44 protein-coding genes and 1 pseudogene (2 of these 45 running past the window's edge) are annotated in these 57,671 nt (G+C 64.2%); 18 read left to right on the forward strand and 27 right to left on the reverse strand.

The genetic code is table 11. From position 1 onward, the window contains the following. The 3 genes from HV753_RS02595 to HV753_RS02605 all read right to left on the reverse strand — a co-directional run. A protein-coding gene (locus HV753_RS02595; protein ID WP_175172857.1) for a tripartite tricarboxylate transporter permease crosses the window boundary here: on the reverse strand, positions 1 to 1,282 show its 5' portion. The gene continues 248 nt to the left of window position 1, outside the view; 1,282 of the gene's 1,530 nt are visible here — the first part of the coding sequence; its start codon is at positions 1,280 to 1,282; its stop codon lies off the left edge, out of view. A gap of 3 nt (positions 1,283 to 1,285) precedes the next feature. Next, positions 1,286 to 1,756: a tripartite tricarboxylate transporter TctB family protein gene (locus HV753_RS02600; RefSeq protein ID WP_175172858.1), complete on the reverse strand. Its 471-nt coding sequence runs from the start codon at positions 1,754 to 1,756 to the stop codon at positions 1,286 to 1,288. Between the two features lie 258 nt (positions 1,757 to 2,014). Next, positions 2,015 to 3,184 (reverse strand): MFS transporter, encoded by a 1,170-nt coding sequence (locus HV753_RS02605; protein ID WP_175172859.1) that lies wholly within the window; start codon positions 3,182 to 3,184, stop codon positions 2,015 to 2,017. A 112-nt stretch (positions 3,185 to 3,296) separates the two neighbouring features. On the opposite strand from HV753_RS02605, the gene HV753_RS02610 reads away from it, so the two are divergent. Next, the gene (locus HV753_RS02610; protein ID WP_175173643.1) at positions 3,297 to 3,782 is read left to right on the forward strand and encodes a MarR family winged helix-turn-helix transcriptional regulator; all 486 of its coding nucleotides are present in this window, start codon (positions 3,297 to 3,299) and stop codon (positions 3,780 to 3,782) included. A 33-nt stretch (positions 3,783 to 3,815) separates the two neighbouring features. On the opposite strand, the gene HV753_RS02615 is transcribed toward HV753_RS02610, so the two are convergent. After that, on the reverse strand, positions 3,816 to 4,295 hold the full coding sequence (locus tag HV753_RS02615; RefSeq protein WP_175172860.1) for a nuclear transport factor 2 family protein: 480 nt from the start codon (positions 4,293 to 4,295) through the stop codon (positions 3,816 to 3,818). Positions 4,296 to 4,326: 31 nt separating this feature from the next. Continuing rightward, the gene (locus HV753_RS02620) at positions 4,327 to 4,917 is read right to left on the reverse strand and encodes a TetR/AcrR family transcriptional regulator (protein ID WP_175172861.1); all 591 of its coding nucleotides are present in this window, start codon (positions 4,915 to 4,917) and stop codon (positions 4,327 to 4,329) included. A 343-nt stretch (positions 4,918 to 5,260) separates the two neighbouring features. Between HV753_RS02620 and HV753_RS02625 the strand changes: the two genes are divergently transcribed. From HV753_RS02625 to HV753_RS02635, 3 genes are all read left to right on the forward strand, one after another. After that, a complete protein-coding gene (locus HV753_RS02625) occupies positions 5,261 to 5,413 on the forward strand; it encodes a hypothetical protein (RefSeq protein WP_175172862.1) in 153 nt (50 codons plus the stop codon). A gap of 400 nt (positions 5,414 to 5,813) precedes the next feature. Then, on the forward strand, positions 5,814 to 6,446 hold the full coding sequence (locus HV753_RS02630; protein WP_246288126.1) for a spermine/spermidine synthase domain-containing protein: 633 nt from the start codon (positions 5,814 to 5,816) through the stop codon (positions 6,444 to 6,446). Between the two features lie 94 nt (positions 6,447 to 6,540). Then, positions 6,541 to 7,320, forward strand: a complete 780-nt coding sequence (locus HV753_RS02635; protein WP_175172864.1) for an acetoin reductase — start codon at positions 6,541 to 6,543, stop codon at positions 7,318 to 7,320. A 39-nt stretch (positions 7,321 to 7,359) separates the two neighbouring features. On the opposite strand, the gene HV753_RS02640 is transcribed toward HV753_RS02635, so the two are convergent. The 5 genes from HV753_RS02640 to HV753_RS02660 all read right to left on the reverse strand — a co-directional run bounded on the left by HV753_RS02640 (position 7,360) and on the right by HV753_RS02660 (position 13,850). Beyond that, positions 7,360 to 8,388: a porin gene (locus HV753_RS02640; protein ID WP_175172865.1), complete on the reverse strand. Its 1,029-nt coding sequence runs from the start codon at positions 8,386 to 8,388 to the stop codon at positions 7,360 to 7,362. A 202-nt stretch (positions 8,389 to 8,590) separates the two neighbouring features. After that, positions 8,591 to 10,381, reverse strand: coding sequence for a GGDEF domain-containing protein (locus HV753_RS02645; RefSeq protein ID WP_246288127.1), 1,791 nt, complete (start codon positions 10,379 to 10,381; stop codon positions 8,591 to 8,593). Between the two features lie 190 nt (positions 10,382 to 10,571). Beyond that, positions 10,572 to 12,137: a sensor domain-containing diguanylate cyclase gene (locus tag HV753_RS02650; RefSeq protein ID WP_175172866.1), complete on the reverse strand. Its 1,566-nt coding sequence runs from the start codon at positions 12,135 to 12,137 to the stop codon at positions 10,572 to 10,574. Positions 12,138 to 12,305: 168 nt separating this feature from the next. Further along, positions 12,306 to 13,385: a tyrosine-type recombinase/integrase gene (locus HV753_RS02655; RefSeq protein WP_175172867.1), complete on the reverse strand. Its 1,080-nt coding sequence runs from the start codon at positions 13,383 to 13,385 to the stop codon at positions 12,306 to 12,308. 39 nt (positions 13,386 to 13,424) lie between these two features. Beyond that, positions 13,425 to 13,850 (reverse strand): MerR family transcriptional regulator, encoded by a 426-nt coding sequence (locus HV753_RS02660; RefSeq protein ID WP_175172868.1) that lies wholly within the window; start codon positions 13,848 to 13,850, stop codon positions 13,425 to 13,427. Positions 13,851 to 14,122: 272 nt separating this feature from the next. On the opposite strand from HV753_RS02660, the gene HV753_RS02665 reads away from it, so the two are divergent. The 4 genes from HV753_RS02665 to HV753_RS02680 all read left to right on the forward strand — a co-directional run bounded on the left by HV753_RS02665 (position 14,123) and on the right by HV753_RS02680 (position 31,995). After that, on the forward strand, positions 14,123 to 15,169 hold the full coding sequence (locus tag HV753_RS02665) for a DNA-binding protein (protein WP_175172869.1): 1,047 nt from the start codon (positions 14,123 to 14,125) through the stop codon (positions 15,167 to 15,169). Positions 15,170 to 15,904: 735 nt separating this feature from the next. Further along, complete coding sequence (locus HV753_RS02670) at positions 15,905 to 17,566, forward strand: ShlB/FhaC/HecB family hemolysin secretion/activation protein (RefSeq protein ID WP_246288128.1); 1,662 nt, start codon at positions 15,905 to 15,907, stop codon at positions 17,564 to 17,566. A 21-nt stretch (positions 17,567 to 17,587) separates the two neighbouring features. Next, positions 17,588 to 31,504 carry a hemagglutinin repeat-containing protein gene (locus HV753_RS31280; RefSeq protein WP_175172871.1) on the forward strand — a complete coding sequence of 4,639 codons (13,917 nt, stop codon included), beginning with the start codon at positions 17,588 to 17,590 and terminating at the stop codon, positions 31,502 to 31,504. Further along, entirely contained in the window at positions 31,501 to 31,995 is a 495-nt protein-coding gene (locus tag HV753_RS02680; RefSeq protein WP_175172872.1) for a pentapeptide repeat-containing protein, read from the forward strand. Before HV753_RS31280 ends, HV753_RS02680 begins: the two co-directional genes overlap by 4 nt. Before the next feature lie 46 nt (positions 31,996 to 32,041). Here HV753_RS02680 and HV753_RS31345 read toward each other — a convergent pair. From HV753_RS31345 to HV753_RS31355, 3 genes and pseudogenes are all read right to left on the reverse strand, one after another. Further along, positions 32,042 to 32,155, reverse strand: a pseudogene (locus tag HV753_RS31345) (hypothetical protein); the annotation flags it as partial. Between the two features lie 15 nt (positions 32,156 to 32,170). After that, positions 32,171 to 32,392: a hypothetical protein gene (locus tag HV753_RS31350; RefSeq protein WP_425485879.1), complete on the reverse strand. Its 222-nt coding sequence runs from the start codon at positions 32,390 to 32,392 to the stop codon at positions 32,171 to 32,173. 83 nt (positions 32,393 to 32,475) lie between these two features. After that, positions 32,476 to 32,964, reverse strand: coding sequence for an IS3 family transposase (locus tag HV753_RS31355; RefSeq protein WP_425485870.1), 489 nt, complete (start codon positions 32,962 to 32,964; stop codon positions 32,476 to 32,478). A 377-nt stretch (positions 32,965 to 33,341) separates the two neighbouring features. Here HV753_RS31355 and ydiK point away from each other — a divergent pair, with 377 nt between their 5' ends. The 6 genes from ydiK to HV753_RS02725 all read left to right on the forward strand — a co-directional run bounded on the left by ydiK (position 33,342) and on the right by HV753_RS02725 (position 39,215). Further along, positions 33,342 to 34,466 carry an AI-2E family transporter YdiK gene (ydiK, locus tag HV753_RS02700; protein WP_175172875.1) on the forward strand — a complete coding sequence of 375 codons (1,125 nt, stop codon included), beginning with the start codon at positions 33,342 to 33,344 and terminating at the stop codon, positions 34,464 to 34,466. Positions 34,467 to 34,614: 148 nt separating this feature from the next. Continuing rightward, positions 34,615 to 35,340, forward strand: coding sequence for an RNA pseudouridine synthase (locus tag HV753_RS02705; protein WP_175172876.1), 726 nt, complete (start codon positions 34,615 to 34,617; stop codon positions 35,338 to 35,340). A gap of 238 nt (positions 35,341 to 35,578) precedes the next feature. After that, positions 35,579 to 36,517, forward strand: coding sequence for a S66 peptidase family protein (locus HV753_RS02710; RefSeq protein ID WP_175173646.1), 939 nt, complete (start codon positions 35,579 to 35,581; stop codon positions 36,515 to 36,517). A 128-nt stretch (positions 36,518 to 36,645) separates the two neighbouring features. Next, a complete protein-coding gene (locus tag HV753_RS02715; RefSeq protein WP_175172877.1) occupies positions 36,646 to 36,987 on the forward strand; it encodes a helix-turn-helix transcriptional regulator in 342 nt (113 codons plus the stop codon). Between the two features lie 12 nt (positions 36,988 to 36,999). Continuing rightward, positions 37,000 to 38,316, forward strand: a complete 1,317-nt coding sequence (locus tag HV753_RS02720) for a type II toxin-antitoxin system HipA family toxin (RefSeq protein WP_175172878.1) — start codon at positions 37,000 to 37,002, stop codon at positions 38,314 to 38,316. Further along, positions 38,313 to 39,215, forward strand: coding sequence for a LysR family transcriptional regulator (locus HV753_RS02725; RefSeq protein WP_175172879.1), 903 nt, complete (start codon positions 38,313 to 38,315; stop codon positions 39,213 to 39,215). The genes HV753_RS02720 and HV753_RS02725 overlap by 4 nt, the downstream gene beginning before the upstream one ends. Before the next feature lie 27 nt (positions 39,216 to 39,242). Here the strand turns inward: HV753_RS02725 and HV753_RS02730 are convergent, their stop codons facing one another. Genes HV753_RS02730 through HV753_RS02760 form a run of 7 tightly spaced genes read right to left on the reverse strand, consistent with a single transcriptional unit; the run spans position 39,243 to position 45,929 of the window. Then, a complete protein-coding gene (locus HV753_RS02730; protein WP_175172880.1) occupies positions 39,243 to 40,112 on the reverse strand; it encodes an alpha/beta fold hydrolase in 870 nt (289 codons plus the stop codon). Next, the gene (locus HV753_RS02735; protein WP_175172881.1) at positions 40,109 to 40,495 is read right to left on the reverse strand and encodes a hypothetical protein; all 387 of its coding nucleotides are present in this window, start codon (positions 40,493 to 40,495) and stop codon (positions 40,109 to 40,111) included. Before HV753_RS02735 ends, HV753_RS02730 begins: the two co-directional genes overlap by 4 nt. Positions 40,496 to 40,508: 13 nt before the next feature. Beyond that, positions 40,509 to 41,342 (reverse strand): N-acyl homoserine lactonase family protein, encoded by an 834-nt coding sequence (locus HV753_RS02740; protein ID WP_246288129.1) that lies wholly within the window; start codon positions 41,340 to 41,342, stop codon positions 40,509 to 40,511. After that, complete coding sequence (locus tag HV753_RS02745) at positions 41,321 to 42,541, reverse strand: ABC transporter substrate-binding protein (RefSeq protein ID WP_175172882.1); 1,221 nt, start codon at positions 42,539 to 42,541, stop codon at positions 41,321 to 41,323. The genes HV753_RS02740 and HV753_RS02745 overlap by 22 nt, the downstream gene beginning before the upstream one ends. Before the next feature lie 26 nt (positions 42,542 to 42,567). Then, the gene (locus tag HV753_RS02750; protein WP_175172883.1) at positions 42,568 to 43,998 is read right to left on the reverse strand and encodes an NAD-dependent succinate-semialdehyde dehydrogenase; all 1,431 of its coding nucleotides are present in this window, start codon (positions 43,996 to 43,998) and stop codon (positions 42,568 to 42,570) included. Further along, positions 43,999 to 44,976 carry a Bug family tripartite tricarboxylate transporter substrate binding protein gene (locus HV753_RS02755; RefSeq protein WP_175172884.1) on the reverse strand — a complete coding sequence of 326 codons (978 nt, stop codon included), beginning with the start codon at positions 44,974 to 44,976 and terminating at the stop codon, positions 43,999 to 44,001. It lies immediately after the preceding gene. 59 nt (positions 44,977 to 45,035) lie between these two features. Then, a complete protein-coding gene (locus HV753_RS02760) occupies positions 45,036 to 45,929 on the reverse strand; it encodes an NAD(P)-dependent oxidoreductase (RefSeq protein WP_175172885.1) in 894 nt (297 codons plus the stop codon). 233 nt (positions 45,930 to 46,162) lie between these two features. Between HV753_RS02760 and HV753_RS02765 the strand changes: the two genes are divergently transcribed. From HV753_RS02765 to HV753_RS02775, 3 genes are read left to right on the forward strand one after another with little or no spacing between them, the layout of a single operon-like run. Beyond that, a complete protein-coding gene (locus tag HV753_RS02765; protein ID WP_175172886.1) occupies positions 46,163 to 47,518 on the forward strand; it encodes an MmgE/PrpD family protein in 1,356 nt (451 codons plus the stop codon). Positions 47,519 to 47,556: 38 nt separating this feature from the next. Beyond that, the gene (locus tag HV753_RS02770; protein ID WP_246288130.1) at positions 47,557 to 49,641 is read left to right on the forward strand and encodes an acetate--CoA ligase family protein; all 2,085 of its coding nucleotides are present in this window, start codon (positions 47,557 to 47,559) and stop codon (positions 49,639 to 49,641) included. Between the two features lie 40 nt (positions 49,642 to 49,681). Next, positions 49,682 to 50,833: an acyl-CoA dehydrogenase family protein gene (locus HV753_RS02775; RefSeq protein WP_175172888.1), complete on the forward strand. Its 1,152-nt coding sequence runs from the start codon at positions 49,682 to 49,684 to the stop codon at positions 50,831 to 50,833. Positions 50,834 to 50,836: 3 nt separating this feature from the next. Here the strand turns inward: HV753_RS02775 and HV753_RS02780 are convergent, their stop codons facing one another. The 6 genes from HV753_RS02780 to HV753_RS02805 form a co-directional block, all read right to left on the reverse strand. Then, positions 50,837 to 51,301: an Rrf2 family transcriptional regulator gene (locus tag HV753_RS02780; RefSeq protein ID WP_175172889.1), complete on the reverse strand. Its 465-nt coding sequence runs from the start codon at positions 51,299 to 51,301 to the stop codon at positions 50,837 to 50,839. A gap of 50 nt (positions 51,302 to 51,351) precedes the next feature. After that, positions 51,352 to 52,245: an SAM-dependent methyltransferase gene (locus tag HV753_RS02785; protein WP_246288131.1), complete on the reverse strand. Its 894-nt coding sequence runs from the start codon at positions 52,243 to 52,245 to the stop codon at positions 51,352 to 51,354. A gap of 71 nt (positions 52,246 to 52,316) precedes the next feature. Beyond that, positions 52,317 to 53,642, reverse strand: coding sequence for an APC family permease (locus tag HV753_RS02790; protein ID WP_175173649.1), 1,326 nt, complete (start codon positions 53,640 to 53,642; stop codon positions 52,317 to 52,319). A 329-nt stretch (positions 53,643 to 53,971) separates the two neighbouring features. After that, positions 53,972 to 54,550: an amino acid synthesis family protein gene (locus tag HV753_RS02795; RefSeq protein ID WP_175172890.1), complete on the reverse strand. Its 579-nt coding sequence runs from the start codon at positions 54,548 to 54,550 to the stop codon at positions 53,972 to 53,974. Between the two features lie 34 nt (positions 54,551 to 54,584). Continuing rightward, positions 54,585 to 55,550 (reverse strand): Bug family tripartite tricarboxylate transporter substrate binding protein, encoded by a 966-nt coding sequence (locus HV753_RS02800; protein ID WP_175172891.1) that lies wholly within the window; start codon positions 55,548 to 55,550, stop codon positions 54,585 to 54,587. Between the two features lie 60 nt (positions 55,551 to 55,610). Continuing rightward, entirely contained in the window at positions 55,611 to 56,519 is a 909-nt protein-coding gene (locus HV753_RS02805; protein WP_175172892.1) for an NAD(P)-dependent oxidoreductase, read from the reverse strand. 126 nt (positions 56,520 to 56,645) lie between these two features. Between HV753_RS02805 and HV753_RS02810 the strand changes: the two genes are divergently transcribed. Continuing rightward, on the forward strand, positions 56,646 to 57,572 hold the full coding sequence (locus HV753_RS02810) for a LysR family transcriptional regulator (RefSeq protein WP_175172893.1): 927 nt from the start codon (positions 56,646 to 56,648) through the stop codon (positions 57,570 to 57,572). On the opposite strand, the gene HV753_RS31140 is transcribed toward HV753_RS02810, so the two are convergent. Further along, positions 57,569 to 57,671, reverse strand: the end of a protein-coding gene (locus tag HV753_RS31140) for a hypothetical protein (RefSeq protein ID WP_217481426.1). The gene runs 263 nt beyond the window's last position; only the last 103 of its 366 coding nucleotides appear in the window; its start codon lies beyond the right edge, outside the window; the stop codon is at positions 57,569 to 57,571. The genes HV753_RS02810 and HV753_RS31140 overlap by 4 nt on opposite strands.

Consider the following 57,671-nt stretch of genomic DNA (forward strand, 5'->3'; position numbering starts at 1 on the left):
CATAACCCGCCGCGCCGAACACCGTCACCATCGCCACGTCGAACAAATTGTTGTTCGTGCTGTAGACCCCCACGCAGACAAAGAACAGCGCGGCGGGGAACAGGTAGCGGAAAGGCACCGTCAACAGGCGCACCCACATGCCGATCAGCGGCAGGTTCAGCAGCAGCAGCAACACGTTGCCGACCCAGAAGCTGGCGATCAGCCCCCAGAACATATCGGCGTGTTCGATCATCATCTGCGGACCCGGTTGGATGCCGTGGATGATCAGCGCGCCCAGCATCAGCGCCATGACGGGATCGCCAGGGATGCCCAGGCTCATCGTCGGGATGAAGCTGGTTTGCGTCGACGCGCTGGTGGCCGCCTCCGGACCCGCGATCCCTTCAATGGCGCCACGGCCGAAGCGGCGCGGCTCGCGTGCCACCTTCTTTTCCACGGCGTACGAAATGAACGACGCAATGGTCGGGCCGGTGCCAGGCAAGATGCCGAACGCCGCGCCGATCGCCGTGCCGCGCACCAACGCGCCGCGCGATTGCTTGATGTCGCCGGCTTCGGGCCGCATGGACTTCATGCTGATCTTCGCGGTGGTGACCTTGCTGTCGCCGCCGATGCGGTTGATGTTCTTCAGGAAGTCCGCCACGCCGAACAGGCCCATGGCCAGCGCCACGATCTGCAAGCCGTCGGACAATTCCAGGATGCCAAAGTGAAAGCGCATCGTGCCGGTGTTGACGTCCGTGCCCACCACGCCAAGCAGCAACCCGACCACCACCATGGCAACGCCCTTGATTGCCGATCCCTTGGCCAAGGTGGCGCCTGCCAACAAGCCCAACATCATCATCGAGAAATACTCGGCCGGGCCAAACTTGAAGGCCACGTCCACCAGCATCGGCGAAAACAGGATCATCGCCAGGATGCCCACGGAGGCACCGCAGAACGACGAGAACATCAGCATGAACAAGGCGGACCCAGCCTTGCCGTTGCGCGCCAGCGGATTGCCGTCCAGGCAGGCCACGGCATGTGACGCGGTACCCGGCAGGTTCAGCATGATGGAGGTGATGCCACCACCGTACTGCGAGCCGTAGTAGATGCCAGACAGCATCACCAGCGCCGCCGTGGGCGTCATGGTGTAGGTCAGCGGCAGCAGAATCGAAATGGCGGCCAACACGCCCATGCCGGGCAGCACGCCGATCAGGTTGCCCATGAACACGCCGAACACGGCCCACATCAGGTTGTCCAGCGCGAACGCAACTGAAAACCCGTGCATCAGATTATTGAAGATTTCCATCGATCAGCCCCAGCGGAACAACGGAAACTGCAATTGCAGCGCCCACGAGAACACCGCGACGCCCAGTATCGTCACGCCGACGGCAAGCAGGGCGGCGGTGCGCCAGGTGTGCTGACGGTCGCCCATCGCCGAGACGAACACGAGCACGAAGGTGGCGGGCACCAGGCCGCCGAACTTGCCGACCAGGATGAAGGCGAGCAGGCCGCCGATGATGCATCCCCAGCCACGCCATTCGGGCGGCGGGATCTCTTCCGCGTCTTCTTCCGTCACGGCGGGAGAGGTGGCCATCTTGGCGATGATCAACCCCAGCATGACGAGCAGGGCGCCCAGGATCGCCGGGAACATGCCCGGCCCCATGCGCGCAAGACTGCCTAGTGAGTATGTGGATGCCTGCGCGATGGCGCCCAGGCCCAGCACGATCATCGTGCCTGCGGCCCACGCCTCGCGCCGGACGGCGCTGCGTTTGGATTGCATTGGTCTAGTCCTCCCTTTGTTGTGCTTTTGTCTGACTAACGTCTGAAAAAAAGCTGACATTGCAATGAATGCGGGAGTCTAGAAATCCAAACTTCCGTTCACCTTTCAGGTGAGCGGAGAATTGCGCGATGGCCGATATTTATGCGGAAAATCGCGGGAAATCCCTAGGTAGGATCCGACGCGCCGAACACCGCGAGAAGCGCAATACGGCTTCGTTTGCGGCATCGGACGCTTGTGGGTTCAATCGCTTGAAGCAGGTCAACGCACAGGCGCCGCATGCGGTGGGCGAAAGCGGATCGCCATGCTGAACAACACCACGCAGATCATCGTCATGATGATCCAGGCCGGCGTCAGGTTGGCCAGATGCTGACGGATCAGCCCGGCGGCAAAGGGGAACAGCGCGGCAATCAAATACCCCACGCCCTGCACGAACGAGGCCAGTCGGCCGGCTTCCGTGGGAGTTGCCGCATGATCCATGGCGACGATCAGCGACAAGGGGAAAAGCGCACCGATACCGAGCCCCGCCAGGATCGCCGCGGGCCATGCCAACGCGACGGGTGACGCGATCAGGCCGATCAAACCCAGGAACAGCGCGCCGATCGCCACGAACAGCGCCGGCCGGCGATCCGGCAGACGGCCGATGCATAGCGACACCAACAAGCCCGCGACGATCTCCGCCACCGTCACGGCGCCCAGCAATTGGCCAGCCGACACCGCAGTCCATCCTAGCGCCGTGTAGTAGGGCGGCAACCACGCCAGCACCAGCGTGTAGGCGCCGGTGCCCAGGCCAAAGAACACCGCCAGCAACCAGGCGCGCGAACGCGGCGTGCGTCGCGGACTGGCCGCCGCCTGCGCTTCGGAAGGCGCGGCCGCCGCCCGGTTCGCCAGTAGCCAGCCGGCCAGCGCGATGGCGGCCGGCACGGCCCACACGGCCAGGGCTTCCAGCCACCCCGTGTGCTGCGCCATGACCGGCGAAGCCACGCTGGCCACGGCCGCGCCGCCCATGATCGCGGTTGAATAGATGCCCATGATGGCGCTGCTGCCCGCGGCGAAACGGGTCTTGATGTAGATCGGCAACAGGGCTTGCGTGACGGCGATACCCAGGCCCGCGACGATGCCTGTCGTCAACATCAGACTGGTGTGCCCCGCCCATAATCTGCCGGCGGTGGCGGCCGCGATCAGCGCCACGCCGACGGCAACACCGGCTTGCTCTCCGACCAGACGGCGCAGCGGTGCCACGCTTAGCGCACCCAGCCCCATCACGAATACGGGCAGGGCGGTCAACATACCGGCGACCGTGTCGGACATGCGGGTCGCGGCCTGCACCAGATCCAGCAAGGGAGGCACGGAAGCCAGGACGGGCCGCAGATTCAGGCCCACAAGGATGATGGCGGCGATGCGCCATGCGTTTGAACGGGGAAAAGACACGGTTGCTCCAAAGCCGGAAAACGCATGCGGCATGCGGCGCGCTCCGGTAAACTATCTTGGCGTCAAGATATTTGCATTTTGTCTTGACGTCAAGATAAAAGGAGGAATGACCTTGGATAGAGCCAGTCGAGCGGTGGAACAATGGAATCGCGAGCGTCCTGAGCTGGACGTGTCGAGCATGCGCGTGCTGGGGCGGCTGGGCGAATGCGCGTTGGTGATCACGCGCGACCGGATCAATCCGCTATTCGCTGAGTTTGGCTTGCAACCGGGGGAGTTCGATGTCTTGGCCACGTTGCGCCGCAGCGGCAAGCCCTATGCCTTGACGCCCACGGCGCTATACGAAGACGCGATGATCTCGTCGGGCAGCATGACCAACCGCATTGATCGGCTGGAGAAGGCCGGCCTGGTTGCGCGCACGCCAAACCCGGACGACGGGCGGGCAACGCTGGTGAAGTTGACCGGGGCCGGGCTGAAGTTGATTGACGAGGCCGTGGTGGCGCATCTGCGCAACCAGGCGGACGTGCTGTCGCCTTTGAACGCAACCGAGCAGGAGCAGCTAAGCCGCCTGCTCGGCAAGCTATTGAAAGCCTACGAATAAGGCCGATGGGCCGGCGCGGCGCCGGCCCTCGGGCTATAGGCCCAGTTCTGACAAACCGGGATGATCGTCAGGACGTCGGCCCAGCGGCCAGCGGAATTTGCGGTCGGCTTCCTTGATCGGCAGATCGTTGATGCAGGCATAGCGGTTGATCATCAGACCGTCTTCGCCGAATTCCCAGTTCTCGTTGCCATACGAGCGAAACCAGTTGCCCGAATCATCATGCCATTCGTAGGCATAGCGCACGGCAATGCGGTTGCCCGTGTAGGCCCATAGTTCCTTGATGAGCCGGTAGTCCAGTTCTTTGGCCCATTTGCGCGCCAGGAAGCCGCGGGCCTCATCGCGGTTCTTGACGAATTCCGCGCGGTTGCGCCACTGCGTATCCAGGCTATAGGCCAGAGCCACCTTGTCGGGGTCACGGCTATTCCAGCCGTCTTCAGCCAGGCGAACCTTCTGCACGGCGCTCTGGTGCGTGAAGGGCGGAAGGGGCGGACGGACTTCAGGGGTCGATGTCATGCGGGGGCCTTGTGCGTTGAGGGGAAATGGGTCAGGCGTTGGCGGGCAGCAGCGCGGCGGCAGCGCGTTCGGCGCTGTCGGTGATCGAAAGATCGCCTGTCACCAGCGCGACGGCGATGGCGCCATCGATCAGCACCAGCCATTGGCGGGCGGTTTCAGTGGGATCGGGCAAGTCGGCGGCTTGCATCAGCGTCAGCACGTGATCCAGCACGCGGGCCTTGTGCAGCCGGGCCACTTCACGGATCGGATTGGCCGGATCGCCAATTTCACCGGCGGCGTTGATGAAGGCGCAGCCTCGGAAGCCATCGGAAGCAAACCATTCCCGCAAGGCATCGAAGATGGACAACAGGCGGGCGCGGGGCGTCGCCGCTTGTGTCGTGGCGGTGATGAACCATTGCATCCAGCGCTCGTCGCGCGCTTGCAAGGCAGCCGCCACCAGCGCTTCCTTGGTGGGGTAGTGCTTGTACAGGCTTTTACGCGCGACGCCGGACGTCTTGACGATCAGATCCATGCCGGTGGCGTTGATGCCGCCTTGATAGATGAGATGTTCGGTTGCCCGAAGCAATCGTTCCTGCACATTGTCGGGCGAGTTGGGCGCGAACCCGCTTGTCGTGGATGTCATGAGAGGCTGAGCAAACAAGGAGAATGATCGTTCTAGGTGAATTGGAATGAATCGTAGAATGATCGTTCTCGGCTGTCAATGCCGCGCTCCATTTAGGCCTGCTCATAGGCTTTTTCGTGCAATTAGCTTGCTATTTCAGTCAAAATTATGTTAATATCTTTCAATTGGCAGAAAACAAGCCCTCGCGAAAAATAATAAGAAAAGCGCGGGCGACAATTTCTTTACGGCGCTGCCACTCCTGAATGCTTCCCCCGCATCCTGACACGGCATTCTTGGCACGCTCGAATCTGGCAGTACGGCGCTTAGGCGGGGGAGGCCATGTGCCTCGCATAGGAGAATGCTCATGTCGCATCAACTGGTTGGTAAAAAGTGGCGCTTCGAGATTCCGCCCCTGGCCTGGAAGGCTCCCGACGCGAACACGGAATCCGATATCGACGCGGCTCCCGCAGACACCGATCCCCCGAAAGACGCCGATAAATCGCGCGTATCCGCATGATCCGAACTTGACGGCATCGCATCGGACTTCCGCAGTCCGATCCCGATCCGTGTCTCGGCCCCCTTGCAGGGGCTGATTCAAGCCTGATTGTCTGGCTCCGAACGGCGCGCTCAAGCGCGTCGTTCGAGCTTATCGGCTTCCCTTTCGCTCTTTCCCCCCAATTCATGTCTTCCGCTTGCGCGTCCCGTGCAGGCGGCGCTTTGCCTGCGCGCGCGACAAGCTCGTGTCGTGCCGGGCGCTGTCGTCGCACGCATCAGCACGCGCACCCTCTACATTCTTCCGATAGCGAGTATTTGGAATGCCTGAAAACACATCGCAAGATCAGCAGGTTAGGCCTTTCATCTATGCCACGACGACATCACGGTCGCTGATGTTCTCTCATGCCGAAATACAAAGCCGCATGTGGACGAAAGATCCGTCCGCGCTCAATCTGGAATACACGCGCCTCATGATGGGGTTCTTGCTGTTCAACCCCGAACCTCGGCGTATCGCGATGGTTGGCCTGGGAGGAGGGTCGCTGGCCAAGTTTTGCTATCAGCACCTGCCATCCACCCACATCGACGTATTCGAGATCAATCCCCACGTCATCGCCCTGCGGGATTCCTTTCTGGTGCCGCAGGATGATCACCGCTTTGCCGTGTTGCAAGGGGATGGCGCAAAGCTCATCGGGCAATACCAGAATGAGTATGACGCGGTGCTGGTCGATGGCTACGACATCAACGGCTTGCCCCCACAACTGACGACCGACACGTTTTACGACGCCTGCTTCAATGCGCTGGTGCCCGGCGGAATGATGGTGTGCAATTTCCATGCGTCGCACCCGCTATATGGCAGTTTCCTGGGCCGCATCAAGAAGAGCTTCTCGGGTTCCGTCATTGAAGTCAGCGATACCTCGTGCGCGCACCGCATCGTGTTTGGCTGCCATGGCGATACCCTCAGCCGCCGTCGGGCGCTGCCCAAGCGAAGGCCTGACGCGATGTCCACCGAAATGTGGATGCAGCTTGCGCCGACGTTCTGGCCCATGCTGGTGTAGTGCGCGGTATCTGATTTATCTCAAGGTGCTCCGTCGTGGTTGGCATAGGCTGATAGTCGTCGGCAATTGCTTTAACTCATGAAGGAGCACCACCATGTCCATTCAAGGAAAAATCGCATTGGTCACGGGCGCGGGCCTTGGCATCGGCCGGGGTATTGCGCTGAGGCTGGCGCGTGATGGCGCAGACCTCTGCCTGGTGGACTTGAAGCCGGAAACGCTGGGGCCGGTTGCCGAGGAAATCAAGGCGATGGGCCGCCGAGCCACCACTTTCGTGGCGGATGTTGGTGATAGGCAGCAAGTATTTGCTGCCGTCGATCACGCGGAAAAAACGCTGGGTGGACTGGATATCGTTGTGAACAACGCGGGCATTGCGCAGGTGCAGCCTATTTCCGACGTGACGCCCGAGGAAGTTGACCGCATCATGCGCATCAACGTCCAAGGCACGTTGTGGGGTATCCAGGCTGGGGCCGAGAAGTTCCTGGCACGCAAGCAGAAGGGCAAGATTATCAATGCGTGCTCGATTGCCGGCCATGACGGGTTTGCCATGCTGGGGGTGTATTCCGCGTCCAAGTTCGCGGTGCGTGCGTTGACTCAGGCCGCCGCCAAGGAATACGCAAGCCGCGGCATCACCGTCAATGCCTATTGCCCGGGTATTGTAGGCACTGGCATGTGGGTCGAGATCGACGAGCGCTTCGCGCAAATCACGGGCGCTGCCAAGGGCGAGACCTACAAGAAATTCGTGGAAGGCATTGCGTTGGGGCGTGCCGAGACACCGGAAGACGTTGCCGCGCTGGTGTCTTATCTGGCCGGTCCGGACTCGGACTACGTTACGGGTCAGGCCATTCTGATCGACGGCGGCATGGTCTACCGATGACCCGGCGTGCCCCGCCCAAGAGAGGGCGGGGCGCGTGGATTAGAAAAGGTGCCTCATGCCCACCACGGTTTGCAGTACATGCGATCCGCGCCGGTCCACTCGGTCTTGCAAGGCATACAGGTTGGTGCGCTTGGACAGGTCGTATTGATAGCCCACGCCCCATCCGCGGATCCGCGACTGGGTGGCGCGTTGATAGGTACCCAGTACGCGACCGTTGCCGCCCACCGGAAAGCTGGCCCCTCCCACGTATGAGTGGATCCGGTCGAAACCCGCCGACGGCCCCTTATTGGGATTGCGCAGGCTGCCATAGCCCGCATGCACCTTCACCCAATCGAAATCGTAGTAGGCGCCCAGTTGCGTATTGGTGGCGCGCTTGAGATTCGACGCGCTGGCATCCGGATTCAAGCGCTCGTAAGTCAGGGCGGTGGAAAAAGGACCTGCCCGATAGCGCAGCCCGGCAGTCCATACGCGGTCATGGTCGGCGGTGGCAAAGCGGTCTGCGTCGTGCGATGAAAAGCTGTAGCCCAAGCCTGCCTGCCAACCTTGCCAAGTCGGGGTGCGGTAGATCAGGGAATTGTTGACTCGTCCGCTGGCGCCGAAGTCGCCGTCGTTGAAGCCCGACGTCACGGAGGAGGCCGCGCCGGCCCAACCGGTGCCGAAAGGCGACGAGATGCCGCCCCAGCTGTCGCTCAGGACCTGCTGGCGGCCGGCGCGCAATTCTCCGAATCCGCCTATCAGGCCCAGATAGGCCCACCGGCCAAACTGGCGTCCTTGGCCCTGGGTGCCATCCGAAGCGTGAAAGCCGCTCTCCAGGCGGAACACCACGCTGTAGCCATTGCCCAGGTCTTCCACGCCGCGCAATCCCCAGCGAGATCCTGACTGCGTACCATCCTTCATGCCCATGCGCGACGAGGCGCCCGAGTCTTGGCGCTGGCGTTCATACCCCAGCCCCAGGTCGATCAGGCCGTAGAGCGTGACGCTGGTGGTGGAGGCGTGCGCGGCGCCTGCGGTAGACAGTGCCGCCAACACGGTGGCCAGCGCTCTGCACGTATTTCTTGCTGCGGTCATGGATATCCCCTTGAATCATCGTGGCGTTGCGTTGAGTAAAAGAATCCCCTGCGGCCGGCCAAAAGGCGGGTCGCAAACAGAGAGCCGCTGAGTTAGCGGGTTGGTGAATAGAGGGGAGTCTAGGTGCCGATGCGGGGAGGTTCGGCAGAGATAGGACGGTTTAACCGTCGGACTGATATCGCGGCAAACATCCGCGCACGCATCAATCCAACATGCGGTGCAGCACCTGGTTGCGGCCGTTCAGTTTGGCTTGATAGAGCAGTTCATCGGCCACGTGGAAGAGCTTGCTGGCATCCGCGGCATGGTCCCACTGTGCGCAGGCGACGCCGAAGCTTGCCGTCAATGTGAACACGGTGCCGTCTTCAGCCTTGATCGGCTCCGCCGAAATGGCGCATCGCATGCGTTCGGCCATCTCGACGGCTTCGGCGGTGTTGCCGGTGTGGCAAAGCACCGCGAACTCTTCACCGCCGACTCGCGCAACGATGTCGGATTGACGCCAGATCTTGGGGCAGAGTTCGGCCACCGATTTCAGTGCAAGATCCCCGATGGCGTGTCCGTAGGTGTCGTTGATGTTCTTGAAGTTGTCGATATCGAACAAGATGAACGCCAGCACCGGTCCCTGATCCTGCCACTGCGCGCGTGTGGCTTCAAAGCGCGTCTCGAACGCCCGCCGGTTGAGCAGGCCCGTCAGGTAATCGGTTTCGGCCAGATTCGCCAGGTCCACGATCAGGCGGTCACGCTCGGCTTCCAGCCGCTTTTTGATGGCTGAATTCTCTTTCAACACGCGCAACGCGCTGAAGACTTCGTTCACTTCCCCCTGATATTTGCCCACGGGGATCGGCGCGGGCGAGGTCCCGTTGGCGATGGCGCTGATGATGCGCGTGGCCAGGCCGAACGGCCGGATGACCCGCCGCCGGAACTGAACCAGCGCCAATGCCAGCGCGGCGACGAGCAAGGCCGTGGCGGCCAGCGTCACCAGCAACAAGCGCGTCGCATCGGCGCGGTGCGATTCAATGCTCTGGCTGATGCTGTCGAGCAGGACGTCGCGAAACTGAGTGATCGAACCCATCAGCGGCACGTAGGTCGCCGCAAGTTCCTGGGTGCTGATCCGGACGCCTCCACCAGGAAGCGTGGCGTTCTGGCGGACGTGCTCCAGGTAGTCCAGCCCTTCGCCAAAATATCGCTGCCGCAATTGCGCGAAGATCAGTGACGCCATCAAATCAGGACGGGTTGAGATGCGCGAGTTGATCAGCGCCCAGAGCTCATCAATACGGCCGCGCACGCGCTCGATGCGGAACTGCTCGGTCTCGGTCAATTGACGGTGCTTGGTCAATGCGGGTGTGAATATCGATCCCAGCAATCCAGCTTGTTCGCGCAGTTCGCTAGCCAGCATGGCCAGCGACAGCACGCTGGGCGCATCCACTTCGTTGCGCATGGCGGTACCCACATTTCGGCCCATGCTGGCCTGCCATTGCGGAATGGTCTGGACCATGCCGCTGACGGTTTCCCAAACCACCTCACCGGTCAGTTGTTCGCGTGGCGTGGCGATCAACTGGTCGGCATTGCGTCGCGCCTGGAGCAGGGCTTGGCGGATGCGTAGGAGATCGACGCGCTCTTTCGCCTGTTCGGGGCGTAGCGGCGGGGCATACAGCGTCAGCAGTTGGTCGATGTGCGCGTCGGTCTTGGCGCGCGCGGCCTGCAATGCGTCTAGCGTGGATTGGGGTGCCGGAAGGTCGGCGCCCAGGGCTGCGTTCATGGGCCCGCGTTCCGCCGAGGCCAGTTCCACGATGCTGACCGTGGCGCGGACGACGGTGAAGGCGTCTCGCGCCTGTGATGAAGACGAATAGGTCTTCCAGTTCTGGAACAACAAAATGCCGGCCAGGATCGAGACCAGCAGGAACACGCCCAGTGCCAGTACCAAAAAATACCGTTCCAGGGACTTTGGAGCGAACGCACGGCGCGACATGCTGACGGACCAGGGAAGCAAAGCCATTGCTGCGCAGGATACTGTAATTACCCTTCTGCCGGGGTGGACTTTACCCAGGATGTCCGCAAACCGTTCAAGGCGGGAAATAGTATTTCACGTCAATACAAAGCATTGCACGGGAACGGTAAAAATCACGCCCATTGCAGGGAGAAGATCGCAATCTAGATCCCAATTCGTCCGAGGCTCGAGCGGGACGTCATGCGTCCATGCCTTGCGCGGAGTGAGTGACGACGCGGTTTCGCCCCTGCTGCTTGGCCGCATACAAGGCTTCGTCCGCCGCCTGGAATACCTGCCCGACGTCCAGCCCGGATGATGGCCATTGTGCGACGCCCGCCGACACGGTGATGCCATCCACGCCATGCAATGGTCGATCTGCCAGACGATTGCGTAGCCGCTCAGCGACCTGGGTTGCTTCTTTGGTGCCGGCATTGGGCAGCAGGATCAGGAACTCTTCGCCGCCATTGCGGCAAAGGATGTCCGATGGCCGTGAACAGGTCCGCATCAGTCGCGCCATGCCCCGTATCACCTCGTCACCCACCGTGTGGCCATACGTATCGTTGACGCGCTTGAAGTGGTCGATGTCCAGCGCCACCACTGCGAACGGCGTGCGTGACGCCTCCAGATGATCGACCGCATCCTGCGTGCCGCGTCGGTTGCGCAACCCGGTCAACGGGTCGGTGATGCTGGCCAGATTCAATTTTCCGATCGTTTCCTGCAAGCTGGTGAAGCTGCCGATCACGGCGCGCTTCAGACGCTCGGCTTCAAAGTACCAAGCCTTGACCGACTGCACGCGCTGCATCGCAACCGTCATGTCCTGGTGCTCAACGTTGGTGGCCAGTTGCGACAAGGGCAGGGAGATCAGGCGGGCACACCACCAGATCGCCAGCAGGAACGCCAGCGCCAGGGGCGCCGCGTAGCCGATCAGTGCCCAGATCAAGTCGTAGATCGGTTCCAGCGTCACGACGGCCGGCCGCTGCGCGATGATGCCCCAGCCGCTTAGGGGTTCAGGCGCATAGCCCGCCAGCATGTCGACGCCCTTGGTATTGATGACCCGCTGGGCGCCTGCCTGCCCGTGCGTGACCGCAGCCACCACCGGGTTGCGCATGACGTTTTCACCCACCCGGCTGGCGTCCATGTGATAAATCAGTTGACCGTCGCCGTCCACCACGAACAGATACGAGCCATCCTGGTAGTGATGCTTGCCCAGCAGGTCCTGCAAGACGCTTTCGTTGCGCAGATAGATCGTGCCCGCCAGAAAGCCCAGGTAGCGGCCTTCGTTGGTATAGATCGGATGCGACAGATTGATGAGCATGTTGCCGGCAATCGACACATACGGTTTGCTGATCACCGGCTGGCGGGCTTGTAGGGCCGCGCGGCTCCCGGGGCTGTCGACTCGCGTGCCCAGGAATGTCCGGAAGTTCTGCGTGGTGGCCAGAATGACGCCGTCGGCGCTGACGATACCGACTGAGTTGAAGCTGTCGGTCTGTTCCTGCACGCGCATCACTTCGGCGGCAAGCAGTTGTGGCGCGTCCATCTGCGTTGCCACATGGCGGGCGCTGTAGGCCAGTTGCTGTTGCGCGCCCTTCAGAAAGTTGCCGGTGCTTTCGGCCAGCTTGGCCGCGTACACCCGGTTTGACTCCAGCGTATTGGTGATGAGCTGATCGCGTTGGATGCGGTAGCTGGCGTACAGGGCGTTTGCTGTTGCAGCGACGGCACTGAACACGGTGAGCGCGAGCACGAGCCCGCGTAGGTTGATTCGCATGGGGATCAGGGCGGACTCAGTGGCCAGGGCTGGCGCGGCGCGAGGCCGCTAGTGGAAGGAGAGGGCGCGATGCCGGGGGCCGGTCAAGCGCAGACAACGGTGATTGTAAACATGACAAAGATCTTTCATCCGTGTCGTCGCAGCGATTGCGACACCGGCCGCAGCGATCTATTGTCCGTCCGTATCCGGATCGTCCAGCAAGCGCGCCGCGGGCGACCGGGCGGCGGCGCCGGCGCGGAAGTAGCCCATCACCGTTGCCACGCTGGCGTGGCCGGTCATGGCCATGGTGTCGCCCAGCGGCACATTGCGCCGGCCGGCCTCGGTGACGAAACCCGAACGCAGGCTGTGGGCCGAAAATTCGCCTTCCAGGCCCGCCAGTTTGCAGCGTTCCAGCACGATGTCGCGCACCGCGGCGGCGGCAAGAGGTTCCCCGATGACGTCGCCACGCCGCACGCGACGAAAGATCTGGCCCTGGCGAATGCCGCTTGCGGCCAGCCATGCGTCCAGCGCCAGCGCAGCCGACCCGATGATGGGCTTTTGGTCGTCAGCGCGTTGGGTGCCGGCCTGATTGGTCTTGGAGTGGGCCAGCGTGTAGAGAAAGCCCTCTGGGGTGCGTACGGTGTTCTCCACGGTGGCGCGCACGACTTCTGAGCGGCGCCTGCCGCCACTTGCCCAGGCGAACAGCAACAGGGCGCGGTCCCGCATTCCCCGCAGCGTGTCGTCGCACGTAGCCAGCAGCGCCTCCAGGGGCTCGCGGGTCAGCGCTTCTTTCTTGGCGGGCGCCATGCCGCGCCGGGCGTAGGCGCGGCGAGTCTTGGCCAGCAATTCTCGCACCGCTGCTGCGTGGCACGGATTGGGGTGTCCGAGCAGCTCATGCGCTTTGGACAGCACGGACAGCCGTTGCAGCAACGTGTTCAGGCTGGGTGCGCCAAGCCTGCCTTTCGCCTTGAGACGGACGAGCTCCTGATCCAGCGCCAAGGGCAGTTCCCATTTCAAGCCGTGGTCCGTCGACCGCTGGGCGTGGTCCACGACGAACTGGATCACGGCGGCCTCGGGCAGGGGCAGGGTGAAGGGTTGGCCATAGCGAAGTTCAAACCAGGCCGTCCAGTACCGGATGGCAGCGCGATAGCTGGCTGCGGTGTTCGCCGAGCTGCCTTCACGCATCAGGCTGCGGGCCGCGGCGTCAGCCTGGGTGTCCAGCGCGTGCGGGTCCAGCAAAGGCAGCGAGGCAAGCAGGGTTAGCCGCATCGGGGGAGGGGTTCGGAACGTGTCATCAGCGGCCTCATTTTATGGCAAAGGGCCAGCGCGTGAAGGGCGCCGCCGTCCCGCTTCCATTAGGGCCTCCAGGATGGGGCATGGGGGTTGATGCTCGCCTGGCAGCGCCTGCGCCAATCGCGTCAGAACCTGCCGTGGCGCTTGGCCGCCCCGCCACAGGGATAGCAACTGGGCAGTCTCGTTCATGCCAAAACCCAGGACGTGTGTTTGCCTGACGAAACGCAGGATGTGGACGTCTTCCTGCGTATAGCGGCGGCCAGCTGCGTTGGCGCGTCTGGCGCCCGCCAGCAGGCCGCGCGCCTCGCAGTGGCGCAGCAACCGTTCAGAGACATCCGCGCGTGCGGCGGTCTCTTCGAGTCCCCACTGCGGTTCGTTGCCAGGGGCCGCCGTTCGCGGCGGGGTTGCCTCGGCGTGCCGGGCGTGAATAGGGTCGTTCATATGGGCTCCTTGGCCGTTGAATCCAATCTGGAGCGTCGTGCCTCACCTGGGGGGAAGGTCAAGCCCTCCGCAAAGATCGGCCCACCTGTTCTGGGCCGTTTTTCGCGCGGACACCCGGTTTTACGCCTCGATGATGTGTGTTTTATTAGAAATTACATAAAACATATGTATGCTGTATGATATCTAACAGATAAAACGAATTAGTCACGATAAGGTTCCATTATCGTGACTAATTAAGCATCACATCACCCGAGAATCGTGGAGCGTGGGCCATGGCCACAGGAATTACCGAAACCGACGTCTGGACCGCTGCCGATGCACTGCTTTTGGAAGGCGCCCGCCCAACCATTGAGCGGGTGCGGCAAAAAATCGGGCGGGGTTCGCCCAATACGGTCAGTCCGCATCTAGAGACGTGGTTCCGGGCATTGGGCGCGCGGATCAAGGATCCCGGCGCTTTCGCCGCCGCGCCGGCGATTCCCGATCCGGTCAGCCAGGCTGCCAGCCATTTCTGGGAGACCGCACTGGCCGAAGCGCGCGCCGAGCAGGCCGAGACGTACCGCAAACGCTGGGAAGAGCTGGCGGAAGCTGGCGAACGGTTGGCCGCCGATGCCGAACAGTTCCAGCAACGCGAAATCCAGCTGGCCAATCGCGAACATGATTTGCAAGAGGGCCTGAAGGTCGTGACTGCCCAGTTGGCCACCACTGAAGACCGCCTGCGGGCGGCGGAACAGCAGGTGCGCCAGCGGGATGACCAGATCAAGCGCCATCAGCAACAGCTGGAAGACGCACGCGGCGCCGTTCAAACACTGCTGACGGAAGCCGAGAAAGCGCGCGGCGCGCATGCCCAGGCAATGGAAGCCATCGAAGCGCGCCACACCTCGCACGAACGGCGCTGGATGACCGAGCTGGACAGCGAACGTGGCGTGGCCAAGAAACTACAGGCACGCCTGGACGAGGCTCAAGCCGCCACGCAGCGGCAAGTGAGCCAACTGCAAGCGGCGCTGACCGACGCGCAGGAGGGTGCGCGAGCAGCGGAACAGGGCGCCCAGGCGCTGCGCGCCGAGGCCGCCGCCGCCCAGCAACGGCACTTCATCGCTGAACGCACGGCAAGTGATGCATTGAGGGCAGCGCAGCAACGCCAGGCCACATTGGAAACTCGCCTGGCTGCTGCCGACACGCAATCGACGGCGCTGCTGGCGCAACTGAATCAAAAAGATGCCCAGATGGCGGAACTGACCCGGCATCTGATGACGCTGGCCAAGGAAAGCGTGGAAAAAGGATCCTCCGCACCACCCGCGACCACGGTCGGCGCCGAGTAGATCCAGGGCGGCATGCCGACGACTTTCGGCGGCATGATTCAACTCTCCGAGGATGTCGGATAAAGCTCTCGATTGGGGGGGCTTCCTGTATGAGCTCGCCCGTTCGTAGGGGAACGTATCTACAGACCTGTCAGTGGACTATGTCGATCGTCCAGGGGAACTGCCCGCATGACGTCCTCCGCCCCCATTCCCGTACCCCGGTCTTAGCAAAATCAACGGAATTCTTTGGTTCCGAGTCCCCATCGCTAAGGACCTAAAGGCAGTCACCAACTCCTACCCGCTCAACCTATTGCCGTCACTCCAGGGATTGCGGAGATTCTCGCAGCCGCGATCAGCACAGCGTTTTGGGGGGGGCGAGCTAGGCCAGCACTTGGCAGTAGCGGAGCGAGAGCAAACCTATGCTGGGACGCTTGCCATAACCCAAGGTTTAGGCAACTACCCGCAGGGAGAGGGCGATGCCAACGCCGTCGCCAGGCATATGAGTTTGCCGTCGGTGGATTGAGAGGGACAGGACACTAGATTCAGATTCGTCTGATTTCTTTTCCGCCCAAGTTCTTCTAACTTTAGCGACGAAGATTCCGCTGTAGAACGGCACAAGTAGACGCATTTCGCCCTGCTGCGGCAGAGCAAGTAACTAAAAATATCTAATAAAGACAAAACAGCGCGATTCTGTAGTGAGACATACGTATGGGAGTTGCTTGGTTCGGGCGAGGGAGAGGGCTGGCCGCAGTCGCCGTGATCGGTTCTTCGGCAGCCGTTTTTGCTCAGCCGCTGCCCGATGGCGGCCGCGCCGCCGAAATCCAGCGCCGGCAGGAACTTGAAATCGATGCACAACGCCAGCGGGCCGCTGAACGCCCCGACGTCCTGACGCCCGAAGGCCAGCCTGCCGCAAAAGCCCTGCAATTTCCGGCTGAGACTCCCTGCTTCGTCATCAAGCAACTGGTTTGGGACGGCGCGCAGCCGCCCGCATTCGTGTTGCAAGCTAGCCGCGCGGTGGTGGATCACTGCGTGGGCGGCCAAGGCTTGCGGACATTGCAGGAATACCTGACCGGTGAATTGATCGACAGCGGCAGGGTGACCGCTCGTGTGCTGGTGCCCGAACAATCGTTGGCGGAGGGCAGGCTGACGCTGCGCTATGTGTCGGGACGCATATCCGGCGTCAAAGGCGAAAACACCGTTGGCTGGTGGCGTACGGCGGTGCCGACGGGCCCGGGCGGCGAACTGAACCAGCGCGATCTGGATCAGGCGTTGGAGAATATTCGCCGGCTGGGCGGTCAGGCAGACGCGACGATAGACGTGGCGCCCGGCCCCGAACTGGGCGATTCGGACATTGTCATCCGTCCTGGCTCCGGCAAGCGCTGGCACGGTTATGTTGGCGGCGACAACGGTGGCATGGATGCCATCGGCAAATATCAGGTCAATGCCGGGCTGACACTGGATTCACCGTTGTTCCTATATGACCAATTGTCGGTGTCCTGGAACAGCAATGCGCGGTGGCGCGACTCAAATTCAAACACCCGTGCGGCGTCCCTGAACTACAGCATTCCCTTCGGCTATTGGGCGTTCTTCGCGGGCGCCAGCAAGTCAAGCTACCGGCAGACCGTGGCGGGCTTCGATGAACCCATCATCTACGGCGGCACCACCAAGCAAGTGCAGGCGGGCGTTTCCGTCGTGCCCTATCGCGGCCCCTCCTACAAGGGCACGTCGTCCTTGACGCTGCTGCGCAAGCGCACCACCAGCACGCTTAACGACGTAGACATCGACGTGCAGCGGCGCGACGTCACGGGCTACGAGTTCAACCTGGGACACCGCCACTATCTGGGCCGGGCAGTGCTGGACGTGGGTGGGGGCGTGCGCGGCACACTGGCGGGGCTGTCGGACAGGCCTGGCTATGTCTACGGTGATCCGGACTGGAACGGCCGCAGCACGATTCTCTCGGCGAATGCAGGCCTGCATCTGCCGTTCGAACTGGCGGACCAGCCCTGGGCTTACCTGGTGAACTGGCAGATCCAGCATGCCAAGACCCCGATTGTGCCGTCCGATTACTTCACCATCGGCAATCGTTACGCGGTACGGGGTTTTGACGGGCAGTTGACGTTGGCTGCCGAGGACGGCTGGACGCTTCGCAATGACTTGTCGCTAGGCCTGGACAAGCTCTTGCATGTGCCAGGCCATCAGTTGTACGCGGGCTTGGACGCAGGCCGCGTGGGCGGTCCGTCTGCCGCGTCGCTGTCCGGTCGCACGCTGGTCGGCGCCGTCGCCGGGCTGCGCGGGCGGGTCGGCCTGCCCTATGTCAATGCCAGCTACGACCTGTCAGCTGGCTGGCCCTTGAAAAAGCCTGAATCCCTGAAGACCGCCTCGACCGTGTTCGCGGCAGTCCTGATGTTCGAGTTCTGATCTCATTTCCACCGGATGCGCATGATGTTCAAACTACGCTCTCTGATTGTCTGGTCCGTTGTCTTCGCGCAGATCTGGTCGCCGGTGTTGGCGCAGACCTTGCCGATCTCGGTGGACAAGAGCGTGCCTGGCGCCAAGCCTTCGGTGGGCGTCAACAATGGCGTACCCGTCATCAACATCGCGCCGCCTTCGGCCGGCGGCGTATCCAACAACCGTTACACGCAATTCAACGTTGGTCCGTCGGGCGCCGTGCTCAACAACAGCGGCGGCGCCAGCCAGACGCAACTGGCGGGCCAGGTGGGCGGCAACCCCATGCTGGGCAATCAGCGCGCCAGCACCATCCTGAACCAGGTCACCGCGCCCAATCCGTCCCAATTGCTCGGCATCCTGGAAGTGGCCGGCAACCGGGCCAACGTGATCGTCGCCAATCCCGCGGGCATCACCTGCAATGGCTGCGGCTTTCTCAACGCCGATCGCGCCACCTTGACCACGGGCAAGCCGCAGGTCGGCGCCGACGGCGGCATCGGTTTCGACATCGCCTCCGGCAAGATCCGCGTCGAAGGCGCGGGGCTGAACGGCACCAACCTGAGCCAGGTGGACCTGCTGGCGCGCACGCTGGAAATCAATGCAGACGTCTGGGCCGACCGGCTCAACGTGAGCGCGGGCGCGGCCCGGGTGGATTACGCATCCGGCGCCGTTTCCGCTCAGGTGGGCGACGGCGCGGTGCCCGAGGTCGCCCTGGATAGCGCGGCGCTGGGCGGCATGTACGCCAACAGCGTGCGCCTGATCGGCACTGAGGCCGGGGTGGGCGTGAACATCGGCGGCAATCTGGTCGCCCTGACCGGCGACCTACAGGTAAACGCCGCAGGCGATGTCCGCATCGCCCCGCGCGCCACCGTGCAGGCGGCGGGCAATCTGCGCGTGGACAGCGGCCGTGATCTGGCCGTGCAGGGCGCGGCGCAGGCCGGCGGAACCGCCGCGCTCGCCGCAGTGCGCAACGTCTCGGTCCAGGGCGCCGTCGCGGCGGGCGGGGCCTTGAGCGTGGCGGCCGGCGGTGACGCCGTCGTCGGCACGCAGGGCAGCCTGCGGACGCAAGGCGCCTTGCGCATGGCGGCCGGCAAGGATCTGTCGCTGTCGGGCAATTTGCTGACCACCGATCAGAATGTGAGCGCGACCTCTGGCCGCAACCTGAAGGTGGCGGGCCAGGCGGTCGCGCCGCAGCCGGGCCAGGGCGGGACCGGCGGCAATGCCGGCGGAAACGGCTCCGGCACGGGTACGGGTTTCGGCGCGGGGACGGGAAACACTGGCAGTGAATCCGGTAAAACGCCGGATCCCGTCACGCCCGGTGGGCAGGGCGGCGGCGCATCCATGGCGGCAGGCATCGTGTCCGCAAAGGAAGGCGTCACGTTGCAGGCGGGTCATGACCTGGTGTTGCCGAATCAGGTATACGCGTCCGGCACGTTCCAGGCGCAGGCTGGCGCGAATGTCGTGTCCGATGCCGGGGGGCAGTTGCAGTCGGCACGCGGCATGACGATACGGGCGGGCGAGGCCGTCGCGCTGGCCGGAGCGGCCTTGACGGATGGTGCGCTGGCCATCGAGGCCTCCCGAGACTTACGCCTGGACGGTAGCGCGCTGGCCTATGGCGGCGCGCTTAACCTGAAGAGCGGGGGCGATTTGCGCCTGGGCGATTCCAGCAAGGCGCAGGGCACGCGCGTCGGACTGGACGCGGCGCGCGATCTGCGGGCCGGCGGCGAACTGGTGTCCGAGAGCGCGGTAGAACTCAAGGCGGGACGCGATGCCGCGGTAGGTGCGCGAGTGCTGGCGCGCGGCGATATGGATGTGCGTGCGCAAGGTGCCGCAGCGGTGACCGGACAGCTGGAATCGCTAGGCCGCGCGCGGCTGCAAGGAGGTGACGGCGCCACGCTGACGGGCAGCATGAGCGGCAATCAGGGCGTGGAGCTGCGCGCGGGCGGGCCGCTCGTCGTCAGCGGCACGGCCGGCGCGGCCCAAGGGGCGTTGATCCTGGCGTCGGACGGCGACCTGACCGTGGGCGGCAGCGCGCAGGCAGGCGGCGCGGTGACGCTCAGCACGAGGGGCGCGTTGAACGTGGCCGGTACCGTGTCATCCCTGGCCGGGCTGACGGCCCAGGCCGCGGGCGATGCCACCGTCAACGGCAAGCTGCTGGCCGGCGGCCCGTTGCTGCTGGACGCAATAGGGCGGGTGGCGGCGGGCGCGGACTCGCGCCTGCAATCGGAAGGTGCGATGCAAGTGCGCGCTGGGAACGACCTGGCCCTGGCAGGCATGGCGGAAACCAATGCGGGCCTGAACGTGGACGCGGGCCGTGACCTGCGCGTGGACGGCGCCGCCTTGGCCTATGGCGGCGAGTTGTCTCTGAACGCAGGTAACGGTTTGCAGCTGGGCAGCGCCAGCCGTGCGCAGGGCGAAGGCGTGGCGGCGCGTGCCGGTGGCGATCTACAGGCGGATGGCGCAATGACCGCGCGTGGTGATATCGCGCTGAACGCCGGCCGCGATGCCAGCCTGGGCGGCAAAGCCGCGGCCACGAATGACGTGACACTCGAAAGCGGCCGCAATCTGGCCGTTGCGCAGGGCGCCCAACTGGACGCCGAAGGCAAAGCGGAACTCAAGGCGGGGCAGGATGCGGCGGTGGTGGGCACCGTGCGCAGCAACAACGGAAACCGCATCGAAGCCGCCGGCGCCTTGCGGCTGGACGGCGAAACCTCGGCGGTTTCGGGCGGGATCAATCTGCTGGCAGGAAGTGGCCTGACGGTGGGCAGCCAGGGCAAGGCGCAGGCAGGCGGCGCGTTGCGCGGCGAAAGCGGTGGCGCCTTGACGGTGGACGGCGAACTGGCCAGCCAGGGGGCGTTGACCCTGGTATCGGCGGGCGGCGCAAAGGTGGGCGGACAACTTCTCTCCGGCGATACCTTGTTGCTGCATGCAGGCACGAATTTGCAGACAGGCCAAGCCGCGCAACTGCAATCGTCCAAGAACATGACGTTGATCGCGGGTCAGGACGCCAGCTTGGCGGGCACGGCCTTGAGTGACGGCGGCATCGCGATCGACGCGGTGCGCGGATTGCGCGTGGACGGCAGCGCGCTGGCCTACGGCGGCGGATTGGCAATGAACGCCGGCAGCGATCTGCTGCTGGGCGATGCCAGCAAGACGCAGGGCAAGGGTGTTGCCGCCCTGGCGACGCGGGACCTCATCGCCGGCGGCGAGATGGTGTCGGTAGGATCGGCCACCCTGACCGCCGGCCGCGACGCGATGTTCGGCGCCAGGCTCAGCGTCGATGGCGACTTGACGCTGCGTGCGCAGGACAAGGCGAAGCTCACGGGCCAGGTCGAAACGACGAGGGGGGCCAGCCTGCTGGCCGGGGGCGACGTGGCCTTGTCGGGCAGCCTGCTGAGTAACCAGGGCACCGATGTACGCGCCGGAGGCGCGCTGGATATCAGCGGCACGGCCGGCGCGTCCCAAGGCGCGTTGACCCTGGCCGCTGAGGGCGACATGGCGGTGGGCGGCAGCGCGCAGGCGGGCGGGCCGTTGTCCATGATCGCAAAGGGCGCGCTGAGCGTGGCGGGCACGGCGTCGTCGCTGGCCGGATTGACGGCTCGAGCGGGAACGGACGCCACGGTCACGGGCAAGCTGCTGGCCGACGGGCCGCTGCTGCTGGAAGCAATGGGACAGTTGCTGGCGGGCGCCGACTCGCGCCTGCAATCCGAGGATGACATGGCCTTGCGTGCCGGTCAGGACCTGATCCTTGCCGGCAAGGCCGAAACCAATAAGGGCCTGACGCTGGAGGCCGCGCGCGATCTGCACGCGGATGGTGCGGCGCTGGCCTATGGCGGCCTGCTGACGATGGATGCAGGCAACGACCTGCGCTTGGGCAACGCCAGCCGCACGCAGGGCAATGGCGTGACGGCGCGCGCCACCGGCGATTTGCTGGCGGACGGCGCGATGGCGTCGCGCGGCGACATCCTGTTGACCGCGGGACGCGACGCGCGCGTCGATAGCAAGGCCGCGGCCACTGGCAACCTGTCGTTGCTCGCCGGGCGCGATCTCGCCATGGGCACGACCGCGCAATGGGATGCCGAAGGGGCGTCGCAGGCCCGGGCCGGCAATGATATGACGCTGGCCGGTGCATGGCGCGGCAACGGCGACATGGCCATGACCGCCGCAGGCAAGCTGTCCGTCGATGGCGCGCTTGCCGCCAACGACGGCCGCCTGAGTCTGGACGCCGGAGGCCACCTGTCGATGAGCGAACTTGCGCGGGTGGCGGCAAAGGGGCCGGTCAATGTGTCGACGCTTGGCGACCTGCGCGTGGCGGGCGCGCTCAGTTCGCTGGATGCCTTGACCATGCAGGCCGCGCGTACCGCGACCTTGGCGGGACAGATCTACGCGGTGCGCGGCCTGGACATGACCGCGGGCCAGACGTTGACGGCCGCGGCCGGTTCGCACCTTCAATCCGACGCGGCGATGACGCTGCGGGCGGGGCAGGACCTGAACCTTGCAGGCACTGCGCTGGCCGAAGGCGGCATGGCGCTGGACGCCGCGCGCGACCTGCGCGTGGACGGCAATGCGCTCGCCTATGGCAGTGCGCTGAACCTGAAGAGCGGCAACGATATGCGGCTGGGCGCCGCCAGTCAGTTGCAAGGCAAGGGCGTGCAGGCCGAAGCCGGCCGCGATCTGGCGTTGGACGGCATCCTTGTGTCCTCCGCCGATGCGGAGTTGCGCGTGGTGCGCGACGTCCGCGTGGACGGAAGACTGGGCGCCGACGGCGCGCTGGATTTCAGTGCAGGGGGCAACATGCTCCTCGGCGCAGCGGCGCAGCTCGATGCCTCGGAGCAGGCGCGATTGGCGGCTGCGGGCAATCTGGAACTGGCCGGGGCCGTGCGCGGCGACAAGGGCGCGCGCCTGGAAGCTGGCGGCCGGATGGATCTGTCCGGCACGGCCGCGTCGGCCAACGGTACGCTCGATCTGATCACGGGCCTGGACATGGCACTGTCGGCCGGTAGCCGGGCGCTGGCGGGCGGCGTGCTGCAAGCGCGCGCAGGCGGCACGCTGTCGGCGGCGGGCACGGTTTCCTCGCTGGCGGACGTGATACTGGACGCGGTCTCCGACCTCAGCCTTGCTGGTCAGAGTCTGGCCGCGGGCAAACTGACGATCCTGTCCGGCGGTGCGCTGGCTACCGCGGCGGATTCGCGCCAGCAGGCCGATGGCTCGGTCGACGTGCGGGTCGACAGCGCGACGCTGGCCGGCATGCTGGTGGCGGGGCAATCCGCGACACTGCAAATCGACAAGGAGCTGTCGGTGGATGGCACGGTTCTGGCCGATGCGGGAGCGCTCAAGGCCAGCAGCGGCGGCGCCATCACGCTGGGCAGCCAAAGCGCGCTGCAAGCGGGCGGGTTGCTGCAGGCGCAAGCTGGCGGCAAGCTGCTGGCGAACGGCACGATCTCCGGCCAGCAAGACATCGTTCTGAAGGCCGGCACGGACGCTGAGCTGAACGGCAAGACAGTGGCCAATGACAGTCTCAGCGCCGATGCGGGCGGCAATCTGACCATCGGCCAGGCGGGCCTGGCCCAGGGCAGCGGCGGGCTGCTGCTGAACGCAGGCCAGGACATGCGCATCGCCGGCACGGCGGGCACCGCAGCGGGGGCGGGGGGCGGCGGCGCGCTGCAAGCTCAGGCGGGCCGCGACCTGTTCATCATGGGCACGGCGACCGCGGGCTCGCCCATCGTCCTGGGCGCCTTGCGCGATATTCGCATCGACGGCATCGCTACCGCGCTCGAAGGCGGCCTGACTGCCAATGCAGGCGAGAACCTGCGCGTTGGCACGGCCGGCAGAATGCAGGCCTCGGGAGACCTGAGCGCCAGCGCAGGCGCACACCTGGACGCCGACGGCGTCATTGCCGCCGGCGGCGGCCTGACGCTTACCGCAACCGGCGACGCCCACTTGGGTGGCGTCGTGGCCGCGTTGGGCGAGAGCGTGGCGGGAAATGCCACGATCACGGCCGGACGCGACCTGATCGCGAAGCAAAATGGCCAGGTCCAGGCCGCGGGTACGTTGACTGCCCGCGCTGACCGCGACCTGTACGCGGCGGGCGCCCTGAGCTCGGTGGGTGACATGGCGCTGGCCGCCGCGCGCGATACTCGCGTGGACGGCACCGCCGCCACCGACGCGGACCTGACGTTGACGGGCCGTGACATCGCGGTCGGCGCCACCGGTCTGGCGCAGGCCGGTCGCAATCTGATCGCCACCGCCCAAGATTCGCTGCAAGCCGCCGGACGCCTGCTGGCGGGCGGCGCGCAATCGCTAACTGCGGGCGACCGCATGACGGTGGACGGCACGGTCGCCGCCTTGCAGGGCGACCTGTCCTTGCACGCGCAGGGCGGCGATCTCTCGCTGGGGGCGGATTCGCGCCTCCAGGCGGGAGGATCGCTGACCGCGCAAGCGAGTGGCGCGTTGAGCGCCTTCGGCGCGGCGGCGGCGGAACAAAGCATGACGCTGCGGGCAGGCACGGACGCAACGTTGGGCGGGATTGCCGCTACGCAAGCAGGCGACCTCATCGTCAACGCCGGCGGCAAGCTCTCTGTCCTGGAGGACGCCCGCTTGCAGGCGGGTGCGGCGCTGGAATTGAGCGCCGGCGGCGCGCTGAGCAACGCCGGCGTCGCTTCGGCGGGCACGGGTGCCCGCCTGTCGGCCGGATCCATGCTGGACAACACGGGGTCGGTATTGGCGGGCGGCGATCTGGTAGCCACCACGTTGGGGCAACTCTCCAACGCCGGCCGTTTCGTCGCTGGCGTGAGCGCCGATGGCTCGCTCAGTCTGCCGGGCAGCATTGCGCTGACGGCCGGATCCATCGTCCATCGCGGCACCAGCCTGGCCGGCAAGGATGTGACCTTGTCCGCGGGCGGGCTGGATTTGGCGGGCGGAAAACTGTCCGCGGTCGGCAAGCTTGCCCTGGCGACACCGGGCAACATAGACACCAGCAATGCCGTCGTGCAGGGGGCAACCCTGGACATCACCGGCGCCCATCTGCGTAACCAGGGCGGCAAGCTGACCGCGACGGGCGACGCCGCGATCAAGCTGGGCGGGCAACTCGACAGCACCGGCGGGCTGATTGCCGCAGCCGGTGACGCGCACATTGGAGCCGCAAGCATCGTCAACCGCGACGGCACGCTGGCCGCCCGAGATCTCACCGTTACCGCCTCCGGCGCAATCGATAACCGCGGCGGCCTGATCCAGGCAGACAACGCGCTGACCCTGAACGCGGCCAGCCTGGACAACAGCGGTACGCTGGGCGCCACGGACGCGCCGCCCAAGGGGGTGCTGGGCAAGGTGGTCTCCATCGTGGCGGACCGCGTCAACAACCAGGCGGGCTCCATCGAGGCAATCGAGGACCTTACCCTGACCGCCAAGGAATTGGACAACACAGGCGGCGAAGTCGCCTCGCAGGGCAACGCCAGCATCATCGCCGACACGCTCAAGAACGCACAGGGCAAGGTGCAGGCGGGCAAGAACCTGACGGTCATTACACAGGTGCTCCAGGGGCTGGGCACGCTGCAATCGGCGGGCGACCTGTCGTTCCAATACGCCGGATCCTTGAACCAGGAAGGCGACATCGCCAGCGGCCGCGATTTGAATCTGTCGGTAGGCGGCGCGATGGACAACCGCGCCAAGATCACCGCCGCCCGCGACCTGAGCATCTTGGCGGATTCGCTGAACAACCAGGCTTCCGGAGCGTTGCTGGCCGGCGGCGTGAACACCATCAAGGTGGCGCAGGGCCTGAACAACGCTGGGCTGATCGACGGCGCCTCGACCCGCATCACCGCAGGCAGCCTGGACAATACGGGCCGCATTTATGGCGATGCCGTCGCGATCCAGGCAGGCTCGCTGGTCAACGGCGCGGGCGCGGGCGGCGGCGCCGTCATCGCCTCGCGCGGCAGCATGGACCTGGGCGTGGGCTCGCTGGTCAACCGCGATCACGCGCTGGTCTACACGGGCGCTGACCTGCGCATCGGCGGCGCGCTGGATGCCGCCGGCCGTGCCACGGGCCAGGCAGTTTCCCTGCTGAACGCCTCGGCCACTATCGAGGCTGCCGGCAACGCCAACATCTCGGCGGCGTCCATCCGCAACCAGAACGATCGCTATGTCAGCGAAACGGTGCAGGTGTCGTCCACACCCAAGGTGTACTTCACGCCAGCGGGCACCACCGATATGTATGACGCCGAAACGAACTGGCTGTGCGATGAAGTGACGCCCATGTGCAGCAAGGATCCGGCCTGGCTGGACGACGATCCGGAGCGCATGTTCCTGCTGCCGTCGGCCACGTATCCGGCGTCGCAGTACGGCCCCCCGTTTGACTACGCGCCTTCCTACAAAGGGAAGGCGGGGAAGGATGCACCGATTGCTCCGGCGCGCATCGCGAATCTGCGTGAATGCCTGGCAAGCGGCGTCAATACCGAGAATTGTGTCGGGAAGACGCGCTATGCGCCGGGAGACAAGATCTGGTCGGTATTCGGCGTGCCACCGCCCGAGGGCAATATTCCGCCGATGGTCGAGTCGTGCCGAGGCGTGCAGTGCGAAATGGTGTCCACGCCGGAACGCGACGCAGCGATCGCGCGAGACGAGAGCCGACACGACCTGCTGGACGCGCGCATTCGCGCTTTCAACGCCGACTTCAGCAATCGCCTGGTCGGCACGTTCACCTATTACCGCGTGCAGGAGACCGTCACCGAGACCCGTACCGTTTCTTCCGACCCCGGCAAGATCCTGTCGGGCGGAGCCATGACGCTCACCGGCTCGGTCACCAACGACAAGAGCCAGATCGCCGCAGGCGGCGCGCTCATCGTGGCCGGTCCCGCCATCAACAACATTGGCGCGGGCGGCGAACGCACCGTCACGCGAGTCGGCACCGCCACGGTGACCCAGGCGCGCTCGAGAGACCGCAAGGAATACGCCAGTGCGTACAACGCCACCCTGGCCGGCCAGCCCATCGAGCTTCCGGTCGGCACGTCTGAGGGATACGTCACAGTCAAGCTCGACGGTTCCGCGCCTGGCGCCAGCAACGGGGGAAGCGGACCCGGGCCGGTGCTGGTCGCCAGCGTCGACCTGCCCGGCGGAACGGTGGTGCGCACCGTCTCCAACCCGGCCGGCATTCCGGACAGTCAGCTCTACACCGTCAACGGCCGGCCGGATGCGCCCTACATCGTCGCCACCGATCCGCGTTTCGTCGGGCAGCGGCCCACCGTCTCCAGCGATTACTTGCTCGACCTGTTGACCCAGCCCGGCGCGCTGCCGGGCACCATCATCGGCGGCGGCGCCGGTTCTGGCGGCGGCCTTGACGGCCTGCGCCAGGACGGTCAGGTTGGCGCCGGACCCGTCAACGTCGGCGCGGGCGCCGGCTCGGTCTCGGGTGCGGGCCAGGGCGGCGCCATGGTCGGCGTCAGCGGCAGCCTGGACGGCCAGCGTCTGGACGTACAGGGCGCATCCGGCCCGACCGGCGCCACGCTGGGCGCGGGTGGCGCACTCTCGACTGACGGCGCAGCCGCCGTCGCCGGCGGCAATAACCTGTCGGGCGCGCGCCTGGGCAGCTGGGACTCCCTGGTTCCCCCGGGCGCCAAGTTCCTGACGCCTTCTGGCCAGCCCAAGCGCCTGGGCGACGGCTTCTACGAGCAAAAGCTGGTGTCTGATCAAATCCTGGCCACCACCGGCCAGCGCTTCCTCGACAACTACTCAGACAACGACAGCCAGTACAAGACCCTGCTCGCCGCCGGCGCGCAATTTGCCCGCGACAACGGCATCCAGCTTGGCGTCGCTCTGACCGAGGAGCAGCAGCGCCACCTGGCGACCGACCTGGTCTGGCTGGTGGAGCAGAGCGTCACGTTGCCCGACGGCACCACCGAAAGCGTGCTCGTGCCCCAGGTCTACCTGCTGGTCCGCGACGGCGACCTCAAGGGCGATGGCACGCTCATGGCCGGCGGGGACGTCAAACTGGCGGCCGAAGGCGACATCGTCAACAGCGGCACCATCGGCTCGCGCGACGCCACCGTCATGACGGCGGGCAACATCGTCAACCAGGCCGGCGGCCTGATCCAGGGATCCACCGTCGACCTTGCAGCGCGCGAAGACCTGACCAACCTGGTCTCGCTGATCAAGGGCGACAACGTTGCCTTGAAGGCGGGACGAGACATCGCCCTTACGTCGACCGCGGCCTCAGAGGACTTCGGCAGCACCTGGGGCTCGCACATCAGCGGCGTAGCCCGCGTGGATGCCGGCAACCTCAGCATGCAGGCCGGGCGCGATATCACCCTGACTGCCGCGCAGGTCTCCGCCCGCGACGATGCGCGCCTACAGGCAGGCCGCGACATCGCTTTGGAGACGCTTACCGAAAGCCACGGCGAATCCCTGGTCTTGAACGCCAAGAACCGCCACGACTTGAGCACCAGCACGGAGATCGGCTCGGCCCTCGCCGCGGGCGGCAACCTCACGATGATCGCGGGCCAGGACGTCACTGCGCGTGCGGCCGACGTCACCGCTGGCAAGCAGCTCGCCGTGGGAGCCGGGCGCGACATCAAACTGATCGCTGGCGCAGAAACCGGATCGGCTTACGACGAGGTCCGCTACAAGACCACGGGCTTCCTTTCGTCCAAGACCACCCACACCAAGACGGCCCTCGATTGGGAGCAGTCCTTGGCGACGACCTTCACCGGCGACACTGCCGTGCTGATGGCCGGACGCGACCTGACCGTGGCGGGCTCGAACGTCGGCGCGCAGAAGGACTTGGTGATGTCGGCCGACCGCGAGGTCAACATCCTGGCCGGCCAGAACGCCGAGGACGGCTATGACTACAAAATGGTCAAGAAGTCGGGCTTTGGGGCGATGGGCGGCTTCAGCTATGGCACCAGCCAACAGACGGATTCGCTGGATAGCAAGAAGGTCTACCACAACGCCAGCACCGTCGGCAGCGTCGAAGGCGATGTGCTGATCAACGCCGGCAATGCCCTGAACATCATGGGCAGCAACGTCATCGCGCGGCAAGGCGACATCACGCTGATCGGCAAGGAAGTCAACATCGGCGCGGTGTTGGATACCACGCAACAGAAGGAATTCCACGAGATCAAGCAGACGGGGGTGACGCTTACCGCCAGCAATCCCATGGTCAGCGCGGTGCAGACCGGTGCTCGGATGGCTGACGCTGCGGGCAGGACGGACAACGCCGTCATGAAGGGCCTGGCAGGCGCCACGACTGCCTTGGCAGCCGCCAATGCCTATGACGCGGTTCAGGTGGCGGGCAACGTCAAGGACGCTAGCGCAGTCGACAAAGCGGGCGGCGTCAGCATCAAGCTCAGCCTGGGCACCAGCAAAAGCAGCAGCACGACCGACCGTAGTTCGTCCAGCGCCTCCGGCTCGACGGTTGCGGCCGGCAAAGACCTGACTATCGTCGCGCAAGGGGCGGGCAAGGACTCGGACATCACCGTCACGGGGTCGAACCTATCTGCGGGCAACAACGTGGTGCTCAAGGCCGAAGGCGACATCGTGCTGCAAGCGGCGCGCAATGCGTTCGAGCAGAAGACGGACAGCAAGAGCAGCAGCGCCAGCATCGGCATCGGCTATTCGACCGGTGGCCAGCAGAACGGCTTCACCCTTGAACTGGGCGCCTCGGTCGGCCGGGGCAACGCCAACGGCCGCGATGAAAGCTGGACCAACAGCAACATCACGGCGGGCAACGTGCTGGCGATGCAGTCTGGCGGCGACACCACGCTTAAAGGTGCGGCGGGCCGAGCCGATCAGATCATTGCGTCGGCGGGCGGAAATCTGTTGCTGGAGAGCTTGCAGGACAGCAGCAAGTACGACTCCAAGAACAAGAACGCCGGGTTCGGGCTAAGCCTGTGCATCCCGCCGTACTGCTACGGTTCAAGCAGCGCTTGGGCCAATGCCAGCACGGGCAAGATGAACAGCGACTTCAAGTCCGTCACAGAACAGACGGGCCTGTGGGCAGGCGACGGCGGCTTCCTGATCGACGTCAAGAACAACACCACGCTGATCGGCGGCGTCATCGCCAGCGGCGACCGCGCGGTGGCCGACGGCTTGAACAAGCTGACGACCGGCACGCTGGTCACGGAGGACCTGAAGAACACCGCCAAGTACAGCGGCAGCCAGGTGTCGGTGGGCGGCGGCTTCGGCTTTGGCGGGGACCCCAAGGCGGGTGACTCGGGCCTGGGCACCACCAAGGGCGGCCAGGTGGCGGGCGGCGCGACCAAGGACGCGGGCTCGTCCATCCCGACAGGCGGCAGCGGCTTCGGCATGGGCATGCCGGTGGTGGTGACGGCCAGCGGCAACAGCAGTTCGACCACCCAAAGCGGCATCAGCGGCGGCACGATCGTCATTCGCGACGAAGCAGGGCAGCTGGCGCTGACGGGCAAGACGGCCGCGGAAACGATCGCGTCGTTGAACCGGGATACGACGGATACGTTGGATGCGCTGAAGCCGATCTTTGACAAGGAGAAGATCGAGGCGGGGTTTGAGATTGCGTCGGAAGCTAGCAAGCAGATGGGGCAGTTTCTGACGAATCGGGCGAAGGAGAAGCAGGCGGCAGAGAAGGCGCTGTCCGACGCGATTAAGACAAACAACGCCGGCGACGCCGCACGCATGAGTGCACTCATGGACGACGTGGAACGTGCTCAGGACTGGAGCGCCGGTGGCAAGTACGGTCTGGTGTTGCAAGCCGTATCCGGGGCGGCTGGAGCAAACGTGACCGGTTCGACAGGCGCATTCGTACAAGGCGCCGCAGTGAACTATCTGCAAGGTCTAGCTGCGTCGGAGGTGAAGCAGATCGCTGACATGCTGGGTAAGGGGGCTCAGGCCGAGGCGGCACGTGCTGCGTTGCACGGCATAGTGGGATGCTCGGGCGCGGCTGGCCAAGGCGCGGCCTGCGCATCGGGCGCCTTGGGCGCGAGTGCGGGCAGCATTCTGAATAGCCTGATGGGCTCGCCGGAAGGCTCAACTCCCGAGCAAGTCGAAGCGCGCCGCAATCTGGTGACGAGTCTGGTGGCAGGCATAGCGACTGCCGCAGGAGCAGAGGCGGAAACAGCGGGCACTGCTGCGGCGCTAGAGACATCGCAGAACTGGGGGCAGCTCGCAATACCAGCTGTTGGCGCGGCGGCGGCGAAGTGCGCGACGACGCCGAGCTGCCAACGGGCGGTGACGTATGTGTCGGATAAGACCGTCTACGTTGCCGTGCAGATGAAGGACGGCGCGATCTATGTGGGAACCGCTGCACTGGTGGGGATTACCGCGGCGTCCGATGCGGTAGGAAACTGGGTGTCGGAATTTGTGGGTAGCGCTGTGGGGAGCGAGACGGCGCTGCCTGGTAAGCCTGGTGAGGTGGTGCATGTGTCGGCGCCGCCACCCCTGCCTTCCGAGAAGGAGACGTTTGGTTCGGAGATTCCGGTTTGGCCGGGTGATGCGGTTGGGCCGATTGCGGTGCCGGGGCAGGAGAATAATGGGCCTGTGGGCGGGACTACGACGGTCACTCCCACTCTAGAGCCTACCCAGCCAACCTTAATTTTCCAGCAGGGGGACGGGCAAAGAGCAGGCGCGCCGTATGTATCCTCGGGTTTTCAAGTAACCCCTGAAATCGTTGAAGAAGCTTTGCGCGGTGATCGCGCTCTGGGGATCCAAGGAGCGGTATCCTTGCCGGCGATTCAACGATATGTCGACCGCTTGCTGGCCGGAGAGGTTCCCCCGCCGATTAAAATGGATGGCGATGTAATTGTCGATGGAAATCACAGATACATCGCTGCCAGAATATTGGGCCGTGAAGTGGAAGCTGTTCCGTCCGTGTTGCCAAGTTCGTTGCAAGATAAGAAAAATCCTATATCGAAAATAGAAGTTGATTCGACAGATTGGGGAAATAATTGATTATTCTTAAATATCAAACAGGCGAGTCTTTTTCGCTAGAACTGGATTCCTTGGTTCAGGCCGATTTTCGAGGTGCAAATTTCCATCGGTTGATGTTTGATGGCCATGATTTGCAGAGTGCTGATTTTTCTAATGCCACGCTGAGAAATGTTGGATTTGTCGGTGCCCAGCTCTCTGGTGCGAAACTAATAGGGGCTCGATTGATGAATGCATATTTCATAGGCGCGATCGCAAGGGGTTCAGATTTTACAAATGCAATTGCGATTGGGGCTGATTTTTCTAATGGGGATTTTACAGGGGCAGTTCTTCAGAACTTAGATGTTAACTTTGCTAATTTTGAAGGGGCGAGGTTGTTGGGGGCAGATGTTAGAGTGAAAAATGCGCAATATGCATCATGGCAAGGTGCGATTTATGATGAAAATACGATCTGGCCACCCAACTTCGATGCGGAAGAAGCCGGGGCTATAAAGAAGGCGGAGTCATTGCGCTAAATTAAGGTGTCAGACTGGATTAACCCGGATTTCCCGGACAGTTTGGTTAAGGCACTGTGGCCTCGACCTGAGTAGGGGTTCGATAGCCTGGCCCCTGATGAATTCGCTGGCGTTTGTAGAAGACTTCGATGTAGTTGAAGATCGCCAGCCGTGCGTGCTCCCTGGTATTGAAGACTTAGTGGTGCGTTAATTCATTCTTGAGGTTGCTAAAGAAGCTCTCTGCCACAGCATTATCGTAAGGATCGCCCTTGGCGCTCGTGCTGATAGTAATGCTGTTGCCTGTCAGCAATGCACGATACTCGGCTGAACTGTATTGGGCGCCCCGATCGCGGTGATGCCTCAGTCCCGGTTGCGGCTTGCGCCTGACCACGGCCATCAACAGTGCCTGGCTAACCAGACTTCGATCTCACTTGTCGGACATGTTCCAACCGACGACTGAGCGCGAGTAAAGGCCCAGCAGTACCGCGAGATGCAGCCAGCCTATTCGCGTCGATACCACTGTGATATCGCCCCACCCACACTTTGTTGGGGCAGTGCACCGTGAACCGCCTCTCCAGGCGGTTCACGGTGCCGGCCCGAGTAGCGAGTGTTCTCCAACCTGCGGAACCGCTGCTTGCGCAGTGCCTCGATGCCCGCCTGGCACCGCACGCGGGCAACGCGATGCTTGCCGCAAGCCACACCGCTGGCATTGAGCGCGCGCCAGGTTTTCTCGGCGCCGTACGCTCGCCGAGAGGCCCGATGCGTTTGTTCGATCGCTGCCAGCAACTTAACGTCTTCTTGCTGTCTTGCGCACGGCTCGCGACGTCGCCACTCGTAATAACCGCTGCGGCCAACCGCTGTTTTCGGGTAAATCCGCCCAGAGCCATATTTGGGCTCTAGTGATTGCAGGAATAGGACCACATCCACTGCGTGGAGACGCGCTGTACGTAGTCCAGATCGTCCCAGTGATATTGGGAACGGCGCCGGCACACGGCCAAGCGTGCCGAAGCGCGCTATCAGGGCATGTTCCAGGGCGCTGCCCGCGGTGCACGCCTTGCCGCTGCGCGACAGATGTCAGCCAAGTAACTCGTGGGTAGGCAGCCATGACGGTCGTCGCAGGTTCAATCAACGAGGCTAGTTTCCAAGGCCCGGTAGTGTGAAAAATTCTGGCAGGTCTGCCCCATTGGGATGCGCCTGACAGGATGTCAATTCACCCTGTCAGGCGCCACTGACAAACGCCCGTTGCCCCTAGGAAGCCGACTTTCGGATAAATTGCTTAAGATTGCATTCGCGCGCATTCCCGGGCAGCCGCCCATGAACCGCGATGCGTCATCACGCAAGGCCGCAAGCCTTGCCGGGAGCCACGGGTGAATACACGTCCGACCGTCGATCTTGCCCGCATTCTGCTTCTGATCGTGATTCTGTCCGCCTTGATGGTGGGCAGCCTTTATGTCCTGCGGCCGTTTCTACCGGGGCTGATCTGGGCGACGACCATTGTCGTGGCGACCTGGCCTGTGTTGTTGGCGATCCAGCAGCGTTTGGGCGGACGCCGCTGGGCGGCCACCGGCATGATGCTGCTGATCCTGCTGTTCGTGATCGTCTTGCCCTTGTATCAGGTGATCGCCACCTTGGCCGAGCACAGCGGGACCATCATGGCGGCCGTGAAGAGCCTGCCTGATTACGCGCTGCTGGCGCCGCCGGGTTGGGTGCGCGCCATTCCTGTTGCGGGTCCGCGCATTGCGCAGGAATGGCAGGCACTGTCCGACGCGGGCGCGGGCGGCCTGCTGGCCCGGCTGGAACCCTACCTGACCATCGCGGCCCATTGGTTGCTGAGCCATGCGGCGATCGTCGGGGTATTCGTGATGCATATGCTGATCACCATCGTCATTGCCGGGATTTTGTACAGCCAGGGCGAGGCGGCGGCCGGTTTGGTCAAGCGCTTCTCGAACCGCTTGGCTGGACAGCGCGGCCTGGCGGCAATCCATCTGGCGGGCGCCGCGATCCGGGCAGTTGCGCTGGGCATTGTCGTGACGGCCGTGGTGCAATCCGCGTTGGGCGGCATTGGCCTGTGGATCGCGGGCGTTCCCGCGGCGGGCATCCTGACGGCGTTGATGGTGATGTTGTGCCTGGCGCAGTTGGGGCCGTTGTTGCCGATGTTGGGCGGCGTGGTGTGGTTGTTCCAGAACGATATGAAGATGGCCGCCATTCTGTTGCTGGTCTGGGCGTTGCTGGTTGCCACGTTGGATAACCTGTTGCGGCCGATGCTGATCAAGCGCGGGGTGAACCTGTCTTTGCTGTTGATCCTGTCCGGGGTCCTGGGCGGCCTGTTCGCCTTCGGCATCGTCGGCCTGTTCATCGGCCCGGTGATTCTGGCGGTGACGTCGACCTTGTTGAACGCCTGGATCGAAGAGGTGCCACCACCCGCCGCAACGGCGGTCACGTCGGATGCCGTGACGGCCACGCTGCCTGGGGCGCCCTCTGAAAAGGCGTAACATCTGCCTGACGCCGCGGGCGCACCGCCCGCTTCTTTTTCGCAACACCCCGGCAATACTTAATGACGATGCACCCGCTTGTGCTGGCTGACAGCACACCCGAATTCCTTTTCCCCACGGCACTGCCCGCATGCAAGGTGGTGGCGCAATGAGCGAAAGCGTACGCTTGGCCAAGCGCTTGGCCACGGAACAATCCTGCTCCCGCGGGGATGCCGAACGCTATATAGAAGGCGGTTGGGTCGCGGTGGATGGCAAGGCCGTGGAGGAACCCGGGTTCCGGGTCGCCCCCAACCAGACGGTCAGCCTGCTGCCTGGCGCAAAGCTGGAAGACATCCGGCCGGTGACGGTGCTGGTGCATAAGCCAGAGGGCATGTACGCCGACAACGAAGTCGGCTCGGCGCTGGATCTGATCGTGCCCAAGAACCTGATGCCAGGCGACCGTTCCGGCCAGCGCTACTTGAAGCGCATGTTCAACGGCCTGAAACGGGTCACGCCGCTGGAACGCGCGGCCAGCGGCCTGGTTGTCTATACCCAGGAGTACGCCGTGTCCCGCAAGCTGCTGGAAGAGGGCAAGCTGGTGGAACAGGAATACGTGGCGCAAGTCAGCGGCCAGCTGAGCGAGGGCGATCTGGCCCGGTTGCAGCGCGGTCTGGCGTTTGAGGGACGCGCGGCCACTCCCATGAAAGTCAGTTGGCAGAACGAAACCCATCTGCGCTTTGCGCTGAAGACCCCGCTGCCCGGCTTCATCGAATATGTTTGCGACACGGCGGGCTTGCAACTGCAAGGCTTGCGGCGCATCCGCATCGGCCGGCTGTCCATGGCGGGGCTGGCCGTGGGGCAATGGCGCTACCGGTTGGACTACGAGCGGTTCTGACGCCGCATTGATACGACTGACGACGAACATGAATCTGCCTGGCGAGCCCTCGCAACACCAGAATCCCGATCAGATCCCAGGCCGCCGAGGTTTCCTGAAACAGACGGGCGCGCTCTGCCTGACGGCGCTGGCGCTAAGCGGCTGCGCCAGTCGCGCGCCGGCCGGCAAGGCGCCGGTGGGCCGGCAAGCGACAGCACCCGCCCCGCCGGCACCGCTGAACGGCAAGGGCGCGGCCCCGGTGCCCGCCTTGCGCCCTGGCGCTCGAATCGCCATCGTGGCGCCGGCATCCGCCGCGCCCGACGCCAGCGACGAAGCCGCGGAATGGTTGGAAGCGCGCGGCTTCGTGGCCCAGGTCATGCCTGCCAGCCGGACACGCCTGGAATCGCCTTATGACTATCTGGCCGGCAGTGATGCCGACAGGCTGGCGGATCTGCACGCGGCCTTCGCCGCGCCGGATGTGGGGGCGGTGTGGTGTCTGCAAGGCGGATTCGGTTCATGGCGCTTGCTGGACCAATTGGATTACGCGCTGCTGCGCAAGCACCCCAAGCCCTTCATCGGCTATAGCGACATCACCGCGCTGCACTTGGCCATGCAACGCCATGCCGGTTTCGTCACGTTCCACGGGCCGATGCTGGGACAGGATTTGCTGGCCGGCAAGCGCGAACCCACCGAATCGAATCTGTTGGCGATGATTACCGGCCAAGTAGGGCGCGGCTCGTGGATTGCGCCTCCGCAAGATGCACTGCCGACAGAACTGGTGCCTGGGGTGGCCAGCGGACACTTGATTGGCGGCAATCTGGCGCTGATCGCCGCGTTGACCGGCACTCGCAACGAGATCGACACACGCGATGCCATCCTGTTCATTGAAGACGTCAATGAAGCCGTGCCGCGCGTCGACCGGCTGCTAGGCCAATTGGCGGCCGCCGGCAAGTTCGACGGCGTGAAGGGGCTGCTGGTGGGCAACTTCACGCGCTTGCGGGCGCAGATGGATGATGCGCAGGCGCAAGGCCTGCTGTATCCACTGATCCTGGATCAGTTTCGGTCACGTGGGATTCCCGTGTTGGCCGGGTGGCCCAGCGGCCACGGTGATCCTAACTTGACCTTGCCCTTGGGGGCGCGCGTAACCTTGGACACCGGCCGCGGTGCGCTGCGGCTGGATCAGGCCGTCGTGATCTGAGAAAATCATAAAATTTGCATCATTAATGAGTCATTAAAATAATTAATGATCTATTAATGAGTCACTGTTGAAATGGATTGTGACTCATTAATGATGCAATAGTGCTATTCAAGCACTATTATCAAGGCATGAAAAAGAAGATCGAGCCCAGCTTTGACGCGGCCGAGGCGCTGATCCGCCTGGGCGACAACCTGCGCACAGCCCGCTTGCGGCGAGCGGAATCGGAGAGTGCGCTGGCCGGCCGCCTGGGCGTGTCGCGCGCCACCATCGGACGACTGGAGCGTGGTGACGGCGGCGTGTCGCTGGCGCTGGCGGTCGAGGCGCTGTTGCAGTATGGCTTTGGAGACCAACTGTTCTTGCTGGCGGACCCTGACCAGGATGGCGTGGGCAAGCGGTTGGACGCAATGCGCCGGCCCGCTCGGGGAGGCAGCGTGCCGCAAGCGCATCGCGTTGATCCCACCAAGCTCTAAGGCCAGCTCAGCATGGCGCGCTCTCGCAAGCACAAGTCCGTCGAAAGCCAGCTGTTCGTCTATGTGGACATCCGCGGTGAAGCCGTCTTGGCTGGCGTACTGACCCTGGACGATTCAGACGAAAACCATTTCTACGCCGAGTTCACCTATGTGCAGTCCTACGTGAACGATGCGCGCGCCTTCGCGCTGGACCCGCTGAATCTGCCCTTGATCGACGCCAAGACCACTTTCCGCACGGAAAGCCGTTATGAAACGTTGGGCGCGATCTTCGATGCCGCACCCGACGCCTGGGGCCGCAACGTGATGCGGGTGGACAAGGCGGGTGCCCGTGTCACCGAAGATGAAGTCTTGCTGCGCGGCCGGGGCATGGGGGTAGGCGCGTTGTTCTTCAGCGCCCGTCAGTTGACGCCCAATATGCGCAAGACCTATCGCCTGCCCGAAATCAGTCAATTGGAATCCCTGGCGGACCTCTTGACGGACATCGACCAGGGCGTCAAGCCCAAAGGCCTGTACCGCGACATCCTGGGCAGCTCTTGGGATATCGGCGGGGCCCGCCCCAAGACCATCGTGCGCGACGAGCAGGGCGAGATGTGGATCGCGAAGTTTCCGCGCCAAGGGGATTCCTATGATCGCCAGCGCGTGGAATTCGCCAATCTGAAGATGGCCGCCGACATCGGACTGACCGTACCCGAGATCCACCTGATCGACACCCACCTGGGCGCCGTGCTGCTGACGCGCCGCTTTGACCGTGAGCGGCTGCCGGCCGCGCGCGGAGGGGAACCCGTCGTGGCGCGTCGCCATTTTCTGAGTGGTGCATCGCTGATCAGCCCGTCGGCGCAAATTGGCAAGCGTGAACTGGACGGCCCGCGCGGCAAGAGCACCTATTCATATGCCCGGTTGGCGGACGTGACGCGCCGCATCTCGTCCAACCCCGTGCAGGATCTGAAGGAACTCTACGCCCGCATGATCCTGAACGTGGCGGTGCATAACACCGACGATCATCTGAAGAACGTGGGGTTCGTCAAGGACGAAGGGGCGCACACCTATCGGCTGTCGCCGCTGTTCGATGTGGTTACCCAGGAAGGCTCGGCCAAGCATTATCTGCACATTGGCACGGCGGGACGCGACAGCACGTTTGAGAATTGCCTGACGGAATACCGGCGCTTCGGTTTGCGGTCAGAGGCGGCGGCGCAATCCATCCTGGACCGCGTGCATGATGTGGTGGCGATGCGCGCCGGATTTTACGAACAGGCCGGCATGGCTGCCGCCGAAATTGCGCAGGTCGAAGCGACGTTGACGGCCTGGCGGCACGGTATATTGCCGGTATGAAAAAGTTGGATATTCCTGCCCTGGAAATCTTCGTCGCGGCCGTCGAGGAAAAGAGCCTGTCGAAAGCGGCCGAGCGAGAAAACCTGGTGACCTCCGCCGCGAGCAAACGGGTCGCCGAATTGGAACGCCACCTGAACCGGACCTTGCTGCATCGACATGGCCGTGGCGTCGAGCCCACACCCGCCGGGGCCTTGCTCTACCAACGCGCCAAGGCCATTTTGCGCAGCGTCCAGCTGACGGAACAAGCCATCAACGGCTATTCCATCAATGGCCAGGCAAAGATCCGGCTCGCGTCCAACCCATCGACCATCCTGCAATTCCTGCCCGGCGTGATGGGCCGATTCCTGGTGGGCCGCAGCGATGTCAGCGTGGACCTGCTGGAAGGCCATAGCTACGACATTCCGCGCCTGGTCGCGGAAGCCTCGGTGGACATTGGCATCTATCACGCGGATCACCCGGTGCCTGGGGTCGCCTCGTTTCCTTTCCGCCGGGATCGCGTGGGCTTGGTGGTTCCCGTGGGCCACCCGCTGGCTGAACGCACCGAACTTTTTCTGGAAGACGCGCTGGACTACGACCTGCTGGGTTACTTCCCGCGGCACTCGCTGGATCAGTTCCTGGCCTATGCCGGACAAACGCTATCGCGGCCGCCGAACGTCAAACTACAGGTGTCGAACTTCGAGACCCGTTGCCGCATGATTCGCGAGGGATTGGGCATTGGGGTCGTGCCGGAAGGCATTGCGCGCCACTATCTGACGCCCATGGGGCTGGTGCTGCTACGGCTGCGCGATGATTGGGCCGAACGCCAGTTCTATGTGTGCGTGCGTGACACGGCGCAACTGGCACGTCCGGTGGAAGAATTGCTGAACGCGCTGACGGCGCCTGACACGCCAGCGCAATAAAGGCGCTGGCGCCTCCCACGGAAACGACTAACCGCCTGATCGTGCCTCGGCTGCCTGCCTCAGCACCGGCCGCAGGTAATCCAGGAAGCGGTCGGGGTCTTCGCTCATGGGAAAGTGGCCCATGCCTTGCATGATCTGCCAATGCGAGCCCGCGATGCGCCCGGCCAGGAATTCAGTGTCTTGTGGCGTGCACGAATAATCGTATTCACCGGTCAGCAACCATAGCGGACAGCGGCGGGTATCGATGTTGGCGACGCGGTCGCGGATATCCCCGTCGGCGGTATAGAAATGCAGATCGCCCTTGAACACGCCCGGTCCACCCTGCATGTAGTGCCACAAGGTTTCCCAGCGGTGATTGCCCGGGCTGCCCGGGCCCACCAAACCCGACACGATGCCCGCGCAGACTTCACCGCCGTGGACGTCGGGCCGGTTCAGCCATTCCAGGTCGTAGTAGGGATCAACATGGGCACCCGATTGCAGGCCGATCGCGCCGCCGAAGCGGTGGGCGTGTTCCAGCGCCAGGTGCAGCACGATGCGTCCGCCGATTGAACACCCCATCACCAGCGGACGGTCCAGCGCCAGCGCGTCGGCCACGGCGATGATGGCCTGCGCATAGTCCTCGGACGTGAGCTTGTACGTTTCCTGCTGCCAGCCTTCGGGCGGGGACGATTTGCCGTGCCAAGGCAAGTCAAAGGCAATCACCCGGAAAGATTCGAGGATGCGCGGGTCATTCATCACACCGCGGTACTGACGGGTATCGGCGCCGGCAGTGTGCAGGCACAGCAGGGGGATTCCGCTGCCGGCCTCTTCGACATACACCCGATGTTGGCGGCCGCCCAAAGGCAGTTGCAGATAACGGCCGATGATCGGCTCAAAGTGGACGGTTTGCGGACTCACGAGGACGCTCCTTCGGCGCGCGGGCAGGCCAGCACGTCCTTGAAATACAGCAGGTTGGACATCAGGGGATACAGGTCGCCCTCGGCGCGCAGGCGCCGGAATTTCACCAGAGCCATCAAATCGTGGAAGCCCGGCGGGGGAAGGGGAAGCCAGAACTGCGCCCAGTCCTCGGCCGAAGCGCGTAACGCGAACTGCCATCGCGGCATGACGAAGGGGCCGCGACGGATGTTCTGGATGCGGCCTGCTGCCACGGTGATCAGGTAGGCGTCGGTGCCGCGTTCCAGCAGGAACACCGTATTCAGATGGCGGCCTCGCCACACCAGCCGCTCCTGCCGATTCACCGCATCGGCCAGGCGGGTCAGGATGAAATCGTCTTCTTGCATCGAATTTTCCTTGTCACAAAGGCGGCGCATCCAGCCGGTAGATGCCCTCGGCGCCGTCCGCGAGTGGATAGCGCTGGGCAACGGCGGGATCATGGCCTGGCACGATATGCGCGTCGGAGTCCGCCAGGGTCCGGATGCGCGTGTAGCCTTCCAGCATATCGCCCAGATGGAAGATTGCGGGGAAGGGGTTGTTGTCGGTGAAGTTGCGGTAGTAGTGCAGGGCGTCCGAGGCCAGTACTACCCAGCCTCGCGCGGTATGCACCCTGACCACTTGCAAGCCTTGCGTGTGGCCGCCGACGTGATGGAGCTCAAGCCCTGGCGCCAGGGTGGCGTCGCCGTCATGAAAGCGGACGCGCCCGGCGTACACCTGGCGCACCACCGACTGCACGTCGTCGACGGAAAAGAAGTGCCGCATGGCTTCAAAGCACATGTAGCGTCCCGTGGCGTACTGCATTTCGGTGTCCTGCAAATGGACCTGGGCCTGGGGGTAGGCCTCGACATTGCCTGCGTGGTCATAGTGCAGATGAGTCAGGATCAGGTGATCGATGTCGGCCGGCGCCAGCCCCAGCCTGGCCAGCGCCGTTTCGGGGTGCAGCGTGAAGGCGCGATTGCGCGACCGCGCCGAGCAGGCGCTGAAACCGGTATCGACCAGGACATTGCCGACCGGCCCCTTCAGCAGCCAGCAGTAGAAATCCATCGGCATCGGGCCGTCGTGCACGTCGGCGCGGGACAGGAAATTGTCAACGGCCCGGCGGGTCACGCTGGCATAGCGGATGGCGTAGGCCTCATAGACCGGCAGGGCCGCGCTGTCTGGCCGCCCCGGGGTCATTTCTTGACCAGCTTGCATTGGCTTTCGGCCAAGGGCATGAAGGCCTGGTCGCCCGGCACGGTCTTGACGATCTTGTAGTAGTCCCACGCGGCCTGGGATTCCTTGGGCGACTTCACCTCGACCACATAGGTGTCGTGGATCAGTTTGCCGTCTTCGCGCAGGCGGGCGTTTCGCGCAAAGGCATCGTGGATGGGCATGGCGCGCAGCGTCTTCATGACTGCGTCCACGTTGTCCGTGCCGGACTTCTCGACTGCCCGCAGATAATTCAGCACCGCGGAATACTGGCCCGCCTGCAAGGCGGTGGGCATCTTGTTGGCGGCCTTGAAGAAGCGCTGCGCGAAGGCCCGCGTTTCGTCGTCCATGTTCCAGTAGAACGTCTCGGCAAACGTCATGCCCTGGGCGGCCTCCAGGCCCACGCCATGGACGTCCGTAATGCTCATCAGCATGGCAACAAGCTTCTGGCGGTCGGCCAACCCGAATTCGCGCGCCTGCTTGATCTCATTCTGCAAGTCCGCGCCCGCGCTGGCGAATCCGACCGCGTCGGCCTTGCTGGCTTGTGCCGACAGCAGGAAGGACGCGAAATCCGTGCCGGGGAAGGGGTATCGCACCGAACCCGCCACCGTGCCGCCGCCTTCCTTCACGAAGCGCATGCCATCGCTTTCCAGCGAATGGCCAAAGGCATAGTCCGCCGTGACGAAATACCACTTCTTCGCGCCAGCCGCGACAAGCGGCAAGGTGCCCACCTTGGCGAGCGCGTAGGTGTCATAGACCCACTGCACATTGTTGGGCGAGCAATCTTCGCCCGTGATGCGGGTGGCGCCCGCGCCCGTCACCATCGTCATGCGGCCTTTTTCGCGCGCGATGTTCATCACGGCCAGGGCGACCGCGCTATTGCCCAGTTCGGTCACCACATCGACTTTTTCTCGATCCATCCATTCGCGGGCTCGGCCCGCGGCAACATCGGTCTTGTTCAGATGGTCGGCCGACAGCATCTCTATCGGCTTGCCCAATACCTTGCCGCCGAAGTCCTCGATGGCCAGTTTGGTGGCCAGCACGGACCCCGGCCCGACATTGCCCGAATACGCGCCCGACATGTCCGTCAACACGCCGATGCGCACGATGCCGTCTGAAATGCCTTCGGACGCTTGCGCTTGCGCCAAACCGGCGCCGCAGGCGCTTGCGGCCAGGGCGACCAAGGCGGTGATCTTCTTATTCATGGTGTTCTCCTTTTGGATGTCTCTTGCTACATCTGGCTGACGTATTTGGTCTGCATGAACTCTTGCAGACCTTCAACGCCGCCTTCCTTGCCCAGCCCGCTGTCCTTGAACCCGCCGAAAGGTGTCTCCGGCAAGGAGGCCTGGCAGTGATTGATGCAGACGACACCGCTTTCGATGCGCTCCGACGCCAGCTGCGCCGTTGCGGCGTCGCGCGTGAAGACGTAGGAGGCCAAGCCAAACGGCAGGCGATTGGCCAGCGCCAGTGCTTCATCCGCGTCGTGGAAGGGTTGCACCAGCGCCAACGGCCCGAACGGTTCGGTGTTGGCCGCCAGGCAATCGGCACCGACGTCGCGCAATACGGTCGGGGCCCAGAACCAGCCGGGCAGGTCCAGACGGTTGCCGCCAGCGGCCAGTTGCGCACCATGTTTCAGGGCATCGGCAACCAGGGTTTCCATCGCGGCCAGCCGCCTGGGATTGGCCAGCGGGCCCATCTGCACGCCGGCCGCAAGGCCGTTGCCCACGCGCCAGGCGCGGGCGCGCTCGGCCAGACGCTGCACAAAGCGCTCGTAGACGGCTTGCTGCACGTACATGCGGGTGGGCGAGGTGCAGATCTGACCGGAATTGCGCAGCTTGGCCGTCAGCAAGGCGTCGGCGGCCGCTTCAGGGGCTGCGTCGTCGAAGACCAGTACCGGGGCGTGGCCGCCCAATTCCAAGGTGGCGCGCTTCAAGCCGCTGGCGGCCTGCATCGCCAACGCTCGGCCAATGGATGTGGAGCCAGTGAAGGTCACCATGCGGATCACGGGCGAGGCAATCAGTTGCTGCGAGATCGCGCCCGGGTCGCCGAACACCATGTTCAGCACGCCGGCAGGCACCCCGGCATCGGTCAGGGCCCGGCCGATTTCCAGCGCGATCGCCGGGGTTTCCTCGGACGGCTTGATCACGATAGAGCACCCGGCGGCCAAGGCGCCCGCGATCTTGCGCGACGGAGTGATTGCCGGCGCGTTCCAACCCGAAAAGGCGGCGACGGGGCCGACCGGCTCAGGGATGGCCATCTGGCGGATGCCACCGACCCGGCCCGGGATCAGCCGCCCGTAGGTGCGCCGGGCCTCTTCGGCGGCCCATTCGAACATTTCGGCGGCGGTCGCCACTTCCTTTTCCGATTCGGCAAATGGCTTGCCCAATTCCCGGGTGATCAGCCACGCCAGCAGAGGCGTGCGCTCGCGCATCAGGGCGGCGGCGCGGCGCAGGATCGTTGCCCGTTCCAGCGCCGGCGTGTCGCGCCAGCCGGGAAAGCTACGGTGCGCGGCGTCCAGCGCTTCATCGATGTCTTCCGGCGTGGCGACGGGCACGCGGCCCAGCACGGCCTGGGTGGCCGGGTCGATCACCTCCAGCCCGGGCCGGCTGCCGGCTGCAACGACACGGCCGCCGATCAACAGGTTCAGTTCGGGATAGTGCATTTAGTCCGCCTTTGCGATGTGGCTGGTTTGCATGACTTGCGCCCAGCGCTCGGTTTGCGTGCTGATATGCCGTGCGAAGTCCTCGGGGCTGCCGGTCATCGGGTATTGGCCCAGTTTCAACAGCGCCTCGCGTGATTCCTCGGTGCTCATGACTTTGTTGATCGCGGCATTCAGGCGCTGTGTCACGGCGGGCGGCACCCCTGCGGGCGCCAGCACGCCGTTCCAGGGTTCTGCCGTGAATCCCGGAATGCCGGCTGATTCGGCCACCGTCGGCACGCCGGGGGCCACGGAAGAGGGTTCGGCGGCCGCGACACCCAGCGCCCGCATCTTGCCCGCCTGCACTTGCGGCATGGCGGCGATGGCGCTCAAGAAGGCCATGTCGACACGCCCGGCCACCAGATCCGCGATGGCGGCGGAGTCGCCCTTGTAGGGAATATGCGTGATGTCCACCTTGGAGGCGCTCTTGAACCACTCGCCGGCCAGATGGTTCACGGCGCCGCTGCCGGCGGACGCGAACGTCAAGGCGCCCGGTTTTTGCCGCGCGCCAGCGATCAGTTCCGGTACGGTCTTGAAGGGCGAATCCGCCGGCACCACCAGCAAGTACGGGTAGCTGGCGACCAGGGCAATGGGCTGGAAGTCCTTCAGCACCTGATAGTCGACCTTTTGCTTGTAGACGGGCTCGATCGACAACGTGCCGCTGCTGCCTAGCATCAGGGTGTAGCCATCGGCGGCGGCGCGTTTGACCGCTTGCACGGCCACGACGCCGTTGGCACCCGGACGGTTTTCCACAACGATGGTCTGGCCAAGCTCGGTTTCAAGCTTGCGGGCCAGGTAGCGGCCAACGGCATCCGTCGGGCCGCCAGCGGTGAAGCCGATCACCAGCGTGATCGGCTTGACGGGATAGTCCGCCGCGGCGGCGTTAAAGCTGATGGTCGCGGCGAGCACGGGCAGCGCCCACCTGCGTAGCATGGAAGTCATGGTTATCTCGAATAGGGATGGTGGCGGCAACGGCGGGCGCCGCCCTGGGAGTGGCGGATTTACACGTAGCCGCGTTCGATCAGTTTGACCATCACCGGGTAGTACTCCTTGACGTAGCCGGCGGCGCGCGTGCGCTCCAGCAAGTCATGCGTCAGCTTCGCGGCGCGGGCATCCACCTCGCCCTGGTTCGCCAGTTCCAGCGCCAGCAAGATGTCTTTGATGGCGTATTCGGTCGGGAAGGTCTTTTCAGGGAAGGTCTCGGCGGCCAGTGCTTTCTGGCCCGGATTGCGCAGCACGAAGCTGTCGGCCGACCCCTTGCTTAGCGCGTCCAGCAGCAACGTGCCGTCAACGCCCGCGCTGCGGCCGATCGTGATGGCCTCGGCCAGCGCATGGACCGTCATGAACACCACCATGTTGTTCATGATCTTCACGACCTGGCCATTGCCAACGCCGCCACAAAGCAGCACGTCTGTCCCCATGCACGACAGATAGGGCAGAACCGTTTCGTAGTCTTCGCGGGTGGCGCCCACGGTGATCATCAGCGTGCCCAGCCGGGCGGCTTCGCGCATGCGGGCCACCGGCGCGTCGATCAACAGAATGCCATGGCCACGCAGCGTTTCGGCCAGGCGTCGGGTGCGGGTGACGTCGCTGGTACTCATGTCCACGACGATGCGGACACGGCCCGCCGCTTCCACCAGCCCGCCGGGCCCGGTGCAGACCTGTTCCACCTGCACGATGCTGGGCAGCGACAGAAACACGATTTCGGCAGTCTGCGCCACTTCGACGACCGATGCGCAGGCGTGGCCGCCCAAGGCGCCGATGCGGGCCACCGGGTCCGGACTGATGTCGGTGACGTAGACCGGGTGTCCGGATTTCCGTACCAGATTGGCGCACATGGGCTCGCCCATCACGCCCAGTCCGATGAAGCCCAGCGGGGTTGTTGTCTCACTCATTACTTCCTCCTTGGTATGTGTCTGCTTTTCTAGCTATTGCCATGCAGCTTACGTAAGGCCTCCATCGGGCGGTATGAAAAATTGGCAAAGCAACTATCTCCAAATCCGCCCCCCTCGGATCAAGAACGCTCGTTTTCCTTTTTATCAACGCTGCTCGCGGGCAAGCCCCTAGAGTGGACGGCAGATATCAGCGACGTGTTTGCCGCGCCGCAATAACAAAGGGAGAGACAAGCATGCTGCTGGAGACGATCGCCGCGTATGGCGCAAGGGACACCCTGGCCACCTTGCCGGACGAGGTCATCCACCACGCCAAACGCGCGTTCCTGGATTGGCTGTCCGCGCTGTATCCGGGGACGCGCACGGCGCCTTGCCTGCAATTGCTGGGTGCGCATGGCGCTGAACTGGGAGCTGGCGCCTCCAGCTTGCCAGGCTGCGCCACCACCGCCTTTGCCGCCACCGCCGCGTGGATCAATGGCAGCGTGTCCCACGCCGTGGAATTCGACGACATCTTTCGCGATGCGATCTACCACCCGGGATGCCCGACCATCGCCGCCGCGCTGGCGTTGGCCGAAGAGGGCGACGCCAGCGGCCAGGCGCTGCTGAATGCGATCGTGGTGGGTTACGAGATATCGACCCGCATTGGCGCGGCCGTGCAACCGGCGCACTACCGCTACTTTCATACGACGGGCACCGTGGGCTGCTTTGGCAGCGCGGCTGCCGCCGCTGCCCTGTGTGCGCCAGGTGATGCCCAGGTGATGCTGCATGCGCTGGCCACCGCCGGCACCTTGGCAAGCGGCTTGCAGCAGGCGTTCCGATCCGATGCCATGAGCAAGGCGCTTCACGCGGGCCACGCTGCCGAGGTGGGGGTGCGGGCCGGGCAGGGCGCGGCGCATGGCATCACCGGGGTGGTCGACATCCTGGAAGGGCCGGTCGGGTTCGGGGCGGCTCTGGCCCAAGATCCGGACTGGGCCGCCGCCGTCGATGGCCTGGGGGAACGCTACAACATCCTGTCGATCACCCAGAAGAACCACGGCTGTTGCGGCCATACCTTTGCCGCCATCGACGCCGCGCTGGCACTACGCCAGCAAGGGTTGCGCGCGGACGATATCGTATCGCTGCGAGTGGACGCCTATCAGACCACCCTGGACGTCACCGGCAATTCCGCGCCCGCCACCGCCTTCGAGGCGAAGTTCAGCCTGCCTTATGTGGTGGCCCATGCGCTGGTTCATGGCTCGGTGCGGCTGGATGCATTCAGCCCCGAACGCCTGCGCGATCCACGGGTGCGCCAACTGATGCAACGGTTGGACTTGCGGGCCGACCCGGTATTCACGGCGGGCTTTCCCAGCATGCGCGCTGCCAGGCTCTCGGTCACCACCACCAGCGGCCAGGTGCTTGAACATCATTCCCCGTTCCGCAAGGGCGACCCCGAGTCGCCACTGTCGGATGCCGATCTTGCCGACAAATTCGATGAACTGGCTGGCCCCGTACTGGGCCGCGCGCGTGCCCGTGCACTGCGTGACGCCGTATGGCGCCTGGACAGGATGCCGGTTCGCGCACTGCGCCTGGCCAACGACATGCCCCAACTTTGAGACGCATCCCCTTGGAATCCATGACATCAGCCTCATCCATGCCATCTTCTTCCTTCGCCGACGCGCTGCTGTCCCCCCGCGCCATTGCCCTGGTGGGCGCTTCGGGCGATGTCCGCAAAAATACCGCGCGCCCTTTGCGGTTCATGCGCAAGCATGGCTACACCGGCGCCATCTATCCCATCAACGCCGGCCGGGCCGACATCCTGGGCGAACGGGCGTATCCGTCTCTGACTGGGCTGCCCGGGCCGGTGGAGCACGTCTTCGTGATGATTCCCGGCAGCGAGGTCGCGGCGCTGCTGCCGGCCTGCGCACAGGCCGGCGCCCGGGTCGTGACGGTCTATTCAGACGGGTTTGGCGAAACCGGGGCGGACGGCCAATTGCGCCAAGCCGCGCTGGTGGCACAGGCGCGCGAGCTTGGGTTGCGGCTGCTGGGGCCCAACAGCATCGGCCTGGCCAACCTGCATACGGGCGGCATTCTGTCCGTGAACGCCGCCTTCGAGGCCGACACCTTGCTGCCCGGCGATATCAGCATGGTGTCGCAGAGCGGATCCATGATGGGGTCTTTGCTGTCGCGCGCGGCCGCCCGTGGGTTTGGTTTCGCCAAATCGGTGTCGGTGGGCAATGAAAGCGACATCTCGGTGGGCGAGGTGGTGGATGCGCTGGTGGACGACCCGCACACCAAGGTCATTCTGCTGTTCCTGGAAACCTTGCGTGACGCGCCCGTGCTGGCCCGGGCGCTGATGCGCGCCAGATCCCAAGGTAAACCGGTGATCGCCTACAAGCTGGGCCGGTCGGAACAGGGCGACGCGCTGGCGCAATCCCATACCGGCGCGATGGCGGGCAATGACGTGGCGGTGGACGCATTTCTCAGCGCGCACGGCGTCATGCGGGTCCAGCATCTGGAGACGTTGTTTGAGATTGCGCCGCTGGCGTCGCGCTATGGCCGGCCGCCTCGTCCGGCAGATGCCGTTACCGGCACGGTGGCCCGGGTCGCGGTGATCACCACGACGGGCGGCGGCGCCGCCACCGTCGTAGACAACCTGGGACTGCACGGCCTGGCCGCCGTGGCGCCGCCACCCGATTTCGTCCGGCAAGTCGCGCAAGCGGGCTTGAACATCCGCGAAACCCCGGTGATCGATCTGACGCTGGCGGCCACCAGCGCGCAATACAAAATGCTGCTTGAACAGTTGTTGCGCGCTGACTGGTGCGATGCGGTCCTAAGCGTCGTCGGGTCGTCGGCGCAGTTTCATCCCGGCCTGGCGGTCAAACCCTTGCTGGAGGCGGACAAGCCCGCCGACAAGCCTTTGGCCGTCTTCCTGGCCCCCGAGGCTCCGGAATCCCTGGACTTGCTGCGCGCGGGCGGGATCGCCGCCTTCCGAACCCCGGAAGCCTGCGCCGACGCATTGGCCGTGTTCTTCGGCGCTGCCGCCCAGCCGCCCGTGGCTGGTGTGCCCGTTGCCTGGCCGGAAACGCTGCCGCGTAGTGGGATGCTGAGTGAACATGAAGCTGGGGCGCTATTGCGTCACCTGGGCGTGCCGGTCGCTGCGGGCGAACTGCTGCCGCCAGACACGATGAACCACACCGTGCCGTATCCGCTGGTGGCGAAGATCTGTTCGCGGGACGTGGCGCACAAGACCGATCTGGGCGCGGTGCGGATCGGCATTGCCGACGAGGCGGCGCTGGCGCACGCGGTGCGCGACATGCGGGAGTCGGTGAGCCGTCTGGCGCCAGACGCCCGGATCGACGGCATTCTGGTGCAGCCCATGGAAAGCCGCCTGATCGAACTGATCTTGGGATATCGGCACGATCCGCTTGTGGGCCCCACGGTGCTGCTGGGCGCAGGCGGCATTGCCGCCGAGCTGTCGCCGGACTTCGCTTTACGCCTGGCGCCGGTGAGCGTGGACGAGGCCCGCCAAATGATCCTGGATGTCAGGCAGACCCGTTTGATACGTGGCTTTCGCGGCTTGCCCGAAGGCGATTGCGAGGGATTGGCCCGTGCCATTGCGGCATTTTCGCAGCTGGCATGCCTATCCGGCGTGCGGGTCGAAGAAGCTGAGATCAACCCCTTGTTTGTCCGCGCCGATGGCGTGGTCGCCGTCGACGGTCTGGTTCGCCTGGCCTGACGCTTCATATTTTTCCACTTTTGCATTGGGAACGACCTAGATGGACTTCAACCTGACTCCGGAACAACAGGCTTTTCAAGCCGCCGTGCGCCGTTTCGCCGAGCGCGAACTGCGGGACGGTGCGGTCGAGCGCGCCCATTCGGACGACTACCCCTGGGATATCGCCCGCAAGATGGCCGGGCAAGGCTTGTTGGGCATCACCGTGGCGGAACCGGACGGCGGCGTGGGCGGCTCGCTCATGGATGCCGTCATCGCCATCGAGACGGTGGCATCCGTGTGTCCGCGCAGCGCCGACGTCGTGCAAGCGGGCAATTTCGGGGCCATCCGCGTATTGGCCGAATATGGCAGCGCGCTGCAAAAACAGAAGTACCTGACCGCGCTGCTGGCGGGCGAAGGGCTGATCTCGGTCGGCATGACGGAGCCTGACGCCGGGTCGGCGGTGACCGAGCTGAAGACCAGCGCAACCCGTGCCGAGGGCGGCTGGCGCATCAATGGCACGAAGATCTTCACCACGCACGGGCCGCACGCCAGTGTGATCCTGACCTATGTGCGCTTCGGCCCGGGCACGGGAGGCATCGGTTCGGTGCTGATCGATACCAAGGCCACCGGGGTGAAACTGGGCAAGCGATCCGCCTTCATGTCGGGCGAGGAATGGGTTGAGATCTTCTTCGACGACGTGTTCGTGGCGGACGACATGGTGGTGCTGGGCGAGGGCGGATTCAAAAAGCAGATCGCGGGCTTCAACGTGGAACGTATCGGCAATACGGCGAGATCCCTGGCGCTGGGCCGCTATGCCTACGAAGAAGCGCGCAACTGGGCCATGCAGCGCAAGCAGTTCGGCCGGCTGCTTTGCGAATTCCAGGGCCTGCAATGGAAATTCGCGGATATGCGGATCAAGTTGGACGCGGCGCAGCTCCTGCTGTATCGGGCAGCCAGCGGCGCGGACACCGGTTTTCCGTCGGCCACGGACACCGCCATCGCCAAGGCCTATTGCAACCAGGTCGGGTTCGACGTTGCCAACGACGCCTTGCAGGTGCTGGGCGGTCTGGGCTACAGCCGGGAGTCGCTGGTGGAATATTGCGTGCGGCGTTGCCGCGGGTGGATGATTGCCGGCGGCTCTATCGAGATATTGAAGAACCGCATCGCGGAAGGCATATTCGAGCGGAGCTTTCCGCAGCGGCCACCCCGTTAAGCGTCACTCCGCGTGCACGGTGTTCAAGTTGAAGCTGCTGCCGTTCTGCACCATGCCGGCATGAAAGTCCCGGCTGAGCGCGGCCAGCGTCACCCCGGCAAACCGTTCCATCAGCAAGGCTTCGGCGTCTTCAAAGGCGCCGGACAGCGCTGTATTCACGGCAGCTTCGACCAGGCAGCCGGGCGCATCACTGCGGTTGCCCATGGCGAAGATCTCGGGGGAGCCCAAGGCTTCATAGATGTCGCGCAAGGTGACGTCGTTGAAATCGCACGAGATCGTCCAGCCGCCGCCATGCCCCTTTTCGGAATGCACCAGGCCTTGGTCGCGCAGCCCCGCCATGATCCGGCGAATGACGACCGGATTGGTCTGCATGACCCGGCCCAGGTCTTCAGAGGTCATGGGGCCGGGCGCTTCGGCCATGTGCAGCAGCACATGCAGCACGCCGGATAGTTTGCTGTCTCTTCTCATGCAACGCATCCTATTGCATGAGAAGGGATGGGGTCAAACGTGATGATGAACTACGTGCGCTTGGCGGACCAGCTGCCTTTGCCGGCCGCCGTGCCGCTCATGGTCTTGCCGTTGACTTCGCCGGTGTAGCGCACGCCATTGGCCACGAATGAAATCGCGGTGCCGTCCATGCGCGCATCGGAAATGTCGGCCGACCCTAATTTTCCCGAAAGCATCTGGTATTGCTGGGTCAGATGCAGCGTCTGGCCGCTGACGTCCCATTTGCCTTCCACCTTGGCCGGCACGATCCACAACAGTGCCGTGCAGTAAGTCGAGCAATCCTGCGTGATGGTTTCCGCCGCGTCCGGCTCCCAGTCCCCCATGCGGAAGGTATTGGAGACCACCCGGGTGCCGGGCGGCAGTTGGAGCAGGGTGGGCCGCAGCTTCTCGTTGATGGTGGTCAGCAGGAACATGGTGATCACGTCCGCTTTTGACAGGTCGGTCTGGAACAGGTCGGCCGCGATGAAGGTGGCCCGGTCTGAAACGCCTGCGCGCTGTGCGTTGCGGCGCGACAGTTCGACCAGATCCGGGTTGTATTCAATGCCTTGGGCGGTCAGGCCGCGCTGGGCGGCGGTGATCACGGTGCGGCCGTCGCCGGATCCCAGATCCATCAGCCGGTCTTGCGGCGTGACCTTGGCCATATCCAGCATCTTGTCCACCAGGGCCTGTGGGGTGGGCACCCAGATCACATCCTTGCCATCCTGGCCGACGTCCGGCACGTATTCCTTTGGGGTGGCGGGCTTTGCCGCAGGTTGCGCCGTTGCCATGGCGGCATACGCCAGGGACAAGGCCATGGCCGTACCCACCAGGGCGGCACGGATCCGAGGCGTCAAGAAAAGCAGGCGTTGCTGGCCGCTGCGAATCGGTGTGCGGCCGGAGTTTAGTGGCTGAGTCGTGGGTTGCATGATGGCTTCCTTGTGGGTCAGTACCAGTGATGACGCGCGGGCGCAGCGCCGCCCGCCGGGTAAAACACACGCTAGTCGGGCAATGTGGCAGGCTTGAGCAGGCGCAGCATGGGAATGCCGGCGGCCAGCACTGCCAGGCCGATCAGTGCGCCGGCGCCCGCGTAGACCGCGCTGGAATAGACCAAGCCGGCGCAGGTCAGCCCCAGCAGGAGTGGAGGCAGGGGATAGAGTGGGACGCGGAACGGGCGCGGACGGTCGGGATCCAGCTGGCGCAAACGCCATACCGACGCCGCCACCAACAGCATGAACAGCCAGAAGACCGGCGCGGTATAGGCCACCAGCGTTTGCACGCTGTTTTGGCTGAACGCACCCAGGCCCACCAGCACCAAGGTGATCGCGCCCTGCGCAAGCAGGGCGGCAACAGGCGTTTCATTGCGGGCGCTCCAGCCCGCCAGCGCGTGCAGTCGCGGCACGTCGCGGCCCAGGGCGTAATAGACGCGAGCGCCCGTGATGATGGTGCCGTTGATGGTGCTGAGCGCGGTGGCGCAGATGGTCAGGCTGAGCAACGCGGCGGCATAGGGGCCGGCGGCCAATTGCATGACGTCGGCTCCCAATGCGGGGGTGTCGCGCAGGCCTTGCAAGCCGAATATCTCCAGCAAGGCCAGGTTGGTCAGCACATAGGCGCCTGTCACGATCACCGTGCCGATCAGCAGCACCCGGCTCATGTTGCGGTCGGGATTGCGCAGTTCGCCGCTGAGATAGGCGGCTTCGTTCCAGCCGCCATACGTCAGCAACACGAACACCATGCCCATGCCCATCAAGCCCGCCGGGCTGCCGGCAAGCGGCGTGGGTGCCGCCGTTGCCAGCGCGTCGCCTGAGGCCGTCAGGCTGGCGGTCAGGACGGCCGCCAGCGCAGCCAGCGTCAATAGGGTGAAAACCCATTGCACTCGTTTGGAATAGCGCGTGCCGACGATGTTCAAGGCGGTCAGCGCCACAACCGAGATCGCCGCATGTATCGCCGGACCATAGGCGCCCAAGGGCATCAGGCGTTGCGCGTAATCGGCATAGATGTAGGCGACCACGGCGATGGCGCCGGTTTGGATCACGGTGCAACGCGCCCAGGCGAACATCAGACCCACTCGCGGCCCCCAGGCCCGGGTCAAGTACAGGTATTCTCCGCCCGCGCCCGGGTAGGCCGAGCCGAGTTCGGCGTAGCACAGCGCGCCGACCAGCATCACCAGGCCGCCCGCGCACCATAACGCGATATACATCGCCTCGGAGCCTGCGTGTTGCGCCACCAGGGGCGGAAATCCGAAGATGCCGATGCCGATCACCACGCCAACCAGCACCACGGTGGCGTCCATCACCGATAAGCCTGGCTGCGCCGCATGAGGCATACGAGTCGGTATCGCGGCGGCGCGCGGACGGATCAGTGTCATGGGGGCTCTCGGAGGGGCGGCGGGACACAGGCATGGCGCATGCCGGAGAAGGCGCCTGACAATAACCTGAACTATTAGCGACCCATCCGAGAGCAGAAAAGTTTCTTCGGGGTTTCCCTAGAAATAAAGGGGCATGACCGAATCCTCATGCCTCACTTTCATCTCTATATCACATTAAATAAGATCGATAACTTGATGATTATTAACAAATATTCATCTTGTATTAAAGTAATTTGTTTAAAGTGATTTATGAGAAGGCAGTGGCATCGAACATTGCGTTGCTGCCCCTATCGCTGACCGTCGTGAACGGACACCGCCTCTTTGGTCAGGCCGCCCAACCTTGAATTCACCCGCCCGCCAGTACCCATGACCAGGGCAAACAGGATCTCGCCCGCGCGCGGCGCATCCTGGATGCCGATTTCGATACTGTTGAAGTGGCTGCGCACATAGGAAGCGTGGATGTAATGCACGGGCACCATGATGCGGTAACCCGCCACCGCGACGGCCTTCACCGCCGGCACCATGGCCTTCGGTTCCCCTAGCACCGTGCGCATAGCCCAGCCCCCGGCTTCATGCCAGACGGCGCCATGCTCCATTTCACCGTCCAGCCCAACGATGGCGGCCTTGCTGTAGACCTCGATGTTGTCCTTGCCTAGCGTCTCCACCAGTTCGGTGGCCAACAATGTGCCCAGTGTGCGCAATTCGGCCATGAACGGCATCAGATCCTGTTCGTAGCGGCCCGCGTAGGGGTTCTTGATGACGGCGCAGGACGCCGCCAGCTTCAACGGCCGCTCGGGGGCGGGGCCGTTTTCATGAAATGTGGTTTCAACAATCAAGCTACGCTTGCGGATTTCAATCAACGACATGGGATTCTCGATAGAGGGGATGAGTGGGGTTGGGTCATTGCGGCGGAATACCGGTTTCTTTGACGATGGCCGCCCATTTGCCGATCTCGGCGACAACGAACGCGCCGAATTCCGCAGGGCTTTGCCGTTTCACCGTCAGACCTTGGCGGGCATAGGTTTCCTGCAATTCCTGATTCGCCAGGGCGTAGTCCAGTGAACGCGCCAGCCGGTCAGCCACTGGCTGCGGCAAGCCAGCCGGCCCCATCAGGCCAAACCAGACGGTCAGGTTGAAGCCCGGCGCACCACTTTCGTTCAAGGTGGGGATGTCAGGCGCCAGGGCGAAGCGGTCTGGCGTGCTGACGCCGTAGGTCTTGACCTTGCCCGCGCGGGCTTGCTGCAAGCCATTGGCCAAATCCGTGAACGTCAGGTCAACCGTACCGCCGATGACGTCGGTCAAGGCTTGCGGGCCACCGCGATACGGCACCGCAGTGACCGTGATATCGCCCATCGCCGCCAGCTTGGCGCCGAATACCTGGGCGCTGCCCGATCCATAGGCGTAGGTTAGTTTGCCGGGGTGCTGGCGGCCATAGGCGAAGAGTTCTCCCACGTTGGAACCCGCTACCTTGGGCGAGCCGACCAGCAGGTATGGTGTTTCGGCCACGGCGCCAATGGGCGCAAGGTCTGTCGCCGGGTTGTAAGGCAGGTCCTTGAACAGGCTGACCCCGCTTGCCGCCGTGGACACGCCGACCACGACCAGCGTATAGCCGTCGGGCTTGGCACGGGCTACGTCATGTGTGCCGATGATGCCGTTGGCGCCCGGCTTGTTCTCGACGACAACGGGCTGGCCCAAGTCGGCGGCCATGTGTTTTCCCAAACTACGGGCGACCACATCGGTGATGCTGCCGGGCGGGAAGGGGACGACCATACGGATGGGATGGTCGGGGAAGGTCGGTGCGGCAATCGTCGGGGCGGTCGCGGTCAGCCCCAGCGCCAAGGCGATGGCGGCGGCAGTGTGATGCATGGTGTTGTCTCCCTTGTGGCGGGTGTGCCTGGTTTTGTTATCGATGCGCTGCTGGGCGCATTAATCGGCGTCGTGCCGTGTTTCCAGATAGCGGTAGATCTCCGTGTTGTCCGAGGTGGCGGGCAGGGTGTCTTGCGCCTGCCGCCACAGGGTCGTGCAAAGCGACAACTGCGGAGCGGCCACGCCGGCCAGTTGTTGCAGGCTGTCGGCCGTGCGGAGATCTTTGGCCATCAAAGCCAGGGCAAAGCCGCCATTGAAGGTGCGCGGCACGATGAATTGCGCCAACTTGGTTTCGGTGGCGACGTTGCGGCCGCTCGATGCGTTCAATACCTGCGTAAAGATCGCGGGGTCCAGATCCATGCCCTGGGCAATCAACATGGCTTCGCTGGCGGCCAGCAGGCCGGCCGCATAGACATAGTTGTTCAGTGCTTTCATGGCGTGGGCGGAACCCACCGGACCCGTGTGGATCGTCGTGGCGCCCATGCGCGACAGGATCGGCCGCACGCGCTCAAGATCGCTGGCGGCGCCGCCCGCCATGATGGCCAAGGTGCCACTGGCGGCCTTGGCCACCGCGCCGGACACTGGCGCGTCGATCAAGGTGATGCCGGCTTCGTGCAGCAGCGGCGCTAGCCGCAGCGTGTCGGCGGGGTGCGACGAGCCCATGTCGATCAGCGTTGCCCCGCGTGCCAACAAGGCAGCCAAACCGGGCGCGTCCGGCGAGCCCTCGATGACGGCATTGGTGACCGTGCTGTTGGGCAACATCGTGATGACCACCTCGCAGCCCGCCAGGTCGGCCAGGCTGGCGGCAGGCAGCAGCGTGCGGCCCCAGGCCGGATGGGTCTTCAAGCGATCCAGCCTTTGCGGATCACGGTCGTAGGCATGGATGCGGAAGGCCTCCGCGCCCGCCAGATTCTCAAGCATCGGCAAGCCCATCATTCCCAAGCCGATGAATCCCAATTTCAACGTCATGCAATCCCTTTATCGAAACGGCCGGAGCAACCTCCAGCGGCGACTCTGGATGCTACCGATGCGTTGGGATTTCCTCCTATGCTAAGTTGACCAGGGGATATAACCATTGATTATTGGAATGGCACGATGCGGTTCAAATTGAGGCAGATGGAGGTGTTTCGGGCGGTGATGCTGACGGGGTCCATGAACGGGGCGGCAAAGTTGCTATTCGTGTCGCAACCTGCTGTCAGCCGCTTGATCGCCCATACCGAGCAGAGCCTGGGCCTGCAATTGTTTGCCCGGGACAAGGGCAAGCTCACGCCCACGCCTGAAGCGCATCGCTTATTCGAGGAAGTGGGTCCGCTATTCGAGGAAGCCCTGCGCATCGACGACTTTGCGCGGGATTTGGCGGTACGGCCGGAAGGGGCGCTGACCTTATGTTCCAGCCCTAGTCTGGGGCTGAATTTCCTGCCCCCGGTGATGGCGCGGTACCTGGAGCGCTATCCGAACGTCCGGTTGAAATACCACACGACGCTGTTGGCGGACATGGCGCACGAACTATTGGGCCGCAAGGCCGAATTGGCGGTGTCAGTGCTGCCCATAGACCACCCCAATCTGATCGTCGAACCCTTCGCCACGGGGCAAATGGTCTGCATTGTGCCCACCGGGCATCCGCTTGCCACGCAAACCAATGTCGGGCTGGCGGAATTGGCCGCCTACCGCCTGATTCTGTATAGCCGCAATATCCCCTTTGGCCAATTGGTCGCCGCGGCGTTCCAGCGGGCGGGCGTCGCCTGGAACGCCTCGGTTGACATCGTGCGCGCCGAACTGGCTTGCGCACTGGTGCGAGCAGGGGCGGGCGTGGCGATCGTGGATCAGTTCTCGGTCGGGCAAGAGGGGTGGCCCGGCGTGGTCGTGCGGCCATTGCGCGAATCGATCCCGCTGGCGTTGAGCCTGGTGCGGTCACGCTTCGATGCCCCCAGCCGGCATGTGCAGCGCTTCGTGCGCATACTCAAGGACCACGCGCGTGACCTACCCCCTTTGACCCCGGAGCAAGACCCGCCGCGCGACTAGCCCGCGAGTTGCCTGCATAGTTCGGCGGCGTACTCCTGCCCATTGCGCATCCGTAGATACTCGGCATAGCGCTGACGATAGACAGGATTGAACGTGTCC

It is taken from the genome of Achromobacter pestifer, assembly GCF_902859625.1.
GTDB lineage: Bacteria > Pseudomonadota > Gammaproteobacteria > Burkholderiales > Burkholderiaceae_B > Achromobacter > Achromobacter pestifer.

Excerpts from the sequence above, each read along its gene's own strand:
- HV753_RS02745 (WP_175172882.1), bottom strand. The coding sequence starts at position 42,541 with ATGAATAAGAAGATCACCGCCTTGGTCGCCCTGGCCGCAAGCGCCTGC.
- HV753_RS02655 (WP_175172867.1), bottom strand. The coding sequence starts at position 13,385 with ATGCGGCTAACCCTGCTTGCCTCGCTGCCTTTGCTGGACCCGCACGCG.
- HV753_RS02735 (WP_175172881.1), bottom strand. The coding sequence starts at position 40,495 with ATGCAAGAAGACGATTTCATCCTGACCCGCCTGGCCGATGCGGTGAAT.
- HV753_RS02810 (WP_175172893.1), top strand. The coding sequence starts at position 56,646 with ATGCGGTTCAAATTGAGGCAGATGGAGGTGTTTCGGGCGGTGATGCTG.
- HV753_RS31280 (WP_175172871.1), top strand. The coding sequence starts at position 17,588 with ATGATGTTCAAACTACGCTCTCTGATTGTCTGGTCCGTTGTCTTCGCG.
- HV753_RS02775 (WP_175172888.1), top strand. The coding sequence starts at position 49,682 with ATGGACTTCAACCTGACTCCGGAACAACAGGCTTTTCAAGCCGCCGTG.
- HV753_RS02665 (WP_175172869.1), top strand. The coding sequence starts at position 14,123 with ATGGCCACAGGAATTACCGAAACCGACGTCTGGACCGCTGCCGATGCA.
- HV753_RS02805 (WP_175172892.1), bottom strand. The coding sequence starts at position 56,519 with ATGACGTTGAAATTGGGATTCATCGGCTTGGGAATGATGGGCTTGCCG.
- HV753_RS02760 (WP_175172885.1), bottom strand. The coding sequence starts at position 45,929 with ATGAGTGAGACAACAACCCCGCTGGGCTTCATCGGACTGGGCGTGATG.
- HV753_RS02790 (WP_175173649.1), bottom strand. The coding sequence starts at position 53,642 with ATGCCTCATGCGGCGCAGCCAGGCTTATCGGTGATGGACGCCACCGTG.
- HV753_RS02645 (WP_246288127.1), bottom strand. The coding sequence starts at position 10,381 with ATGGCTTTGCTTCCCTGGTCCGTCAGCATGTCGCGCCGTGCGTTCGCT.
- HV753_RS02705 (WP_175172876.1), top strand. The coding sequence starts at position 34,615 with ATGAGCGAAAGCGTACGCTTGGCCAAGCGCTTGGCCACGGAACAATCC.
- HV753_RS02795 (WP_175172890.1), bottom strand. The coding sequence starts at position 54,550 with ATGTCGTTGATTGAAATCCGCAAGCGTAGCTTGATTGTTGAAACCACA.
- HV753_RS02780 (WP_175172889.1), bottom strand. The coding sequence starts at position 51,301 with ATGAGAAGAGACAGCAAACTATCCGGCGTGCTGCATGTGCTGCTGCAC.
- HV753_RS02600 (WP_175172858.1), bottom strand. The coding sequence starts at position 1,756 with ATGCAATCCAAACGCAGCGCCGTCCGGCGCGAGGCGTGGGCCGCAGGC.
- HV753_RS02755 (WP_175172884.1), bottom strand. The coding sequence starts at position 44,976 with ATGACTTCCATGCTACGCAGGTGGGCGCTGCCCGTGCTCGCCGCGACC.
- HV753_RS02635 (WP_175172864.1), top strand. The coding sequence starts at position 6,541 with ATGTCCATTCAAGGAAAAATCGCATTGGTCACGGGCGCGGGCCTTGGC.
- HV753_RS02650 (WP_175172866.1), bottom strand. The coding sequence starts at position 12,137 with ATGCGAATCAACCTACGCGGGCTCGTGCTCGCGCTCACCGTGTTCAGT.
- HV753_RS02660 (WP_175172868.1), bottom strand. The coding sequence starts at position 13,850 with ATGAACGACCCTATTCACGCCCGGCACGCCGAGGCAACCCCGCCGCGA.
- HV753_RS02720 (WP_175172878.1), top strand. The coding sequence starts at position 37,000 with ATGGCGCGCTCTCGCAAGCACAAGTCCGTCGAAAGCCAGCTGTTCGTC.
- HV753_RS02750 (WP_175172883.1), bottom strand. The coding sequence starts at position 43,998 with ATGCACTATCCCGAACTGAACCTGTTGATCGGCGGCCGTGTCGTTGCA.
- HV753_RS02770 (WP_246288130.1), top strand. The coding sequence starts at position 47,557 with ATGCCATCTTCTTCCTTCGCCGACGCGCTGCTGTCCCCCCGCGCCATT.
- HV753_RS02715 (WP_175172877.1), top strand. The coding sequence starts at position 36,646 with ATGAAAAAGAAGATCGAGCCCAGCTTTGACGCGGCCGAGGCGCTGATC.
- HV753_RS02640 (WP_175172865.1), bottom strand. The coding sequence starts at position 8,388 with ATGACCGCAGCAAGAAATACGTGCAGAGCGCTGGCCACCGTGTTGGCG.
- HV753_RS02630 (WP_246288126.1), top strand. The coding sequence starts at position 5,814 with ATGTGGACGAAAGATCCGTCCGCGCTCAATCTGGAATACACGCGCCTC.
- HV753_RS02725 (WP_175172879.1), top strand. The coding sequence starts at position 38,313 with ATGAAAAAGTTGGATATTCCTGCCCTGGAAATCTTCGTCGCGGCCGTC.
- HV753_RS02800 (WP_175172891.1), bottom strand. The coding sequence starts at position 55,550 with ATGCATCACACTGCCGCCGCCATCGCCTTGGCGCTGGGGCTGACCGCG.
- HV753_RS02625 (WP_175172862.1), top strand. The coding sequence starts at position 5,261 with ATGTCGCATCAACTGGTTGGTAAAAAGTGGCGCTTCGAGATTCCGCCC.
- HV753_RS02765 (WP_175172886.1), top strand. The coding sequence starts at position 46,163 with ATGCTGCTGGAGACGATCGCCGCGTATGGCGCAAGGGACACCCTGGCC.
- HV753_RS02615 (WP_175172860.1), bottom strand. The coding sequence starts at position 4,295 with ATGACATCGACCCCTGAAGTCCGTCCGCCCCTTCCGCCCTTCACGCAC.
- HV753_RS02620 (WP_175172861.1), bottom strand. The coding sequence starts at position 4,917 with ATGACATCCACGACAAGCGGGTTCGCGCCCAACTCGCCCGACAATGTG.
- HV753_RS02740 (WP_246288129.1), bottom strand. The coding sequence starts at position 41,342 with ATGCAAGCTGGTCAAGAAATGACCCCGGGGCGGCCAGACAGCGCGGCC.
- HV753_RS02785 (WP_246288131.1), bottom strand. The coding sequence starts at position 52,245 with ATGCAACCCACGACTCAGCCACTAAACTCCGGCCGCACACCGATTCGC.